Origin of the sequence: Rhodococcus sp. 3258, assembly GCF_031456475.1 — a bacterium.
Lineage (GTDB): Bacteria > Actinomycetota > Actinomycetes > Mycobacteriales > Mycobacteriaceae > Rhodococcoides > Rhodococcoides fascians.
In genome coordinates this window covers 857,641-915,311 of record NZ_JAVDUT010000001.1, presented here as the reverse complement: position 1 = coordinate 915,311, position 57,671 = coordinate 857,641, and the positions used below count along the sequence as shown (strand labels likewise).

Below are 57,671 nucleotides of genomic sequence, written 5' to 3'. Positions count from 1 at the left end.
CGTCCCCCGAAAGCATGAACAGAATCTACCGCGACCCACCGACACACTTTCGAACACACGTTCGCCGATCCGAGTGAAGTCAGTTGCGAGAGAGCAGCGACCGCGCGAAGAACATGAGGTTGGCCGGCCGCTCTGCGAGTCTGCGCATGAAGTAGCCGTACCACTGCTCTCCGTAGGGCACGTAGACACGCACGTGCTGGCCGGCGTCGACCAGTCGTCGTTGTTCCTGGTCGCGGATTCCGAACAGCATCTGGAACTCGAAGTCGGCTGCGGACCGTCCGGCGTTCGCGGCGAGCCGCTCCGCCGCCTCGATCATCTCGGGATCGTGGGAGGCGACCATGGGGTAGCCGCTGCCGTTCATCAGCACTTCCAGGCACCGTAGGTAGGAGTCCGAAACGTCCCGTGCACTCTGGAACGCCACCGACGCGGGCTCGTTGTACGCGCCCTTGCACAGTCGGATGCGAGATCTCGGTCCGGACAGTTCTCGGCAGTCGGCCTCGGTTCGTTTCAGGTACGCCTGCAGCACCGTGCCGAGATCGGGAAAGTCCTGCCGCAGTTCGCGCACGATGGACAGGGTCGAGTCGGTGGTGGTGTGGTCCTCGGCGTCGACGGTCACCCACACTCCCGCCGCTGTTGCCGCGGTACAGATTTCGCGCGCGTTCTCGAGCGCCAGCGTCCGGTCGATTCCCTGACCGAGGGCCGAGAGTTTGAGCGATACCTCGAGCGCGGTCTCGGCGGTACTACGCGTCGAAAAGCGTTGTATCAGTGACAGGTACGACTGAACGGTGGCTGTCGCCTGCGCGCGGTCGGTGGTGTCCTCGCCCAGATAGTCCACCGAGACGAATCGTCCCGACGCCAGCAGGGCATCGACGGCGGTGACCACGGCGGGCTCCGATTCACCGGCGACGAAGCGGTCGACGAGCGATCGGGTGGCACGCAGCCGCGTCACGGTGGCCTGCAATTTCGGTGAGCGTGCGGCCGCCAGCAGAGCCGGCCGCAGTGGGTTGCTCAGCACTGTGGTCATCGTGTGCCCTCGCCTTCCTGATGGGGGTAGCCGTGTGCGGTCGGCGGGACGAACGTTTCCTTGACCGTGCGTGCCGATGCCCAGCGCAACAGGTTCTGCGGTGAGCCGGCCTTGTCGTTGGTACCCGACGCACGCGCTCCGCCGAACGGTTGCTGACCGACGACCGCGCCGGTGGGCTTGTCGTTGACGTAGAAGTTTCCGGCGGCGAATCGCAGTGCCGAATGGGCCTGCTCGACGGCCGTGCGATCGGTGGCGATGACGGCACCGGTCAGTGCGTACTTCGATCCGGTGTCGACGGTGCGCAGTACGTCGGCATAGGCGTCGGGCCGGTTGTCGTCGTAGACGTGCACGGCCAGAATGGGGCCGAAGTACTCGGTGGTGAAGGCTTCGTCGGTGGGATCGTCGCCGAGAAGGACCGTGGGAGAAACGAAGTACCCTTCCGTGTCGTCGCACGTTCCACCGGCGGCGATGGTCAGGCCGGTCACGGATTTCGCGCGGTCGAGCGCTGCTGCGTTGCGGTCGAACGCCTTTCGGTCGATGACGGCACCGCCGTAGTTCGACAGGTCGGTGACGTCGCCGTACTTCAGGGCCGACACCTGCTCGATGAACGTCTCACCCATGCGAGCCCACAGCGACTTCGGCACGAATGCCCGCGAAGCGGCCGAGCACTTCTGCCCCTGGAAGTCGAAGGCACCGCGAATCATGGCCGTGGTCAACACGTCCGGATCGGCCGAGCTATGCGCGACTACGAAATCCTTGCCGCCGGTCTCGCCGACGAGCCGCGGGTAGGAGTGGTAGTTCGAGATGTTGTTGCCGACCTCGCGCCACAGCGTCTGGAAGGTCGCAGTGGATCCGGTGAAGTGGATGCCCGCCAGGCGTGGATCGGCCAGGGCTACTTCGGAGACCATCGGACCGTCGCCGAGGACGAGGTTGATCACTCCCGGCGGCAGACCTGCCGCCTCGAGGAGCTGCAGCGTCAGGTACGCGGCAACTGCCTGGGTGGGAGACGGCTTCCACAGCACCGTGTTGCCCATCAGTGCAGGCGCTGTGGGCAGGTTGCCGGCGATGGCGGTGAAGTTGAACGGTGTGATCGCGTAGACGAAACCCTCGAGCGGGCGGTACTCGACGCGATTCCACACGCCCGGGGCCGACACCGGCTGATCGGCGAGGATCTGTCGTGCGAACGCGACATTGAACCGCCAGAAGTCGATCAGCTCGCACGGTGCGTCGATCTCGGCCTGGTAGGCCGACTTGGACTGCCCGAGCATCGTTGCGGCAGCGATCCTTTCGCGCCACGGACCCGACAGCAGATCGGCCGCGCGCAGGAACACTGCAGCTCGCTCGTCGAACGGAAGATCGCGCCAGGCCGGTGCAGCTGCGGTCGCTGCGGAGATCGCGTCCTGCACGTCCCGGTGCGTTGCCTCGGCGAAGCTACCGATGACCGAGGCGTGCCTATGGGGTTCGACCACATCGGTATCGGTGCCGGCGGCGTCGCGGTGGACACCGCCGATCACCTGATGGATGCGGACGGGGTTCGCACGTAGTTCGTCCAAGCGGATGCGCAGCCTGGCGCGCTCGGCGCTTCCGGGGGCATAGGTGTTGACCGGCTCGTTGACCGGGGTGGGAACTGATGTGACCGCGTCCATGGTGACTCCTCGCACTCGGGTGTGTGCTGCTCATTGAAGTCGCCTCGACGTCCCGTTCAATCAGCTCATCGGCCAAAGAATTCGTGGTGTACTTGTCCGCATGGCCAATACTGTGACGCTGCGGTCTCTGCTGACGTCGCTGCACAGCGCCGTGGTCGAGCTCGTGGTCGCGCCGGCGGGAACCGGGATCGCCGTCGAGTCCGTGGCCCTGCTCGACGGCGACGACCTTCGTCGACCACCGGGAACGGCTGCCGATCTGACCCTGCTGGTCGGCGTCACCGAGACCGATGCGCTGCGGTGGTTCGACGATCTGGCGTTGCGTCCGGTGGTCGACAGGCCCCTTGCGGTGCTGACCAAGGTGGCCGACTCGACCGCGTTGGCCCACGTCGCCCGAGAGACCGGAATCGCCTTGGTCGCGGTACACCACCAGACCCGCTGGGAACTGCTGCTGTCGACGATGCGCGGGGTCCTCGATCAGTCCCGCTCACCGGCCTCGGACGACGGGCTGTTCGGAGCGGACACCGATCTGTACGAATTGGCGCAGACGGTTGCGTCCTTGACCAAGGGCATGGTGAGCATCGAGGACGAGCGCTCGCACGTATTGGCGTACTCGGCATCGGACGACTCGGCCGACGAGTTGCGGACCCTGTCGATCCTGGGGCGAGAGGGACCGGCCGACTACCTTCGTCGTCTGCACGAGCGTGGGGTGTTCGATCGACTCCGCCGTACCGACGACGTCATCGACGTGCCAGCCGATGCCGAACTCGGTATTCGTCGACGCCTTGCCGTCGGGATACGTCGAATCAGTGGCGCAGCAACGACTCTGGGAACGATCTGGGTTCAGGAGGGCGCGCGTCCGCTGTCGGTGGACGCCGATGCGGTGTTGCGCGGAGCGTCGGCGGTCGCCGCCCGGCTGATCACCCGCATCGCGAACGCCCCGACCAACGAGGCGCTGCAGATTCAGCGACTGCTCGGCGCGCGGGGTGGCGGCGTGGACATTCCGTCGCTGGCCGCGGCGCTGTCGATTCCGACCACGGGAACGGCCGCGGTCGTCGGATTCGCCGCCTGTGGTGAATTCGACATCACTGGTCTGGCTCCGTCGATCCGGTTGCACGCCAGCGCATTCAGGCGAGACTCGCTGGTGACCGTCATCGGCGAGAGAATCTACGTACTGTTCTCCGGAGCTGCGTCGGGGACGGCGATTCCGGTGTGGACCGCAGATGCCGTGTCGCGCATCGAGACTCGAACCGGACTGTGCTTGCGCGCTGCGGTGGCCGCGCCGATCGCCGATCTCGACGGGGTGGCCGCAGCCCGGTTCGAGGTCGACCGAGTATTGGACGCGACCACCGGCGACGTTCGGGTCACCACACTCGCAGAGTCGAGAACGTCTGTGCTGCTGGGCGAGATCGTCGACATCATCTCGAATCACGAGCAGTTACGGGACCCGCGGATCGCGGCGCTGGATCGGTACGACGCCACCCACGACGGCGCGATGCGAGAGAGTCTCGAGACGTACCTGGCCTGCTTCGGTGACGTGCGTGCCGCAGCGGAGAGGCTGCACATCCACCCGAACACGGTGCGTTACCGCATCCGACGCGTCGAGCAGATTCTGGAGTTGGATCTGTCGGATCCGGACGCGCGGTTGTTGGTGGAGATTCAGCTACGGATGTGAGCGTCACGGGCCTCGGCAGTGCTGGACCGGATCACCAGGCTCGGCTCGATGCGCGAGCGCCGGGTGCTGCGGTTGCCGGAATCGATTTGGGCCAACAGTATTTCGACACTGCGGATGCCGACCTCGCTGAATTCCTGACGGATCGTCGTCAGGGGAGGGGAGAAGAACTCCGCGTCGGGAACGTCGTCGAAACCGACCACGCTGACGTCCGTCGGAACTTTTCGGCCGTGCACTTCGAGGGCGCGCAACACCCCGAGAGCCATCGCATCGTTTCCGGCGAACACCGCTGTGACATCCGGGTTCTCGGCCAATCGGCAGCCGGCCTCGAAGCCGGACTTCGCGGTCCAGTCGCCGGCGAGAACGAGTGGCGGTTCGACACCGGCCTGCTCGTGGGCCGAGCGCCACCCGATGACGCGATCGGCCGCCTCGTACCACCCCGAGGGGCCTGCGACGTGCCAGACGGCGCGGTGACCGAGTGAGAGCAGATGTGTGGTGGCGGATTGCGCGCCGGCGACCTGATCGACCGAGACAACCGCCAGATCGCCTTCCGGCGATCCTTCGACGGCCACCAGTGGCAGTTCGGCGGCCAACTCGGCGATGTCGCCGCCGTCGGTGCTCAACGGCGCGATGACGACGACGCCGTCGACGCCCTGCTTCTGCAACCTGCGCACGCAGGTGCTGATCGCCACCTCGTCGAACGAGGTGGGGACGCCGACGACGACGGAGTATCCGGCCTGTCGTGCAGCCTGTTCGACGCTGTAGAGCGTCGACACCGGCCCGTACAGAGCGTTGCCGGTGCCGACGATCCCGATGGTGCTGCTGCGGCCGGTGACCAGAGCGCGAGCTGCGGTGTTCGGCCGGTAGCCGAGCTCCGCGATCGCCTGCTCGACCCTCGTTCTGGTCGCCTCGGTGACGTTGGGATGGCCGTTGATGACCCGAGAGACGGTCTGGTGGGACACACCCGCGAGCCGAGCGACGTCGGTCATGGCCGGTCCGCGGGTCGGCGTCATCGCACGCATCCTCCTTCGCTGGTCGAACACCATCTCAGCATGCCCGGACCGGATCGGCGCGTCACCGCCCGGATCACGTCGTTTTCGTCATCGATGCAGAGGTCGGCGGTGCCGGCTTTCCGGGCTCGCCGGGGGAGAACATCTCAGCGGGTACTGGTACGCCCAGGTAACTGGTGGGAGACGCGGCTTTGTCTCCCTTGCCGCCCTTACCGCTCGCCGCACGACGCTTGGTCCAGATGTCGAACGCCACGGCGGCGAGCAGCACCAGACCCTTCACCAATTGCACTCTCTCGCTGGGTGATCCGATCAGCGACATGCCGCTGTTGATCACGGCGATGATGAGTCCACCGGTCAGCGCGCCGACGATGCGGCCGACGCCGCCCTGTACGGCTGCGCCACCGATGAACGCCGCCGCGATGGCGTCGAGCTCGAAGCCGTTGCCCGCAGTAGGACCGGCCTGGTTGAGGCGTCCGGCGAAGATGATTCCGGCCAGAGCCGAGAGGACACCCATGTTGACGAAGATCCAGAACGTGACCGGCTTGACCTTGATACCGGACAGGGACGCGGCGTGAATGTTGCCGCCGATGGCGTACACGTGCCGACCGAATACGGTCTTGCCGGCCAACGTCGAGTAACCCATGACCAACACGGCGAGCAGGATCAGCACGTACGGCAGGTTCTTGAAACGAGCCAACTGGACGGCGATCGCAAGCACGAGAGTGGCGGCGAACGCCATCTTGATCAGGAACAGCGGCATCGCGTCCACGGTCTGGCCGTACTTCTGCCGGCCCGTTCGAGAACGCCACTGGCTGAACACGATTCCAGCGACCGCGAGAATCGCGACGAGCAACGTGAAGATGTCCGCCCCACCCAATGGCCCGAGTCCCACATTGCCCATGAAGCCGGGCAGGAAGCCGTTGGACAGTGTGCGTACCGGTCCGGGGAACGGCCCGATGCCCTGGTTGCCGAGGACGATGAGAGTCACCGCGCGGAAGACGAGCATTCCGGCGAGGGTGACGATGAACGCGGGAATGCCGAAGTACGCGACCCAATAACCCTGCCAGGCACCGATCAGGCCGCCGACGATCAACGTGATCAGCACCGCCAGTGGCCACGGCACGTTCTGTTGGACCATGAGGACACCGGCGATGGCTCCGGTGGCCGCCACCACCGATCCGACGGACAGGTCGATATGGCCGGCGATGATGATGACGACCATGCCGATGGCCAGAATGAGAATGTACGAGTTCTGCACCACCATGTTGCTGATGTTCTGCGGCACCAACAGCTGACCTCCGGTCAGCACGGTGAAGAGCACGATGATCAGCGCGAACGCGATGAAGATTCCGCTCTGTCGGAGGTTTCGCGTGAGCAGCCCCCGAACGGTCGACAGCTGGTTCATCGAAGTACTCCTGTTCCACGGGTCATGAGATGCATGAGAGATTCCTGGGTTGCGTCCTCGCGGTCGACCTCACCGGTGATCCGGCCGGCGGACAGCGCGTAGATCCGGTCGCACAGACCGAGAAGTTCCGGAAGTTCGGACGAGATCACCAGCACTGCCTTTCCGGCGTCGGCGAGTTGGTTGATGATCGAATAGATTTCGAATTTCGCGCCGACGTCGATTCCTCGCGTCGGTTCGTCGAGGATGAGCACATCGGGATCGCTGAAAATCCATTTGCTCAGCACGACTTTCTGCTGATTGCCGCCGGAGAGTTTGCCGACCACGGCGGAGACGTTCGGTGCCTTGATGTTCATGCTCTTGCGGAAGCCCTCGGCGACCTTGTATTCCTGGTTGGCGTCGACGAAGCCTCCCGTCACCAACTTGTCCAGCGCCGCGGTGGAGATGTTGCGCTTGATGTCGTCGATCAGGTTCAGCCCGTACCGTTTCCGGTCCTCGGTGGCGTACGCGATGCCGTGATGGATGGCATCGTTGACGGACTTGACGTGAATTTCCTTGCCGTACTTGTAGAGCCGTCCCGAGATGTCGATCCCGTAGCTTCGGCCGAAGACGCTCATGGCCAACTCGGTACGGCCGGCACCCATCAATCCGGCGAGGCCGACGATCTCACCGCGCCGCAGCGTGAGGTTCGCCTTGTCGACGACGGTTCGGCCCTGCTGGGTCGGACTGTGCACGGTCCAGTCCTCGATGCGCAGAACTTCCTCTCCCACAGTCGATTCGTGGGGCGGAAACCGGTGCTCGAGATCGCGGCCGACCATCAGTGAGATGATGCGATCCTCGGTGACGTCCGGGTCTCGCATGTCCAGCGTCTTGATGGTCTTGCCGTCCCGAATGATCGTGGTCCGGTCGGCAATGGCCGCGATCTCGTTGAGCTTGTGCGAGATGATCACGCACGTGATGCCCTCGTCCCGTAGACCGCGCAACAGATCCAGCAGATGTGCGGAGTCGGAATCGTTGAGTGCCGCAGTGGGTTCGTCGAGAATGAGCAGGGTCACGTCCTTGGACAGTGCCTTGGCGATCTCGACGAGTTGCTGCTTGCCGACGCCGAGATCGCTCACGACGTTGACGGGATTCTCCCGCAGCCCTACCCGGTTCAGTAGGGCTGCGGCCTCGGAATTCGTTCGGTTCCAGTCGATAAACCCGCGCTTGGACCGCTCGTTGCCGAGAAAGATGTTCTCGGCAATGGAGAGATGCGGACTCAACGCGAGTTCCTGATGGATGATGACGATGCCCTCGGCCTCGCTACTCCGGATGTCGGAGAACGAGCACTCTCGACCGTCGAACACGATGTCGCCGTCGAATGTGTCGTGCGCGTACACACCCGACAACACCTTCATGAGCGTCGACTTGCCTGCTCCGTTCTCGCCGCAGATCGCGTGGATCTCGCCGCGATTCACCGAGAGAGTGACATCCTGTAGCGCCTTGACGCCGGGAAATGTTTTGGTGATGCCGCGCATCTCCAGAATCGGGCTCGTCATCGCCGAACTCACTTCAACTGATCCTCGGTGTAGTAGCCACCCTCGACGAGCAGCTTCTCGTAGTTGTCCTTGTAGACGATCTCGGGCTGCAGCAGGTACGCCGGAACGACCTTCTCGCCGTTGTCGTAATCGGTGGTGTTGTTGGTCTCGGGAGTCTGACCGTCGAGCATGGCCTGAGCCATCTGGATCGTGACCTCGGCCAGCTGACGCGTGTCCTTGTAGATCGTGGAGTACTGCTCACCGGCGATGATCGACTTGACCGACGGCACCTCGGCGTCCTGTCCGGTGACGACCGGGTAGGGCTGACCGGCGGTTCCGTAGCCGTTGCTCTTGAGCGCGGACAGAATTCCGATCGACAGACCGTCGTACGGGGAGAGCACGCCCTGAACCTTCTGGCCCGAGGAGTACGTCTTGGTCAGCAGGTCTTCCATGCGCTTCTGTGCCGTCGCCGGATCCCAGCGCAGGGTGGCAGCGGTTCCGAAGTCGGACTCGCCACTACCGATCTTCAGAGTTCCCTTGTCCAGGTACGGCTTCAGGGTCTCCATGGCACCGTCGAAGAAGAAGGTGGCGTTGTTGTCGTCGGGCGAACCGGCGAAAACCTCGATGTTGAGCGGGCCGGCGGGCGCGTCGGCCTTGTCGGTGCCGTCCTCGTTCTTCAGCCCGAGGCCGACCAACAGTGAGGTGGCCTGGTCGACGCCGACCTTGTAGTTGTCGAACGTCGCGTAGTAGTCGACGTCCGGGGAGTTGCGGATGAGCCGGTCGTAGGCGATGACACCGATGCCGTTGTCCTTGGCTTCCTGCAGCTGGGTGGTGATGGCGGTGCCGTCCACCGAGGCCACGATCAGCAGCTTCGCGCCCTGGGTGATCTGATTCTCGATCTGGTTGACCTGGGTGGGAATGTCGTTCTCCGCGTACTGCAGGTCGACCTTGTATCCCTGGCCCTCCAACGCGCTCTTGAGGTTGTCGCCGTCGGCGATCCAACGGGCGGAGGACTTCGTCGGCATGGTGACGCCGATCAACGCACCTGCGGTGCTGCCGCCCTCGGCCGGAGCCTCGTCTGCGGTCTTGGTACTCGATCCGCACGCACCGAGCGTGAGGGTGAGGGCCACCGCGGCCGTAGCCATGGATAGCTTTCGAAACTTCATCGTTTCTCCCTGTGTTGTGAGGTAGACCGTGAAGCGGAGGCCGTCGGGTGGTCCCGTGTGGTTCGCATCACATCAAAACGAAAGTGTGAGCGATAACATCGGCATTGTCAAAGATTTCTTTTTGCACCCCGCGTGAGCAGTGTGAGCGCTAACATTTGTCGCCTACGACTCTCGGCAAAGCGCCGAAGTTGCGGCCCGTCAGTGCAGCTCGTGCACCGACTGCTTACCGCTCTTGAGCCAGCGGCTCGGCAGCCGGCCGACCAGCTCGCCGAGCGGATGCACCGCCGCCGAGAGGATCTCCACGGAATCCTGCAGGATGTCGATCGAGATACTCATACGCTCGATGTTCGGAGCCACGGACGTCAGCGTCTCGGAAAGTTTGACCAACTGGTCCAGCGGCCCGCCCTTGGCCGCCAGACGCTCGACGGCACCGTCCTCGGCCAGCATCGTCTCGAGGATGCCGTTCTCCGCGATGGCCCGTTCGATCAGACCGTCCTGACGCGTCAACACCTCGAGCGGACCGTCCTTCGCCGTCAGGCGCTCGAGGGGGCCGTTGGTGGCGGTGATCCTGTCCAGTAGACCGCCCTCGGCGAGCAACCGTTCGAGCGGTCCGTCCTCGGCGAGCAGTCGGTCCAAGGGTCCGCCGGGAGCGAGAATGCGTTCGACCGGCCCACCCGGAGACAGCAGGCGCTCGAGCGTGCCGTCCTCGGACGTGAGTCGATCGACGACGCCGCCCTGGGCGAGCAGGCGGTCGAGTGGCCCGCCCTCCTTCAGGGCGTTGCCCAGCGCGCGATCGTCGGAGGTGAGCTGGCCGAGCTGGGTGAGCAGCTGCATCGTGCCGCCGCGCGGATTGGCGAGCGACGCCACTCCGGCCGTGCCGGACGCGCCGGTGGCCAACGCCATCCTGGTGGTCGCCAATGCGACCTCTGCGACGCCGATCGCCTGCTCGGCGATGGCCAAGCCGGCCCGTGCGGGCAGTGTGATCGCTGACACCCAGTTCATCGTTTTACTGTAACTGCTTGTAGCCGGGAAAATCAGTGAAGAACCTTCAGTCCCACAACGCAGCCGACGATGCCGACCAGAAGTACGACTTTGAGGAACGACGCTGCTTCGGCACCGGTGATCATCGCGTACGCCACGGTCAAGGTGGCACCGATTCCCACCCACACCGCATACGCGGTTCCGGTGGGCAACGACCGCATCGCGACCGCGAGACCGATCATGCTGAGCACCACCGCGACACCGAAAACTACCGATGGTCCGAGCTTGGAGAAGCCCTCGGACTTTCCGAGCGCAGTCGCCCAGATCGCTTCGAGAACGCCGGAAACGACGAGAATCAGCCATGCCATGAGAAATCACCTCTCGGCACCGTCTTGTCGCTGTTCGGGTACGGCGCGCCTCGTCCGATTGTCGGAAGTGACCTGTACGACGGTACCAATTTTTCTTCGGCGGGGACGCGAATTTTCCGGTGTCAGTACGCGTACGTGTTCGTCGGCGGGTCGATGCGCCGGGCCGTCGAGACCGTCATCGTGGGGGTGAAGGCGGTGGCTTCGGTCGCGGTCGATGCGTCGACGGTGCCGGTGAGCTGCAGCCAGGATCCGTCCGGAACATCTTCGAGCACAGTCGAATTGGAGTCCAGATGAATTCGGATGGATCGTGCGTCGGCCGCGCAGCAGATGATCAGGACACGGGCGAGGTCGAGGCCGTCGGTTGTGCCGTCGACGCGCGGCGACCCACCGTTCGCGGTCGCCACGGCGAATCCGGTGACACTGATCTCCCGGCCGTCGAGGCTGTCCTCCGAATCTCGGACGGCCCGCTGCACGACGTCGAGCAACGGGACGTCGGGGGCCTGCCCGTCGGGTAACGGCGGGAAGGGTGTCTTCTCGTGGGTCGAGACGGCGTCCACGGATCGGTCGCCGACCGCCGAGACACCGAGCGCGGGTGGGGCGACGAGGAGGATCACCGCAATCGGCACGAGCAACAGCCAGTATGGGCGCGCGTCGTGATCGTGACCGTCCGTCGGCCCACCGCGCCGGATGTCGGCGACGATCGAGGCTGCCGCGAGGACGACGATCAGCACGCCCGCGATCAGCAGATACGGATGCAGTGACGGTTTGACGTACCGGACGAAGCTGCCGTCGAGCGAGATCTTCACGATCGCTCCGCCGAAGAGGAACAGCAGGACGTTCTGCACCTCGCGCTTCATCGCGCGCCGATCAGGAATCCGCCGACGATCGAGGCGCACACGATCGCCACGACGAAGGTCAGTGGTGCGAAGCGGACGACGAAACCGCGCCCGAAGCTGCCTGCCTGCATCGCCATCAACTTCAGATCGACGGCAGGACCGACCACCAGGAAGACCAGGCGCGGCAGCAGCGGCAGCATCGACATACTGGCCGCGACGAACGCGTCGGCCTCCGAACACAGCGCCAGCAGAACCGCCAGAACGGCCATCACCACGATGGCCAGCAGCAGCTGACCGGCCAGGTGCTCGTACACCCGGTCGGGAATCACCAGGTGCAGGGCCGCGGCTGCCGCGGCACCGAACACCAGAAACGCCCCGGCCTGCAGCAGGTCTGCACGAGCCGACTCGCGGAACGTCTCCCACCTCGAGCCTTCGTGATCGTGACCGCGATCCGCCAGCCGCGCGGTGATCCACTCGGCCTTGCCGAACCGCGTCCACAGCCAGCCCATCACCACAGCGGTGGCGAGCGAGGCGAGGAACCGGGCGAGAACCATCGCCGGCTCACCAGGAAAGGCCACCGCAGTCGACACGAGAACGACGGGGTTGATCGCCGGTGCCGACAGCAGAAATGCCAGAGCCGCCGACGTCGGCATTCCCTGATCCATCAACCGCCGGGAGACGGGAACAGCTCCGCACTCGCACCCGGGCAATGCCATCCCGGCGAGTCCGGTCACACCGACGGCCGCGGGCTCGTTTCTCGGGACCACACGTCGAAGCACGGCCGGGGAGACGAACGCGGCGATGCCGCCGCTGACGAGCACGCCCAGCACCAGGAACGGCGTTGCCTGCACGAATATCCCGGTGAAGACGGTGGCTCCGGTTCGCAGGGCAGGGGAGGCAGCGACCCACTCGGCGAGGTACGGACCTGTCACGATGCCCAACACGAGCAGAGTTGCGAATACGTGCATGGAAGTGACCGTCGGCCTGCGCCTCGTGCGGCGATCGGTGTTCGCAGGGAGCATCGCGCTCCATCATGCCCTCTCTTGGGGCCCCTCTCTGTCGGGGCTCACAGCAACCTCACAGCGAGAGTCCAGCGGACGAGCAGCAACGCGCGCGATGATGGACACCGTGAGCGAAACCCCCGAAGCGCGTGTACTGATCGTCGACGACGAACCGACCATCGTCGAGCTGTTGGCGGTCAGTCTCAAGTTCCAGGGATTCGAGGTCGCGACGGCGTCCTCCGGCCCCGAGGCCCTGGACAAGTCGCGTACCTTTCGGCCCGAGGCACTGATCCTCGACGTAATGATGCCGGGCATGGACGGCTTCGGTCTGCTGCGCAGGCTGCGCGCAGACGGAGTGGATGCTCCGGCGTTGTTCCTGACGGCGCGAGATTCCGTGGAAGACAAGGTGACCGGTCTGACGCTCGGCGCGGACGACTACGTCACCAAGCCGTTCAGCCTCGAGGAAGTGGTGGCTCGGCTCCGGGTGATTCTGCGCCGGTCCGGTCGGACCGAGGAGACCGAATCGTCCCGAGTTGCGTTCGCGGACATCGAACTCGACGACGACACCCACGAGGTGTGGAAGGCAGGCGAGCCGGTCTCGCTCTCGCCGACCGAGTTCACACTGCTGCGGTACTTCATGGTCAATGCCGGAACAGTGCTGAGCAAGCCCCGCATTCTGGATCACGTGTGGCACTACGACTTCGGCGGTGAGGTGGGAGTGGTGGAGTCGTACGTGTCGTATCTGCGTCGTAAGGTCGACACGGGCGATACCCGATTGATCCACACGTTGCGGGGCGTCGGCTACGTCATGCGGCAGCCGCGGTGACCGGCCTCCGCTCACGGCTGGGGGACATCCCGCTGCGCTTCACTCTGGTTGCGGCCCTGCTGCTGTTGGTCGGGCTCGGACTGCTGGCATCGGGTGTCGCGGTGACGTCCTCGTTGGAGACGTCGTTGATGCGTCGCCTCGATCAGCAGTTGGTCGAGGCATCTCGGGGGTGGGCGCAACCGGACTCCCGCCCACTTCCACCCATCGGCGAGCCCAATCCCGGTCGCCCGCCGTCGAATTTCTACGTCCGGTCCGTGGCGAACGATGGCACCGTACGGGGTCCCATCAACGATGTGGCAGAAAGTGTTCCGGATCTCTCCGGTGTCACCGCCGATCGCCCGACGACGGTCGGCTCCGAGAGCGACCCAGGGAAACAGTGGCGCGTGTTGACGGTGACCAACAGTGACGGATCCACCACGGTGGGTATACCGCTCGGTCCCAACCAGCAGACCGTCAGCCGACTGATGGTGCTCCAGTTGTACATCGGGGCAGCGGTATTGGTGGTGTTGGGTGTCGTGGCCTACTTCGTGGTGCGGCGCAGCTTGCGGCCGTTGCGTGAGGTGGAGACGACGGCAGCTGCGATTGCCGCAGGCGATCTGCACCGGCGGGTGCCCCACCGCAGCGAGAGAACGGAAGTCGGTCGACTGTCGGCGGCATTGAACGGAATGCTCTCGCAGATACAGCGGGCGTTCGCAGCGACCGCCGCCTCGGAAGAAGCGGCGCGGGCGTCCGAGGATCGGATGCGCCGGTTCGTCGCCGACGCCAGCCACGAACTGCGGACTCCGCTGACGACCATCCGGGGATTCGCCGAGCTGTACCGGCAGGGGGCTATGAGCGACATCGCATTGTTGATGACGCGGATCGAGGGCGAATCGGCGCGCATGGGACTGCTCGTCGAGGATCTGCTCATGCTCGCGCGACTCGATGCCCAGCGTCCCCTCGAGGTACGTCGGGTCGACGTGCTGACCATCGCCGCCGATGCCGTGCACGATGCGAAAGCCGTCTCGCCCGCACGCGACATCTCGTTGAAGGTATCGGCAGGACCAGGTATTCCGGAGGTCGCCGGCGACGATGCCCGGCTGCGTCAGGTGTTGGCCAACCTCGTGGGGAACGCAGTGCGGCACACGCCCGAGTCCGCGTCGATCACGGTGTGCGTGGGCACCACCGAGGAGTCGGTGGTGCTCGAGGTGCAAGACACCGGCCCCGGTCTGGGCGAGGAGGAGGCGGCTCACGTCTTCGAGCGGTTCTATCGCACCGACTCGTCCCGGACCCGTGAGAGCGGGGGCAGTGGGCTCGGCCTGTCCATAGTCGCAGCCCTGGTTACCGCCCACAACGGGACCGTGGACGTGCGAAGTACTCCCGGCGCGGGTGCCACGTTCCGGGTCGAATTACCCAGGGCCGCAGACTGATCTGCTCACCCGGCCATGGACCGATCCTTCTTGCGTTCGGCGATCTTGGTGTACGCGGCAGCAGCGAGGGGCGCGGCCACGAGCATCGACACCAGCCGGATCACCTGAACGCAGGCGACGAACGTGACGTCAGATCCCGTCGTCGCGGACACAGCGAGCACTGCGGCGAGTCCGCCGGGCGTCGTCGCGAGATAACCGGTCAACATGCTGACTCCGGTGACGGCGGACAGCGCCCAGCCCAGGAGTGCGCAGATCAGGCCGATCGTGAGTACGAGCAGCGCGGCCCACGGGAAGATGCGTCCGATGGCCCGCAGGCTGGCGACGGTGAAGGCAAGTCCCGCTTGCCATCCGATGACGATGAACGCCAACGGCAGTAGGACTTCCGGGACGGAGATGTCTACGGGCCAGCCGAGTAGCTCGCAGGCTCCGGCGACGATCAGCGGTCCGAGCGTGGCGGGGGCGGGGAGTCGGATCGCCTTCGCGAGCAGGATTCCGACGACGACGGCACCGATCAGAAAGGCCGTGCCGATGTACCACGGTGTCGTCGACGCCTCGTCGGTACCGGACGTGCCACCGGTGTCGGTGTGAAAAGCGAAGGTGACGATCAACGGCATCGTGACGACCACCAACGCCACGCGGAGATACTGGACCACGGCGACGATGCGCTCGTCGCCGCCGAGCTCGCGGGCGACCGACACCAGACCTGTTGCGCCACCGGCAATCAGAGACAATGCTCCGGTCACCGGATCGACGTCGCGGTGCAGTGCCAGCAGAGCGCCGCAGCCGGCACTGACGATCAGGGTTGCCAACCCGACGGTGACCGCGGGAAGCCAGTTCTCTCCCAGTGCAGCGAGGGTGTCGGTGTCGAGCATGAGTCCGATCGTCACCGCCAGCGTGCCCTGCGCTGCCATGGACGCGGGACGGGGGACCGCGGCCGGACCCAACCCGGTCAATGCGAACACCACGGCGACGACGAGTGCGGCGAACAGCGACGGCGCGGTGAGGCCCAGACTCGCGAAAAGGGCCCAGCCCCCGACGGATACGGCCGCGAGGCCGATCCATCGGAGGCTGTGCCGCGCTACGGTCGTCACCTTGTCGGCAACATTCACGCTCCGGACTTGACCAGTAGAACCGGAACCGGAATTTCGAGCAGCAGGCGCTGAATCGTCTGTCCCATCAGGAACTTGCCGACTGCCGAGCGGTGCCGGGAGCCGACGACGAGGATCTCGGACTTCTGCTCCTCCACCAGAGTCAGCAGAGTGTTCACGGCGTCGGGATCGGGGCGACCCACCGCCACGGTCCAGGCCACGGCCTCGGCGCTGTCGATGTCGGCCAAGGCGGTCTCTACTGAGGTGGAGACCGCAGCGGTTTCGCCTGCCTCGGCGGACGGCTCGGCCGATCCCGACAATGCGTGCAGGACGACCAGATCGGTCTCTCTGATCCGAGCTTCTCGAACGGCGGCCGCGAGTGCTGCGCGGCCCTCGGGTGAATTGTTGTGCAGTACGCCAACAGTCATGACGGTGTCTCCTTCAGGAAGGTGGGGGTGAGGGATCAGCCGAACGGAATCTGACCGAGGACGATGCCGACCGCCAGCATTGCGAGGGAGACGACCACCGCTCGCCACAACACCTTCTTGTGGTGATCGGCCAGCGAGACTCCGGCCAGGGTCACCAGCAGCAGGATGGCCGGAACCAGCGGGCTCTGCAGGTGGACGGGCTGACCGGTGATCGAGGCACGGGCCATCTCGACCGGGTCGATGCCGTACTTCTCGGCGGTCTCGGTGAGCACCGGCAGGATGCCGAAGTAGAACGCGTCGTTGGTCATGAAGAACGTCAGCGGGATGCTCAGGATGCCGGTGATGACGGCCAGGTACGGGCCCATGCCGGGCGGGATGACGTTGAGCAGCCACTCGGCCATGGCCTCGACCATGCCGGTGCCCTGGAAGACACCCGTCAGGATTGCCGCGGCGAGCACCATGGCGACGACGGAGACGATGGAGGACGAGTGCCGAGCGATCGCGTCGCCCTGCTCCTTGACCTTCGGGAAGTTGACAGTCAGCGCGATCGAGGCAGCGATCATGAACAGCACCGGGATGGGAAGAATGTCCATGACCAGGATGACGAGGAGAACGACCGTCAGAGCAGCGTTGAACCACAGCAACTTCGGGCGCAGCGTGTCGCGATTGGGGTCGAGACCGTCGAAGAACTGACCCGATTCGCCGGAGCCGTCCGATCCGCCGGTTCCCGCTCCGCCGGTTCCCTTGCCGCCGTTACGGATGCTTCCGCCGCCGCCCGAGGAAACAAGTTCGGGTTCGTAGATCAGCTTGCCGATGCGTCGACGCTCCATGATGCCGAGGTGAACGGCGAAGAGCAGCACGATGATCAGGCCGACGATCATCGACGGAACCATCGGAACGAACACGTCGGACGGGGAGATTCCCAGAGCTGACGCAGCGCGAACCGTCGGGCCGCCCCACGGGATGATGTTCATCGTGCCGTTGGCGAGTCCGGCGACGACCGTCAGAATGACCGGGCTGACACCGAGTTTCAGGTAGAGCGGCAGCAGTGCGGACGTGACGATGATGAAGGTGGTCGAGCCGTCGCCGTCGAGCGAGACGACCATGGCCAGAATGGCCGTTCCGACAACAAGTTTCATCGGGTCGTTGCGTACGACACGCAGGATGCCGCGCACCAGTGGGTCGAACAGTCCGACGTCGATCATGATTCCGAAGAAGATGATGGCGAAGAACAGCAGGGCCGCGGTGGGAGCGAGGGACTTGATGCCGTCGGTGATCATGTCACCGATGCCGAGTCCCGCGCCGGCCAGCAGACCGAAGATGACGGGGACGAGGGTGAGTGCGACGACGGGCGTGGCTCTCTTGGTCAAGATCAAGAACATGAAGGCGGCTACCATGAGGAAGCCGAGTATCACCAACATCGTGCACTCCTTCTCGAAATGTGTGAGGTGGGTCCGGTTGGACTACGTGTTGTGACTGAAGTTACGTAACCGGCATCACATGTTCGCCGTTGTGCGCACTACCCGCGCAAGCAACGTAAAGAGCCTTTTGCGCATTGTGCTCGAGCAGCTCTCGCTCTAGCCTTGGCTGGTGCGATTGAGGACTCAAGTGCTGCTGCTGCAGGCCGCGTTGGTTGCGGTGGCGCTGGCAGTGGCGTTCGGAGTATTCGCGATCAGTAGCGGCGAACAGGCCAGCGAGGAGTACGGCGAGCGGGCACTCGCGGTCGCGCGGACCGTAGCCTCCGACCCCGAGGTGCGTTCGCTCGTGGGGCAGTTCTCGGCCGCGGACACCGCGGGCACCGATGCTGCGCCGGCGGGAGTGCTGGCAGGCGGTGCACTGCAACGGACGGGCGAAAGCGCCCGGGAGCGCACCGATGCTCTGTTCGTCGTCATCACCGACGACCGGGGACTGCGCCTGGCGCATCCGGATCCGACCGTCCTGGGGCAACGGGTGAGTACCGATCCGTCCGGCGCATTGGCGGGCAACGAGGTCGTCGAATCCCAACGCGGCACGCTGGGCGACTCCGTCCGTGCCAAAGTGCCCATCCTGGCTCCGGGCTCGGCAGACGTCGTGATCGGCGAAGTGAGCGTCGGAATCTCCACGACGGCAGTGCGAACCGAGCTGGTGAAGGATCTGATCAACGGCGCACTGGTCACCGGAGCAGTCCTGCTGTTGGGTGTGCTGGGCTCGATCCTGTTGGCGCGCAGGTGGAAGCGGCTGACCCTGGGCCTCGAACCCGAGGAACTCGCCGAGCTCGTGCGCGAGCAGGAGGCGGTGCTGCACGGCATCGGCGAAGGCGTGGTGGCCGTCGATTCGGACGGCATCGTCACCGTCGTCAACGACGAGGCGCGCGCCTTGCTCTCGATCGAGGGGAAGCCGGGAATGCGCGTGGAGGACATCGGTCTGACACCCAGATTGCTCGAGGTCATCGAGATGCCGACGGGCGAGCCGGTACTCGCGGCCGTCGACGAGGTCGTCGTTATCGCGGCGGCGCGAAAGGTGTTGCGTGACAATCGAGATCTGGGGACGGTACTCACCGTGCGCGATCGAACGGACGTGGAGGCGCTGACGCGTCAACTCGACGCGGTGCAGTCGATGTCCGCGGTGCTGCGCGCCCAGCGACACGAGTTCGCGAACCGGATGCATCTGGTCAGTGGGCTGCTGCACGAGGGCCACCCCGATCGGGCGTCGGAGTACATCGACGAGATTCTCGGTGTCGGACCGAGATCGGAGGCGGTCGAGGGCATCGATGCGGTCTCCGACGCCTACCTACGTTCCTTCCTCACGGCCAAGGCGGCACACGCGCGCGAGAGTGGCGTGCGACTGGTGTTGGGGGAGAACACCTGGGTCGGTGGAGAACTGGTCGGACCTGTGGATGTCACCACCGTGCTGGGCAACCTGATCGACAACGCCATCGACGCAGCACGGCTCGGTGCACGTCGACCTGCCGAAGTGGAAGTCGAGCTGGTGCAGGAGGATTCGACATTGCATATCGTCGTCGTCGATTCGGGTGACGGCGTTGCGTTGGCGCCCGAGCAGGTGTTCGTCGAGGGAGTCTCGACCAAGTCGACGGCGGATACGCCGGGTGGCCGAGGTGTGGGATTGGCACTGAGCCGACAGATCGCGCGAACCCGAGGCGGCGAAGTGACGTTGGCCGATGCCGGCGGGCAGATCACGGCCGACAACGATCGCGGAGGCGCAGTGTTCATCGCCTCGATTCCCGACGCACTAGTGATCGAAGAGGTGACGCAATGAGAGTTCTCGTCGTCGACGACGACTTCCGGGTCGCAGATCTGCATGCGGCACTGGTGAATTCGCTCGACCAGTACGAAGTGGCCGCAGTGGCGACGAGTATTGCCCAGGCACGCGAGCTGCTGACGACACAGTCGTTCGACCTGGCACTGGTGGACGTGTATCTGCCGGACGGATCCGGTATCGATCTGGTGCGAGAGCTGCCGTGTGACGCGGTGGTGCTCTCCGCTGCTGCGGATCAGCACACGGTGCGCTCGGCGATGACCGCGGGCGCATGGACGTATCTGATCAAGCCGTTTCCACGCTCGGCGCTGGTCGATCGCCTCACCGGATATCTCGCATACCGCGGCGCGCTCGACCGCACGGACGAACTGACTCAGGCGGACATCGACGGTGGGCTCGACGCCCTCCGCCCGCGCGCTGCGGCTCCGTTACCGGCCTCGCAGTCGGTCACCCGCGACCTGGTGCTCGACGCGGTGCGCGGAACGGCTGAGCCGATGTCGGCCGGAGAAGTTGCTGCGGCCATCGGCATTTCGCGAGCGACGGCCCAGCGGTATCTGGCCACCCTGGTGTCCAAGGGTCGGTTGCGAATGCAACTGCGGTACGGATCGACCGGTCGTCCCGAGCAGGAGTATTCGCTACCGCCGGGTGCGTGACATCGCCACGACCGCAGCTCCGACGAGTGAAATGGCCGCGGTGAGCAGAGCCGCGGTGTTCCAGCCCGTGATCAGAGCTGCCGCGGCATGATCGCCGGCAGGCACGGCAACCACCGCAACGACGGTGACCCCGATAGCGGATCCGACGTAGCGCGCGGTGTTGTTGGCCCCGCTGCCCATACCGCCGCGTCCGGGCGGGACGCTGGCCACGGCCTCGCGTCCCAGCGCGGCGTTGAGGACGCCACTGGCGACGCCCGCCACGAGCAGTCCCGGCAGCAGCCGAGGCCAGTCGGCGTCCGCGGCGAGGCCCGTCAACATCACCATGCCCACTGCCACTCCGATCAGGCCCGCGGCGAGCTGGGTGCGGCCGCTGACGGCGGCCGGGATTCGCCGAGCCAGCAGGGCGGTGACGACCGAGGTCGCAGACCACGCGAACAGCAGAATCGCTGCCCCGAGCGCATCGATGCCCAGAGCGGTGCCCACGAACCCGGCCATGTACGACATCAGTGCGATGATCCCGCCGCCCGTGGCCAGGGCGGCGACCGTGGCGGCGAGAAACGGTGGATGCCGAAACAACATGAGATCGAGCATCGGGCTCGCACTGCGTAATTCGAGCGCGACGAAGGCCAGCAGCAGGAGGGCGGCGAGAACGAACAACACGATGGGAGTCACGGCGGTCCACCCCTGCCGTCCCTCGACCAGCGCGGCCAGCAGTGCGCCGATGCCCGTGGCCAACAGCACCGCGCCGACCGGATCGAGGCCGCGCGGGGCGTCGGACATGGATTCTTCGACGCGCAGCTGCGCGACGACGGCGAGCACGAGAGTGGCGATCGCGAGGACCACATACGCCTCACGCCAGCTGGCCCACCGGTCGAGGAGCGCGGCGAGTAGCGGTCCGAGCGCGATACCGGCCCCCACGCTGGCACCCCAGACTCCGCTGGCCTTGGCGCGCACCGGCCCGGCGGGGTGAGTGTGCGCGATGATGCCGAGGCTCGATGCGACGACCGCCGCGCCGCCGAGGCCCTGCAGGATGCGGGCCAGCACGAAGATGAGGGTGTTGGGAGAGACGGCACAAACGATTGCGCCGACGGCCAGAACGACTGCTCCGAGTACGAACGTGCGGCGACGGCCGAAGTCGTCTGCGACGGTGCCGGTGGTGAGCAACGCGGCGGCGAGACCGATGCTCATCGAGCTCAGAATCCAGGTCCGTCCCGCTGCGTCCGACATCAGGTCCAGCGCGGTGCTGTTGATCGTCGCGAGCGGAGCGGTGAACGCCATCAGCGTCAACAAGGTGCCCGATGCGGCGACGGCCAGTGCGCGGGTGCCGTTCGTGGTGCCGGCGGGCGTGGGTGCAGTGTCGGTCATCGTCGTCTCTCTGGTCTGGTGATCGAACTGTAAACGGCCAACTTGGTTCGGTCAACAGACTGTACGATCGGCGCATGGCACTCGGAACCGACTACGCCCGCCAGGACTGCCCCTTGGCCCGCGCGCTCGAACTCGTCGGCGAGCGCTGGACCATGCTCATCGTGCGCGACAGCTTCTTCGGGGTCCGACGCTTCGGCGACTTCCAGGTCCACCTCGACATTTCCAAGGCAGTCCTGGCTCAACGGCTCGGCACCCTGGTCGACGCCGGATTGCTCGACCGGCAAGCCCGAGCCCACGGCGGCGGCCACGACGACTACGTCCCGACGCACGCCCTCGAAGGACTGTGGCCGGCCGTCTACGCCCTGAGCTACTGGGGCGAGGAACAGAACCCGAAGCCCACGGGCACACGTCGGCGTTTTCTGCATGCGACCTGCGGGACAGATCTGGGACCGCTCGGACTGTGCCCCGAGTGTGGCGTCGCACCCGGCCCACGCGACATCGATACCGACATCGGACCGGGTTACGACCCGGACAACCGATCCGACGCGGTATCGACGCAGCTTCGAACGCGTCGACGGCTACTGGCACCTCTGCGCTGAGCAAGGCGCATCAGTTAGGGACGTGAGCCTCGTGCCCGAGGTGGCGTAGCGCTGCTCGAAGCTTGTCGGCAGCCTCGTCCTGTGACTCCGCGGACGGGTTCGGATCCGCACCGGAGATATCGAAATTGCCCATTTCGTACGCCGGAAACACGTGCAGATGCAGGTGCGGCACCTCGAGACCGGCGATCAACAGCCCGGCCCTGGGCGCGTCGAACGCCGTCCTGACAGCCTGACCGATGATCTGCGCGACGGCAGTGATCTTGGCGAACACGGCACCGTCGACGTCCTGCCACTGATCGATCTCCTCACGCGGAACCACCAACGTGTGTCCCTGAGTGACGGGGGCAATCGTCAGAAACGCGACGACGTCGTCGTCCTGCCAGACGAACCGTCCGGGAATCTCACCTGCGATGATCTTGCTGAAAATAGAAGCCATGGGAACAGAATGCCCTACGAGCTGTGCCTCTTGGTCACTCCGCAGGCTGCGCTCCTGTCCTCCCAGGTGATTGCCAGGTTGGTCGCAGGGTGGGTCCAGCTGCACACGCGAGTGTTGCCTCATGACAACGAACTACCTCGCCCGAGCAGCAGGCCACCGGCCCGGCTCGAACGCAACGGCCACGCTCGAGGTGGTCATCCCGGTGTACAACGAAGAGGCGGATCTCGAGCAGTGCATTCGTCGACTGCACGAGCATCTCGAGGAAAGGATCCCGTTTCGGTCGCGGATCACCATCGCCGACAACGCAAGTACCGACGGCACCCTCGCGGTGGCGCATCGGCTCGCCGACGAGATCGACGGAGTTCGGGTTCATCACCTCGACGAGAAGGGACGTGGGCGGGCGCTCAAAGCGGTGTGGCTCGCGTCCGACGCCGACGTCGTTGCCTACATGGATGTCGATCTGTCCACCGACCTCAACGCCCTCATGCCGCTCGTCGCTCCACTGCTGTCGGGTCACTCGGACCTCGCTATCGGTTCTCGGCTGAACCGGTCGTCCCGGGTCGTTCGCGGAGTGAAACGTGAATTGATCTCGCGCAGTTACAATCTCATCCTGCGCACCTCGCTGCGCGCCCGCTTCTCCGACGCTCAGTGCGGGTTCAAGGCGATGCGCACCGATGTTGCTCGACAACTGCTTCCACTCGTCGAAGACACCGGATGGTTCTTCGACACCGAACTGCTCGTCATCGCCGAGAAGGTCGGCCTACGGATTCACGAGGTGCCGGTCGATTGGGTCGACGACCCCGACAGCAGCGTCCACCTCCTCGATACCGCCGTCAAGGATCTGCAGGGATGCTGGCGCGTCGGTCGTGCCCTTGCGACCGGAGTGCTCCCCGTCGCCGAACTGCGTCGAAGCCTGGGACGGGAGCCGCTGGTGGCCGGTGTACCGCACGGAATGATCGGCCAGCTGGTGCGATTCGGCATCATCGGTGTCGCGAGCACCGTGGCCTACGCACTGCTGTATCTGGTGCTGCATCCCATGATCGGGGCACAGGCCGCGAACTTCGCGGGACTGCTGATCACCGCCGTACTCAACACTGCGGCCAACCGCGCCTTTACTTTCGGCGTCCGAGGGCCCGCGGGCGCGGGCAAGCATCAGCTGCAGGGTCTGGCGATCTTCGGCTTCGCGCTGCTGATGACGAGCGGCTCGCTCGCGATACTGCACGCCTGGTCCCCGGACGTGTCGCGGCACATCGAACTGGCCGTTCTCGTCGTCGCCAATCTCGTTGCCACCGTGTGCCGATTCGTCGCACTGCGGTGGGTCTTCCGTAATCCGGAGCCCGATCTTTCGGTGTCCGATCTTTCGGTGTCCGATCCTTTGGAGGAGAACCGATGACCACGACGATCGAACGGCCGTCCGCGGCCGCGCCGACCGAGCCGGCGACCTCCCGGCGGTGGGAACTTCTCGGGTTGGTCACTCTGCTGATCGGCACCGGCGTGGCATACATCTGGGGACTCGGTGCCTCGGGTTGGGCCAACTCCTTCTATTCCGCAGCGATACAAGCAGGTTCGGTATCGTGGAAGGCGTTCTTCTTCGGGTCCTCCGACGCGGCCAACTCCATCACCGTCGACAAGCCGCCGATGTCACTGTGGCTGATGTCGTTGTCGGTGCGGGTGTTCGGTCTGAACACCTGGGCAATGCTGGTGCCTCAGGCGCTCCTCGGAGTCGCCTCCGTTGCGCTGCTACGAGCCGTCGTCGTCCGCCGATTCGGTGCGGCCGCCGGGCTGCTCGCCGGACTGGTGCTGGCGCTGACACCCGTTGCCGCACTGATGTTTCGGTTCAACAATCCCGACGCGTTGCTGGTGCTGCTGATGATCGCCGCCGTCTGGTCCATGTTGCGAGGCGTCGAATCGGGAAAGACCAAGTGGCTGTTGATCACCGGTATGTTCGTCGGATTCGGCTTTCTCACCAAGCAGCTTCAGGTGATGCTCGTCGTACCGCCGCTGGCGTTGACGTACCTGATCGCCGGGCCGCCCAAACTCGGCACCCGAGTGCTGCAACTGTTCGCCGCACTCGGAGCCATGATCGTCTCGGCCGGTTGGTGGTTGCTGATCGTCGAATTCTGGCCGGCATCCTCGCGGCCGTGGGTCGGTGGCTCGCAGAACAATTCGATTCTGGAACTGACTCTCGGCTACAACGGGTTGGGCCGACTCAGTGGCAACGAGACCGGCAGCGTCACCCCGGGCGGTGTCGGTGGCGGCGGCGGGTCGATGTGGGGCGAGACCGGCATCCTCCGCATGTTCGACGCCTCCCAGGGCGGCCAGATCGCCTGGCTCGTACCTGCCGCATTGGTGTTGCTGGTGACGGGACTGGTGTTGCGAGGCAAAGCCCCTCGCACCGATGCGCAACGCGCGTCGCTGATCGTGTGGGGCGCATGGCTGCTCGTCACCGGTCTGACGTTCAGTTTCATGGCCGGCATCTTCCACTCGTATTACACGGTCGCACTCTCGCCTGCCGTCGCTGCGCTCGTGGGTATCGGCAGTGTGATGGTCTGGCGCGAACGACAGCGGTTGTGGGTCCGGATCGCGATGGCGCTCGCGGCGGCGTCGACCGTCGCACTGGCGTGGGTGCTGCTCGGCCGTAGCGCGAGCTTCGTGCCGTGGCTGAAGTGGGCGATCCTGGTCGTCGGTGTGGTGGCGGTGGTGGCTCTGCTGATTCCGGCGCTCACTCGCGGCAGGCTCGCCGCGGTCGCGATTCTCGCGGTGATGTTTGCCGGACTGGCCGGGCCGACGGCGTACGCGGTGGACACGATCGGCACCCCGCACACCGGATCGATCGTGTCCGCCGGGCCGAACACCGGTATGCGCGGATTCGGCGGCATGGGTGAGGGCCGGCGCGGGCAGGGTGGTCTGCCGGGTGGAATGCAGCTGCCTCCCGGTGCACAGATGCCGGCCGGAATGCAGCCACCGGCGGGACTCCCGAGTCAGGCCGGCCAGCTGCCGGGCGGTGCCGAGATGGGCGGCATGGGTGGCGGTATGGGTGGACTGCTCGAGGGCAGCACCCCGACCGCCGAGGTCACCGCAATGCTCGAACAGGACGCCGGTTCGTACACCTGGGTGGCGGCGGCCATCGGTGCCAACACCGCGGCGGGTTATCAACTGGCCACCGAGGATCCCGTCATGCCCGTGGGCGGCTTCAACGGAACCGACCCGTCGCCGACCCTCGCCGAGTTCCAGCAGTACGTGGCCGACGGCCGAATCCACTACTTCATCGGAGGCGGCGGTATGGGCGGCAGGGAGTCGGGTTCCTCGGCCGAAATCTCGGCATGGGTGACCGAGAACTTCACCGCGACCACCGTCGACAACGTCACGCTGTACGACCTGACGCAGTAATCTCGCCATCCCCGACGGGCCCCGCATCACGACAGGTGCGGGGCCCGACGGTGTCGAGCAGATAGTCTGATGCACTGTGCGCGTACTCGTCATAGGTTCCGGTGCTCGTGAGCACGCCCTTCTACTTGCGTTGAAGGCCGACCCGTCGGTCGACAAACTGTTCGTCGCTCCCGGCAATGCAGGCACAGCCACGCTCGCCGAACAGCACGCCGTCGACGTGGCATCCGGTGAGGCGGTGACAGCACTGGCCACGAAGCTCGAGGTGGATCTCGTCGTCATCGGGCCCGAGGTGCCCCTGGTTCTCGGAGTGGCCGATTCTCTGCGCGAGGCCGGCATCGCCACGTTCGGCCCGTCGGCCGACGCCGCACGCATCGAAGGATCCAAGGCGTTCGCCAAAGACGTCATGGCAAAGGCCGGCGTGCGAACCGCACACAGCGAAATAGTCGACTCGCCCGCACTGCTCGATGCCGCCCTCGACCGATTCGGCCCCAACTGGGTCGTCAAGGACGACGGACTCGCAGCAGGCAAAGGCGTCGTCGTCACCACCGACCGCCTCGTCGCTCGCGACCACGCCGCCGAACTCCTCGAAAACGGTCACCCGGTACTGCTCGAGTCGTTCCTCGACGGCCCCGAGGTGTCCCTGTTCTGCCTCGTCGACGGCGAGGCCGTGGTGCCGCTGCTGCCCGCGCAGGACCACAAACGCGTCGGCGACGGAGACACCGGCCCCAACACCGGTGGCATGGGCGCGTACACCCCACTCCCATGGTTGCCCGAAGGTGCCGTCGACGAGATCGTCCGTGATGTGGTGAAACCCGTTGCGGCCGAGATGGTGAAGCGTGGTGTGCCGTTCTCGGGTCTGCTGTACGCCGGTCTCGCGATGGGTGCCGACGGCCCGGCCGTCGTCGAATTCAACTGTCGCTTCGGTGATCCAGAGACACAAGCCGTACTCGCACTGCTCGACTCACCTCTGGGTGAGGTGTTGAACGCGACGGCAACCGGCACGCTGGCGTCACTGGCGCCTCTGCGCTGGAAGGACGGCGCGGCGGTCACCGTCGTCATCGCCGCCGAGAACTACCCCGGTCGCCCCCGCACCGGTGACGAGATCCTCGGCTCCGAGGGCGAAGGCGTCCTGCATGCCGGCACCGCTGTGAAGGACGGCGCCGTCGTCTCCGCGGGCGGACGCGTGCTGAGCGTCGTCGGCACCGGATTCGACCTCACCGCCGCCCGAGATGACGCCTACTCCCGGATCGCCGGAATCCGATTGCCGGGCAGTCACTTCCGCACCGACATCGGCCTCGCTGCCGTGGAAGGGCGCATCTCGCTGTAGGTCGATGCACGCAAAGCAGGTGTGCTGAGTGTCCACTATTTGCCGTCGTGCACGGGATCCCGAGCGTCGGGGCTGAGAGTGGACGCTGAGCCCAGTTGCTGGGGCTAGGTGTGCTGAGTGTCCACTATTTGGCATAGCACACGGGATCCCGATCGCCGGGGCTGAGAGTGGACGCTGAGCCCAGTTGTCCACAGGCATTCGCGTTGTCCACATTTCTCGGATCGGGCTCCCGCGAACAGTTCTCGAGCACAAAGCTGTTCGACCATGGGGGTATTCACGAGGCAGCAACTACTCGACAGTGGCGTCAGCGCAGGGGCAATCGACTATCGGGCCAGGGTCGGCACGCTGACCCGGCTGTTGCCGGGCGTCTACTGCACAGGAGAGCCGTCGTTCCGCGACCGATGCGTCGCCGCGACGTTATGGCAACCGGATGCAGTGCTCAGCCACCTGACTGCGGCGTGGTGGTGGAACCTGATCGATGACGAACCCGAACAGGTGCACATCACCGTGCCCCGCAGCACGCGAGCGCGGTGCCCTTCGTGGCTGCGCGCGTATCGTCGAACCATTCGGGAGACGAGTTTCGTCGACACCCTCCCTGTCGTGACGATCGAGCAGTGCATCGTCGACGTGTCGGCGTCACTCGGTGGGGCAGCCCTGGAACCGTTCGTCGACGCAGCGCTCAGCGGGTCCGTCAGCAAACGCGGATTGGCGGCGCAATGCGCGAAGTCGGCCGGAATGGCAGGAGTCACCGAAGCGAAGAAGCAGCTGCGACAGTGCTGCCCACGCACGCTCTCCGAACCGGAACGACTGGTGGCCCGCGCACTCACCGCGGCAGGCTACTTTCTCGAGATCAACGCGGCGGTGGGGCAGTACTTCGCCGATCTGTTGGACCGTCGAGCCCGGGTGATCATCGAGATCGACGGCCGTGAATTCCACAGCGCGCCGGGGGTGTTCACCAACGACCGAGTGCGCCAGAACGCACTGCAACTCGACGGGTGGCTCGTGCTGCGATACTCGGCCGCGCTGGTGATGACCGACCTCGACGCCGTGGTGCGCCAGATCATCGAGACCGTTCGACGTCGCCGGAAGGCGCTGAGCTGAGTGTCCACTATGTGTGGCCGGAGGCGGGATCCCGTGCCTGCCGCGAAATTGTGGACAGTGAGCTCGCCTGTTCGGCTCCACTGTGCTGAGTGTCCACTATTTGTCGCTGGAGGCGCGATCCCGTGCTTGCCGCGGAATTGTGGACAGTGAGCTCGCCTGTTCGGCCCGCGCAATCCTATGCCTGCCGCGAAATTGTGGACACTCTAGTCAGTAGTGTCGATGGAATGCACAGTGAATCGCAGCGATCGAAGGTCGAGCCGTTCCACGTGATGGATGTGTTCGCCGCGGCAGCCGAGCGGGCGCGTACTCACGGTGATGTGCTGTCGCTTGCCGCAGGTCAGCCGTCGACCAGGGCACCCGAGCCGGTGTTGCGCGCCACCCGAGACGCTCTGGATTCGCATTTGCTCGGGTACACCGAAACGCTGGGCATTCTGCCGCTACGGCAAGCGATCGCGGATTATCACAGCACGCGGTACGGCATCACCGTCGAGGCCGACGACGTGGTGATCACCACCGGATCGTCGGGCGCATTCACGTTGCTGTTCCTCGCTGCGTTCGACGCGGGGGATACCGTCGTCATGGCCAGGCCCGGTTATCCGGCGTATCGAAACACGTTGGCGGCGTTGGGCTGTCGCGTCGTCGAACTGGATTGTGTGGAGGAGACACGGTTCCAGCCCACCGTCGCGATGCTCGAGGAACTGTCCGAGCCGCCTGCCGGGCTCATCGTCGCCAGTCCGGCCAATCCCACCGGCACGATCATCGACCCCGACGAGCTGGCCGCCATCGCGCGCTGGTGCGACGAGCACGGAACCCTGTTGATCTCCGACGAGATCTACCACGGCATCTCCTACGGCGACGCGCACACGTCCAGCGCGTGGGAGACGTCGAAGGAATCCGTGGCCATCGGGTCTGTGTCCAAGTACTTCTCGATGACGGGGTGGCGCATGGGCTGGATGCTGCTGCCGGCTCGATTGCGCAGGGCCGTCGAACGATTGGCGTCGAACATGACGGTGTGCCCGCCGGCGATTTCGCAGGTGGCGGCCATAGCGGCGTTCACCGAAGAGTCGCGCCGAGAGCTCGATTCGCACGTCGAGCGGTACGCCGTCAACCGCAGGATCCTGCTCGACGGTTTGCCTGCGTTGGGTATCACCGATCTGGCTCCTGCCGACGGTGCCTTCTACGTCTACGCCGACATTGCGCATCTCACCGACGACTCGCGGAGTTGGTGCGCCCGAGTGCTGGCCGAGACCGGGGTCGCGTTGGCACCCGGGGTCGACTTCGACACCGTCCGCGGGAACCACACGGTGCGATTCTCGTTCGCGGGCACCACCGCGGACGTCGAAGAAGCGTTGGAGCGACTACGTCGCATGTGAACGGAAACTCGTAGCAGGCTACGAGGCAGGAGTGGAGCCTGCGGAACGACAGGAAAGCGCTGCGCTCACATGCGGCGCAGCCGCTCCAGCACCTCGTCGATGTCGGCGGCGGACACGTCGCGATGCGTCACGAAGCGCACCTTGCCGGCAACGGTGACGGCGGCGATGCCCAGATCTGCCAGCTCGGTCACCGTCCGAACAGGATCGGCGACGGCGGCGAGCACGATGTTCGTCTGGGGTTCCGCGACCTCCCAGTCCCGTTCACGAAGGCCGCGTGCCAGCGTCGAGGCATTTGCGTGATCCTCGGCGAGATCGCCGATTCGATCCAGGGCGACGAGCCCTGCCGCAGCCAGAACCCCGCCCTGACGCACGCCGCCGCCCAACATCTTTCGTACACGCCGGGCCTCGTGGATTCTCGCAGTATCGGAGACGAGCATCGAGCCGACGGGTGCGCCGAGCCCCTTGCTCAGGCAGACCTGCACCGTGTCTGCGCCGGCGGTCAACGACGCGATCGGAACATCCAGTGCCACAGCGGCATTCCACAGCCGAGCCCCGTCGAGGTGAATTCTCAATCCCGAGTCACGTCCGGCAGCAACGAGTTCCGCCCACTCGTCCGGTCCTAGCACGGCACCGCCGGCGAAATTGTGTGTGTTCTCGAGTGAGAGCAATGTGGTCCGCAGGGCGAAGTACGGTCCGACGCCGCCGGCTGCCGCACGCACCGTCGACGCAAGGGGGCGTCCGGGGCCACCGTCGTGGGGAAGTGCCTCGGGCATTCCGCCCGCCAACCAGGCTGCGGTGCCGAGCTCGGAGCCCAGGACGTGCGCGTGCTCCGGGGCCAGGAATCGATCGCCGCGCTGCAGATGCAGCATCAGCGCGATGATGTTGCCCATCGAACCGGACGGCACCCACAGCGCCGCCTCGAAGCCGAGCAGATCCGCCACTCTTTCCTCGAGCGCCGCCATCGTCGGATCGTGATCGAGGACGTCGTCACCCACTTCGGCGTCGGCCATTGCTTGTCGCATGATCGAATCTGGTCGAGTGATGGTGTCGGAGCGAAGGTCGATAGGTCGATGAGCCACGAACACTGACAATTCCATAGCGCGAAAGCAGTCCGACGAACGGCTGCGAGCTGGCACGATGACTGGAATGTCCGCAGGTCCGACCGAGTCGCAGCACAAGGTGTCGGGTGCGACTCCGAAGGGAGTGCGCCGCCGCCACGCTCTGGCGTCGGCGGCTGCAGACCTGCTGGTCGAGGGTGGATTCGACGCGGTTCGGCACCGGTCGGTTGCCGCTCGCGCCGGCCTGCCGTTGGCGTCGACCACCTACTATTTCGAGTCGCTCGGCGACTTGGTGGCCGCCGCGGTCGACGTCGTCGGGACCCGAGAGATCGACGTCATGCGCGGACGTATCGACGACGAGGGCAAGTGCTCGCAGAAGATGGAGTCGACCGTCGACCTCATCGTCGATCTGCTGATCGGGCCGCAGGGTGGCCATGAGCAACTGGTCGCGAGATACGAGCGGTTCATCGCGTCGGCTCGGCATCCGGAACTTCGTGAGGTGCAGCTGAGGCTGCGTGCCCAGATCGACGACCTGCTGACCGATGTGCTGCGTCGATCGGGGCGAACCGTGCAGGAAGAGCAGCTACGACGACTCGTGGCAGTGGTCGACGGTGCAGTAGTGGGCGCGCTCAGCGAGGTGGATCCCGATCCGCGCGAAATGGCGCGCAGCATGCTGTTGGCCGTCATCGACATCGTGGCACCGGCAGAACAGGTGTCGGCCGATTGACTCAGGCCCCCTCAGGCCGGCGTGTTCAGCCCGAAGTCGTTCTCGCCCGAGTCTGCGTCTCGGATCGTCGGCACCTCGCACACACCGTCCTCGCAGACGGGGCCACGGTCGTCGCCGACCATCTCCAACGGGCCACTCATGCGCCGGCCGCGGCCTTCTGCAGGACGTCGGCGAACACCGACGGTTCCTGTGCGCCCGACACACCGAGGCGACCGTCGATCACGAAGAACGGCACACCACTGATCCCGTAGGCGATGGCCTGCTCCTTGTCCGCGCGCACGGCGGGCAGGTATTCCTCGGACTTCAGCGCCTCGACCACCTCGTCACGATCGAGACCGATCTCCGCGGCCAGGTCGGCGAGGTCGTCGACGCGTCCGACGTGGCGGCCCTCCTCGAAGTAGGCCGCCAGCAGCCGTTCCTTCATCTCGACCTGCTTGCCCTTCGACTTGGCGAAGTGCAGGAGTTCGTGCGCCTTGACGGTGTTGGTGTGCTGCACGGCGTCGAAGTCGTACGCGAGCCCCTCGCCTGCGGCCAGCTCGGTCATCTGCCCCAACATCTGCGTGACCTGGGCGGCCGGCATGCCTTTGTGGGAGACGAGGAAGTCGACCTCACTGCCGTCGAAGTCGACCGGTGTGTCGGGTGCCAGCTCGAACGAGTGGAACTCCACCTCGAGCGTCCCGCCATCGGCGATGAACTCCGCAGCACCTGCCTCGAAACGGCGCTTACCGACGAAGCACCACGGGCACGCGATGTCGGACCAGATGTCGACCTTCACTGTTCGGCTCACGGCGGCTGCAACATCGGAATGCGGTGCTCTTATTCCACGCGGCGATGATCGCGGGAGGTCGGTGGCGGCAGTCCACTTTCGAAACAGTGCAGTCGTCTTCCGAGACCGACAACTGGGCCACGTAAGCTGGATGCTCGTGAGCATCCCGAATGTCCTGGCCACCCGTTACGCAAGCCCCGAACTGGTGGAGCTGTGGTCTCCGGAATACAAGATCACGCTCGAACGGCAATTGTGGATTGCCGTGCTGCGCGCACAGTCCTCGCTCGGAGTCGACGTGCCCAACGCGGCGATCGCCGAGTACGAGGCCGTCGCCGACCAGGTCGACCTGGCATCGATCGCCGAGCGGGAACGCGTCACCAGGCACGACGTGAAGGCTCGCATCGAGGAGTTCAACGCCCTCGCCGGTCACGAGCACATCCACAAGGGACTCACCAGCCGCGACCTGACCGAGAACGTCGAGCAGCTGCAGATTCTGCGTTCGCTCGAACACGTCCACACGCACGGTGTCGCCGTGGCGAAGCGGTTGGCCGAACGCGCCGCCGAATACTCCTCCCTCGTCATGGCCGGCCGTAGCCACAACGTCGCCGCCCAGGCCACCACGCTGGGCAAGCGCTTCGCGTCGGCCGCCGACGAGCTGCTGCTCGCACTGTCCCGGCTGCAGGAACTGATCGCGCGTTACCCACTGCGCGGTATCAAGGGCCCGATGGGCACCTCGCAGGACATGCTCGACCTGTTCGGCGGAGACTCGGCGAAGCTCGTCGCACTCGAACGCATCGTCGCCGATCATCTCGGCTTCCGGCACACGCTCACCAGCGTCGGCCAGGTGTATCCCCGCTCGCTCGATCACGAGGTCGTGTCCGCGCTGGTCCAGGTCGGTGCCGGACCGTCGTCGTTCGCGCACACCGTCCGCCTGATGGCGGGCCACGAGCTGGTCACCGAGGGCTTCCAGCCCGGCCAGGTCGGGTCGTCGGCGATGCCGCACAAGATGAACACGCGCTCGTGTGAACGCGTCAACGGCCTGCAGGTGGTGCTTCGCGGCTACGGATCGATGGCCGCCGAGCTCGCCGGAGCTCAGTGGAACGAGGGCGACGTCTTCTGTTCCGTCGTGCGTCGCGTCGCGCTGCCCGACGCGTTCTTCGCCATCGACGGTCTCATCGAGACCTTCCTGACCGTGCTCGACGAGTTCGGCGCGTACCCCGCCGTCATCGCCAAGGAACTGGATCGCTACCTGCCGTTCCTCGCGACGACCAAGGTGCTCATGGCCGCCGTACGTGCAGGCGTCGGCCGCGAGACCGCGCACGAGGCGATCAAGGAACACGCCGTCGCCGTCGCGTTGGCCATGCGTGAGCAGGGACTCGAGCCCGACCTGCTGGATCGCCTGGCCGCCGACGACCGCCTGCCGCTCGACCGCGCTGCACTCGATGCGGCGCTGGCCGACAAGACGGCCTTTGTCGGCGCTGCGGACGCTCAGGTCAGTGCGGTCGTCTCGGCCGTGGAGCGGCTGATCGCGAAGTTCCCGGCCGGTGCGGCCTACAGCCCGTCGCCGATTCTCTGAGTTCTCTGTTGTGAGTGGAAACTCGTAGTGGGCTACGAGTTTCCACTCACATCAGGACGTCGGGCAGGTCTGCGACGGAATCGATCACGTGATCGGGTTCCATCGCGAATTCGTCGGTGATGCGTCGATCCAGCACGTCCTGACGGAACTTTCCGGTGCGCACCAGAACACCGGTCATGCCGACGACCTGGGCGGCGAGGACGTCGTTGTCGAGGTCGTCGCCGACCATGACGACGTCGTCCGGGTCGACGCCCATCCGCTCGGACGCCGTGCGGAAGCCCAGGGGAGCGGGCTTGCCGATGGCTTTCGCGGCGTGTCCGGACGCTTGCTCCATCCCGGCGAGGTACATGCCGGTGTCGATGCGCAACCCGCCACCGGTACTCCACATCAACGATCGATGCATCGCGACGACGGGAATGCCGCGACACAGCCAGTCGTAGACGCGACTGAGCCGCTCGTGCGTGAACTCCGGGCCGGCACCGCCGACGACCACGACATCCGGATCCCCGGACGACTCGTCGACGAATTCGATGCCCGGCATATCGGCCGCGATCTCGCCGTTGTTGATCATGACCACCCGGGCATCCGGGTAGTTCTCGCGTAGATGATCCGCGGTGAGCGACGCGGCGGTGACGATCTCGTCGGAATGGACGTCGAGTCCGACGTCGCGCAATGCCGCCGCTATCTGCTCGCGCGTCTTCGAGGTCGTGTTGGTCAGGAACGCGCGGGCAATGTCGTTGTTGTCCAGGTACTTCAGCGTCGCGGCTGCTCCGGGTACCGCCTGCCACGACGTGACGAGTACGCCGTCGATGTCGAAGAGAACCCCGCCGATGCTCATCGGCAAACAGTAGTCGGGTCGAGTCAGTCGTGCAGTTTCAGCAGTCGCGGTGTCGTTCGTGCAGTCAGCGCTCGCGCCTAGGCTCGATGCCGTGAACCCCTACACGATTTTCTCCGAGATCATTGCCGGGACCGCCGAGGCGTCGCGCGTCCACGAGGACGACACCGCGATCGCGTTCATGGACATCAGGCCTCTCACCACCGGGCACGTGCTCGTGGTGCCCAAGCAGCAGTATCGGACGCTGGCCGAGTTGCCGCCCGAGGTCGGTGCGCATCTGTTCGTAATCGGGCAGAAGGTGGCAGCCGCTGTGCGAGCGAGCAATCCGCGCGTTGCGGGTGTCAATCTGTTCCTCGCCGACGGCACGGTGGCAGGCCAGGAAATCTTTCACGTGCATCTGCACGTCATCCCGCGCATGATCGGCGACGGCTTCGGCCTGCGGGCTCGGCCGTCGTCGCCGCATCGATCCGAACTCGACCGACTGGCGGCGGAGATCGCGGCCGCGCTTACTCGGCAGTGACCTTCTGCGCCTTGGACAGTGCGTCGGCGTAGACGTCGATGGTGTTGGTGTAGCGGCTGTAGCTCTTGTTGGCGCCGTAGTCCCACAGCACCATCTGTTGCTTCTCGACGGCGGAGATGGTGTCGAAGCCGGGGTAACGGCTCGGGATGTCGGCAAGCTTCACGTCGGATGCGTTGGCAACGTCGTGGTAGACGAACGCGACATCGGCATCGACACTCGACACGTTCTCCCAGGACACCTTCTTCCAGTAACCGTCGTCGGTGCCGTCGGGGGTGTACATCTTCAGGCCCCAGCTTTCGTAGTCGCTGAAGTCGGGATCCGCCGACGGATCGAGTACGTAGGCGACGTCGAGTGGCCAGACGCCGACTCCGGTGAGGTCCTGACGTTCGGACGCAACCTTCTTGAAGTTGGTGACAGCAGCGTCGTTGTCGGACTTGATGTCTGCCAGTTGTGGGGTGTCGAGGTCGACGCCGAGCGACGACGCCAACCCGGCGTAGTTCTCGATGGTCTTCGCGGTCGACGTCGTGTCCAAGGTGACCCCCAGGGTGGGAGCGATCCGATCGATCGTGTCGGCCTTGGACGAATCGGCCGTCGTGGTCAACTTGCCGAACTGGCCGAATCTCGGGTTGAACTCACCGATGACGAGATCCGGGTCCAGGCTGGCGGCTTTCTCGAAATCGAAGGTGCCCCAGGTCTCGCCGACCGATTCGATGCCCGTCAGATCGGAGCAACTCAGAATCGGGCTGGTGCCCATCGGCGTTGTCGACCAGATGGCGATCGGCTTGATTCCGTACGACATCAGCGCAGCGGCGGATTCCTCGTCGGCGATGATTCTGGTCGGTTGTGCATCGAGGGACACGGTCCGTCCGCGGCCGTCGGTGTACGTGAACGGTCCGGACGCTCGGTCGACCGAATCGACGCGGTCGTTCGCACTGCACGCGGCGGGGTTCGCGTTCAGGTCGACGGTCTGGGTGCCGGCGTCGTCGCTGCCGGTGGTGCCACTGCTGCACGCGGCAGCGGCGAGAAGCACGAGAACCGCGATGCCTCCGGTGAGGGCGCGGGGTGCGGAGCCGAATCTGCCCGAAGTCGGTGTCACGTGTCTGCTTTCGTCGAGGCCGAGATGGCCGATGTCGAGTGGAGCGCCGTTCTTCCTGGTGTCGAGGTAGGGGCCGAGGGCACCCTCCTCGCGGTGGCCCACAGATGCTAGCCTCCTCAGGGTCGACTAAGCGAGGGTAGCCTTTCCTTATGGACGGGCTCTGGATATCGCCTGGTCGCGCGCATACGCAACACAGTCGATCGAAGGGGACTCACCGGATGGATCAGCGGGGAATCGGACGGGACGAACTGCGGGCGGTGGTTGCAGAACTGATCGGTGCGGAACCCGGGGCTGTGTCGATGGACGCGGATCTGTTCGAGCTCGGTCTCGAATCGATCGTTCTGATGCGGTTGGTCGGGAGATTCCGCAAGCAGGGGTCGACGGTGACGTTTGCCGAGCTCGCTGCGCAGCCGAACATTTCTGCCTGGTCCGAACTGATCGGTGGTTCGGCCGAATCGAGTTCCCGAAACCCCGAGCGGCAATCGACTCTGGTCGAACCGGACACGTCGGAGTTCGATCTCGCACTGTTGCAGCACGCCTACTGGATCGGGCGCAGTGCCGAGCAGCGGTTCGGCGGGGTCGCACCGCACCTCTACACCGAATTCGACGGCGAGGCAGTGGATCCCGATCGACTACGTGCGGCGCTCGATGCCGTCGCGCAACGGCACGAGATGTTGCGGGCCCGGATTTCGGACAACGGACAGCAGCGCATCGAACCGACCTCGGGGTGGCGCGGGTTGACGGTCCACGACCTACGATCCGAGTCCGACCCGACCGACCGCCTCGAAGAAACGCGGCTCCGTCTGACCCACCAGATGCTCGATATCGAAGCGGGCGAGATGTTCTCGGCCGATCTGTCGCTCCTGCCGAACGGTCGCACGCGTCTGCACCTGGACATCGACATGATCGCCGGCGACGCAGTGAGTTTCCGTATTCTGGTTGCAGACCTGGCGCGGGCCTACGACGGCGATCCCCTCCGGGCAATCGAGTACAGCTATTCGCGGTACCTCGCCGATCGCCCGATCGATCGACGCAGCGCCCGTGCTCAGGCCGAACGCTACTGGTCCGAGCGCGTCGACTCACTGCCCGGTGCGCCGACTCTTCCGTTGCTGGAACATGATTCGGGCGCTCCGGTAGCGTTGCGTCGGGCATTTCATCTCGACTCCGCGGCATACGGCGATCTCCAGACGCACGCCAGAGCCCACGGAGTCACCCCGGCGGTGGCAGTGGCCACGGCGTTCGCCGAGGTGATCGGTGCCTGGTCTCGTGAACAACGGTTTCTGCTCAACGTGCCCATGTTCGATCGCGCTCCGACGCATCCCGACGTCGAGAATCTCATCGGTGACTTCTCGTCGTCGGTCATGCTGGAAGTCGATCTGAGCGAGCCGCTCTCGTTCGTCGAACGTTCCCGTCGGATCCGGTCCCGACTGCACGAAGACGCCTCGCACGCCGACTATTCCGGAGTCGAGGTGCTACGCGACCTCGGCCGCCGTCGAGGAGAGCCGGTGCTGGCTCCCGTCGTCTTCACGAGCGCGCTCGGTTTGGGCGAGTTGTTCGACGCTCGCGCGCGGCAGGTCTTCGGTGATCCGGTGTGGATCATGTCGCAGGGGCCGCAGGTGGTTCTCGACGCGCAGATCACCGAACTCGACGGTGGCGTGTTGGTCAACTGGGACATACGCGAGAACGAGTTCCTCCCAGGAGTTCCCGACGCGATGTTCGACGCGTTCGAGACGCTGGTTCGCGCACTCGTGGTCGACGGTGACTCCGTGTGGGCGGAGCCTGTGGGTCAGCTGGTTCCACCGCGTCAGCTGATGTCGCGAACTCCGGCAGCCGATGTACCCCGAACGGACGCATCGCAGTCGGCCGGGAACGAGACTCTGCACCGCGCCTTCTTCGATCGCGCGTCGCAGCATCCCGACGCGCTGGCGCTCGAGTGGGGCGAGAACGGGTCGATGACGTACGGAGACCTACGAGATCGTGCTCTGAAAGTAGCTGCTGCGCTGACCGATCGCGGCGTGGGGGTGGGCGACACGGTGGGGGTGACGCTGCCGAAGGGGCCCGATCAAGTGGTCGCAGTTCTCGGTGTGCTCGCCGCGGGCGGGGTGTACGTACCGATCGGCGTCGACCAACCGTCGAGCCGTGCTGCGCTGATCGCCCGAAAAGCGGGGTTCACGGTGACGATCGGCGGGTCGGGCGACGACGGTCTCGCGGTGTCCCACGCGATCCTGAGTGAGCCTCGGCCCGCCCCGCACCTCGGCCCCGACACCGCGCCCGCGTACATGATCTTCACCTCCGGCTCCACGGGTGAACCGAAAGGTGTTGTGGTCTCGCATCGAGCCGCGATGAACACGATCATGGATCTGGTCGAACTTTTCGACCTGAACGAGGGCTACCGTCCATTGTGCCTGTCCGAGTTGGACTTCGACCTGTGCACGTTCGACCTGTTCTCGGTGTTCGCGGCCGGCGGTACGGCCGTGCTCATCGAGGAACACGAGCGCAAGGATCCGCAGCGCTGGGCCGCGCTGATTCGTGCGCATCGCGTCACGGTGATCAGCTGCGTGCCCCCGCTGCTGGACATGATCCTGTCCACCGGTGACGATGTGGGCGGTTCGCTCGAGGTCGTCATGCTCGGCGGCGACAAGGTGAGTATCGACCTTTACCGGCGGCTGACGGCGGCGGTTCCCGGATGTCGGTTCGCCGGACTCGGTGGCGCTACGGAAACCGCGATCCACAACAGCATCTGTGAGGTCGTGGACGTCGATCCGAACTGGCGCACGGTCCCGTTCGGGGTGCCGCTCGCGTCGATGGCGCTTCGGGTGGTCGATGCGCGTGGGAACCAGGTGCCGGACTGGGTGCCCGGTGAGTTGTGGGTCGCGGGCGTCGGTCTCGCCGACGGCTATCTGGGCGATCCCGAGCGTACGAACGAGCGCTTCGTCGAGGCCGACCGCTACCGCTGGTACCGCACCGGAGACCTGGTTCGGTACTGCCCCGGCTCGATGGCCGAGACCGGCTCCATGGTCGAATTCGTGGGCCGTGTGGACAACCAGATCAAGATCAACGGATTTCGGATCGAACTCGGAGAGATCGAAGCGGCACTCACCGCGGATCACGAGGTGGCCAGTGCCGCAGCCGTTGTCGACCGCACCGCAGCTCCGATCCTGCTGGCCGCCGTGGTGCCGACCGATCGAGACGCGGATCCCCGTGAGACGGTAGCGGCCGTGAGGGCCAGGGCCGCCGAGCGTCTCCCAGCGCACATGGTGCCGGAGCAGATCGTGACGGTCTCCGCGCTGCCGCTGACCGTCAACGGCAAGATCGACTCCGCTGCCGTCGTCCGGCTGTGTCGCGCAGCGGGAGAAAGCGAACGGGTCGATGCCCGGATTGCGCCCAGAACTCACCTCGAAAGCGCCCTCGCCCTGATCTGGCAGAAGGTACTCGGCGTCGACGGCATCGGTGTGACGGACACGCTCTTCGCGCTCGGCGGCGATTCCGTCCTGGCGACGACCATCGTCGCCCGCATTCGCGAGTCCTTCGACATCACGTCGGTCACCGTGCGCATGATGTTCGCGGCACCCACCGTGGCCGGGCTCGCGGACCGGATGATCGGCGCAGAAGGTGACGCAGAATTCCTCGAGGCCACCGCCGAGATCTTCCTGTCGGTCGAAGCGATGTCGAAGGACGAACTGTCGGCCGCGCTCGAACACCATTCCTGACCCGCTTCGCATTCCCGGAGGACGAGAATCCATGGTGCAGAACATGACCGAACTTGCCGAGCCGGACGCCGACGTCGACGCTTTCGTACCGTTCGGCGACGAGCGTGCCCGCAGGTACCTCGACGCCGGGTTGTGGCGAGGTGAAACCCTTCCGGAGGTGTTCGCAACGTGGGCGACGCAGTTCGGCCCTTCGAGGGCGGTCGTCGACGATCGCACGGAGCTGAGGTACGACGAGCTGCTTCGACGAGTGCGGAGCGTCGCAGCCGGATTCGCCGATCGCGGCATCGAACCGGGCGACCGGGTGGTCGTGCAATTGCCGAACTCCGTGAACTTTGCGGTCGTGCTGTTCGCATTGCTCGAATGCGGAGCGATCCCGGTGCTGACGCTGCCTGCACATCGCCGACGCGAGATCACCCATCTCGCCGCCACCGCATCGGCGGTGGCGTACGTGATCTCCGATCGGGACGGCGACTTCGACTATTGCGAACTCGCCGATGAGGTCCTCGCGTCGGTGACGAGTGTTCGGCACGTCTTCGTCGACAGTTCCCGACCCGAATCGAACGGCGGCGGGTCCCATACCTCTCTGTCCGCGGTGGCCGGGGTGCCCCGACAGTTTCCGCGCGCCCGGCCGACCGATCCTGCCTTACTGCTGGTCTCCGGTGGCACGACGGGATTGCCCAAGCTGATTGCCCGTACACACAACGATTACGAATACAACGCCAGGGCCAGTGCGGAGGTCTGCGATCTCGGGCCCGAGGACGTGTATCTCGCCGTTCTCCCTGCCGCACACAACTTTCCGCTCGCATGCCCCGGGCTGCTCGGTGCCCTCGGGGTAGGGGCAACGGTGGTGTTCTCCGGCAGTGCCAGCCCAGACCACGCGTTCGCGCTGATCGAGAGATATCGCGTGACGATCACGGCGCTGGTTCCGACGTTGACTCATCTGTGGTGCGAGGCAACGGAATGGGAGGATGCCAACCTGTCCAGCTTGCGGTTGCTGCAGGTCGGGGGAGCGAAGCTGGCACCTGAGGTCGCCAAGCTGGTCGAGCCCGCGCTCGGATGCCGGCTGCAGCAGGTGTTCGGCATGGCCGAAGGACTACTGAACTACACCCGAGCCGAGGACAGCCCGGAACTGGTGATCGGAACGCAAGGCAGGCCGTTGTCCCATCTGGACGAGGTGCGCGTCGTCGATGCGGACGGAAACGATGTATCGCCCGGGGAAGTCGGTGAATTGCTGACGCGGGGCCCCTACACCATCAATGGCTATTATTCTGCGGCAGAACATAATACGACTGCCATCACCCCTGATGGGTTCTATCGCAGTGGGGATCAGGTGCGCGAGCTCGAGTCCGGCCATCTCGTCGTCACCGGTCGCATCAAGGACGTGATCACCCGAAACGGCGAGAACGTCGCGGCCGACGAGCTCGAAGACCTGCTGCTCACCCATCCTGCAGTAGCGCGGGTCGCGGTGATCGGGGTGCCCGATGCCGCTGTGGGCGAAAGTGTCTGCGCAGTCGTGGTGCCGAACGGAAGCGGTCCGACCGTCGCCGACGTGCGGGCCTTCCTGACGGCGGCCGGCTGCGCCGGATTCAAACTGCCCGATCGCGTGGTGACACGAACATCGCTGCCCGTCACCGCCATCGGCAAAGTGGACAAGTCCTTGCTCGTCACACAGTGCACGCAACAGCAGCCGACTCGATGAAGGAACCCATGGATCTCGACGACGTCAGACGTAGGTTGGTGCAGGAGCGGTTGCGGCGTGCCCGAGGCGACGAGGCCGCACCCGAGGCGAGCCGCGGCCCACTCGCGGACGTCGAATCCGCCGAATTCGATTCGTTGAGGGAGCAATTCGGATCCATCGACGACGTCTGGCCACTGTCACCACTGCAGCTCGGGCTCGTCTTCCAGGTAGGTGTCGACGCCGATGCCACCGAGCTGTACACCGTCCGCACCGTCGTCGAGGTCGACCGCGTCCTCGACGACGACAGGATCAGGCGAGCTCTGCAATCGGTCGTCGATACCACCGCGGCGATGCGGACGGCCTTCGTGACGCCGGACGACACCGCGCCGGCCCAGGTCCTACTCTCTGCGGTGCAGGCACCGTTGACGGTGGTGGATCTCCGTGCGTGCCCGGCGAGCGAGGTGGACGATCGATGGAGCCGGATTCTCGCGGACGACCGGGCGCTCTCGTTCGACATCGCTGCGCCGCCACTGTTTCGGGTCACCCTGGTGCACCTTCCCGGAGGGGTCGACCGACTGTTGACCACCTACTGGTTCGGGTGCTTCGACGGCGGATCCTCGGCACTGCTCGTGGCTCGAGTCCTGGAGCAGCACGACGAGAACGGCACGCCCGTTCCGCCGGACCACGGCTACCGTGAGTATCTGCGTTGGCTGGCTTCTCGCGACCGTGCCGAGTCCGAGCAGGCGTGGCAGCGGTACTTCGGCGATATCGACAGCCCGACCTCGGTGGCTGCGGAGGCCACCCGCGGGGACGGTTCACCCCGCAGGATCGAACGCAGAGTGACGGCAGCGGTGTCCGGCGCGCTGGATCTGCACGCACGTCGATCCGGTTCGACTCTGTTCACGGTTCTCGCAGCGGCCTGGGCGAGTGTGTTGATGCGTGTGGTGGGGCGGTCCGATGTGGTGTTCGGTACCGCCGTCGCCGGTCGGCCCATGGATGTGGCCGGTTCCGACACCGCGATCGGCGCGTTCATCAGCACGGTGCCGATCCGGGTGACGGCAGGTGGATTCGATTCGGTCACCGATGTGGCTGCGCGCGTGCAGGATCAGCGTCTCGACCTGATGCCGCACGACACCCTCGGTCTCGGTGGAATTCAGCAGGCCATCGGTGCGGGGGCTCTGTTCGACACCCTGCTCGTCCTGCGTAACGCTGCCGGGCCTGCGGGACGACAAGAATCGACGTCGGCGGGGAACGAGCGCCGCGTGCGACACATCTCGACCGTCGATGGGTCCGAGTTCCCGGTGTCCATCGCAGTGGATCCCGGCGATGAACTGAACCTGTCGGTGACGTATCTACCCGATTCTGTGGACGACGAGCGTGCCCGATCGCTGCTCGACTCGTTCGCATCGGCACTCGATACCGTTGCAGCGCAGCCCGATCTGCCGATCTCGCGCTGGCCGTCTGCCCCGGGCGACATGCCGAGTGTCGTCGAGAACGAGTTCGACGGCCGATCGGAACGACTGCAGGACAACACGATCGCCGAATTGCTCGCCGCACGCGCCGCGGCCGTTCCCGACGACATCGCGTTGGTGTTCGGAGACCGGCGGCTGACCTTCGGCGACCTCGACCGGCGGGTGAACGCCTGCGCACTGGCGCTGCTTCGCCGGGGTGCCGCTCCCGAACGCATCGTGGCCCTCGCTCTGCCGAGATCGGTGGAGATGGTGGTGGCCCTGTTCGCGGTGCTGCGTACCGGTGCCGCGTACCTGCCCCTCGAACTCGACTATCCGACAGAGCGTCTCGACGTCATGTTGGCCGACGCGCAACCGGCCGTTCTGGTGACGACGGTGGACACGGAGAGCCGGGGATTGGCCACCACCGCCACACGGATGGTCGTCGACTCCCCTGAGGTCGTAACAGAGTTGGCGTACGACATCGACGCGTCGGAAGTCGAGGCGGCCACAGCGTCGGTCGGTTTTGCGTCCGGCACCGTCGGCCGACTCGAGCACCCCGCCTACGTCATCTACACCTCCGGCTCGACCGGAACACCGAAGGGCGTCGTCACTCCGTATCGCGGTCTGACGAACATGCAGATCAATCACCGGAACGAGATCTTCGCTCCCACCGTCGCCGTGGCAGGAGACCGCACCCTGCGGATCGCACACACGGTGTCGTTCTCCTTCGACATGTCGTGGGAGGAGTTGCTGTGGCTCGTCGAAGGTCACGAGGTACACATCTGCGACGAGGAATTACGCCGCGACGGTGAGGCATTGGCTCACTACTGCGAGCAGAACAGAATCGACGTGGTCAACGTGACGCCCACGTATGCCGGACATCTGCTCGATCTCGGACTGTTGGACGAACGCGACGGACATCGAATTCCCCTGGTCTTGCTGGGTGGTGAGGCGGTACCGGATGCACTGTGGAGTCGGCTCGACGGCATCGGCTACAACCTGTACGGGCCTACCGAGTACACGATCAACGCGCTCGGTACCGGAACAAGGGACAGCGTCGGGCCGTCCATCGGTTCGCCGATCCTGGGCACACGTGCGTCCGTCCTGGACCAGTGGCTACGGCCGGTCCCGATCGGTTCGGTGGGGGAGTTGTACCTCTCCGGTGTCGGTCTTGCGCGGGGCTATGTGAACCGATTCGGCGACACGGCAACGAGATTCGTGGCCGACCCCTTGACTCCGGGCGCACGGATGTACCGCACCGGTGATCTGGTTCGCATTCGAGCCGACGGTCTGTTCGACTACCTCGGTCGCGCGGACGACCAGGTGAAGATTCGCGGCTATCGAGTGGAGACCGCAGAGGTCGAACGCGCCGTGGCCGCATGCGAGGGTGTGGTGGGCGCGGTGGTGCGTACGGTGCAGATCGGGAGTGGTACTCGCGCCCTGGCCGCATACATCGTTCCTCGCGACGGCGGTACGACCGACACGTCCGTGCTGTTCGGTTCCATTCGAGACCGGCTGGCAGCGACGTTGCCCGAGTACATGGTGCCGACGTTGTTCGCTGCCCTGGAACGCATTCCGATGACGATCAACGGCAAGCTCGATGTGCGGGCTCTTCCGACCGTCGACGCCGTGGGCGGAGGCACGTTCGTACCGGCCCGAACGCCGGTGGAAACGATGTTGTGCGAGATCGTCGCGGCGGTTCTGGGTGTCGGACGCGTGGGGATCGACGACGACTTCTTCGCGCTCGGCGGCGACAGCATCACCTGCCTGGCCGTGGCATCGCGGGCGCGAAAGGCCTCGATTCCGCTGGCACCGCGTGAGGTGATGCGCAAGCGGACGGTGCGAATGTTCGGGGCGGAGCTCACACCGGACGCCGACGCACGCCCCGCTGTCCACGCCGCCGCCACGGTGGAACTGTCCCAGGACGAGCTCGACGAATTCGAAAGCAGTATGTGAGCAGACATGACGACCGATACCGCGGCCACGTCGCAGTCCAAGATCGCCGCCGTACTCCCACTCACCGCACTGCAGGTCGGGATGTACCTGCAATCGACGCTCGCCGAGCGAGCGCAGGATCCGTACCTGTCACAGACGGTGCTCGACCTGTCCGCCGCGGTGGATCGCGGCCGGCTCGATCGTGCCCTCGAACTGCTGTTGGATCGCTACCCGAACATCAGAGCGCTGCTGCGGCAACGCCGTAACGGTGATCTGGTCTGGGTGGTACCGCGCGCGTCGACGCCGGTCGTGACGGCCGTCGACGACGAGTGGGATGATCATCTCCGACGAGACCGCTCGGCCGGGTTCGCGTTCTTCGAGCAGCCGCTCATTCGCTTCTCCTACTCCACTTCTGCGCGCGCCCCGCGAGTTCTGCTCACCTACCATCACGCGCTGATGGACGGGTGGTCCGAGGCCATCTTCGTCAGGGAGCTGATCGCTCTCTACGAATCGGGCGAGGGGGCGCGGTTGCCGCCTGCACCCGACTTCGGCGATTATCTCGCGTGGACAGCGTTGCAGGACAACGTCACTGCGCGTCAGCGGTGGGCCGACTACCTCGACGGGTTCGAGTCCGCGACTCTCGTTGCCGGGGACCGAGCGAATGGGTCCAGCGCGGGCACGCGCTCGCGCCTGGACGTCGATATCGACGATGCGTTGGCCCAGCGGGTGTCCGAATACGCGCGTCGTACCGGCGTGACCACGAACGTCGTCGTGCAGACAGCCTGGGCGGCGATGCTGTCGGCGAGAACCGGTTCCGACGATGTGGCCTTCGGGATGGCGACGTCGCTGCGGCCGTTCGATCTCGATGGTGCCGAGGCGATGGTGGGTTTGCTGCTCAACACCGTGCCTGTCCGCCTGCGGTGGAACTCGGCTGCAACGGCGACCGAGATGCTCGCACGCGTGCAGGCAGACCACCTCGACCTGGACGAGTATCGGTTCCTCGGGCTGTCCGACATCGCCGGAACAGTCGGCGGCGGAGAGCTGTTCGACACCATAGTCGTGTACCAGAACTATCCCGCACCGATGCCCGAGACGAGCGGGACCGTCGACGAGATCACGGTGCTGGGTGCGCACATGAGCTTCCCGATGGCGTTGATCGTGGGCCCCGATCCTGCTCTGTGGGCGTTCGTACTGCACGACGAGGCCGCTGTCGGCCGGCGGCAGGCCGCCATGTACGCCGAGACGTTCGTCGAGATGCTCGATCGGATGACGACAGTGTCGGACATCGACGTCACTCGACTGGTGGCCGCCCCGCATGGACAGGGGCGCAGCGTCGGACCGGACCGAACCGTGGTGCCGATCGAGACCGCTCTGGCAGCGCGCTTCGAGCAGTCCCGCGATGACGTGGCACTGCTGATCGGCGGCGAGCACATCACGTTCGGGCAGTTGACCACGCGGGTCGGACAGGTGTCCGCACTGCTGCGTGTGCACCACATCGGTGTCGAAAGCCGCGTCGCTGTTGCGGTGAGCAGAGGTCTCGACATGGTGGCGGCGCTGTTGGCGACCATCGACGTCGGCGCAGCGTTCGTACCCGTCGACATTCGCTACCCGCGTGAGCGGATCGAACTGATCCTGTCCGATTCCGGGCACGACCTGCTGTTGATCGACGATGCGACCCCCGCGGCACTGACGGATATGGAGACTGCGGTCCGCGTCGATACCGTTGTACGACAACAGGACTGGACGCCGCCGTTCGGTCGCAGCGTCCCGGGTGAGTGCGCGGCCTATCTCGTGTACACGTCGGGTTCGACCGGAACGCCCAAGGGTGTGGTCGGCACCAGGAACGCGTTGGCCAACCGGCTGCAGTGGGCGGTGACGCGGTGGGGCAGACCGGGCAGCCGAGTTGCCAAGAGTTCGCTGGCGTTCATCGACGGCGCGACGGAGTTGCTCACCGGCATTCTCGCGGGCCAACGTGTGGTACTCGCGCAGGATCACCAGTACGGCGATTCGGGTGCCGTGGCCTCGCTCATCGGACGGTCCGGTGCCGAACAGGTCACCGCCATCGGTTCTCTGGCTGCCGCGCTGGCCGCTGCGGCGCCGTCGGACTGCGCTTCGGTGACCGGTTGGATACTCAGCGGAGAACCGTTGACCGACCACATGATCGACGTGATCCGAGCGGTGACGCCGGACGCCACGATCGACAATTCCTACGGATCCTCCGAAGTCGCAGGCGACGTCGCCGTGCAGCGGGTCGACGGCGACCCTGCGGTCATCGGAACCTCGGTGGACAACACCACACTGCGGCTGCTCGACTCTCGGCTACGCCCGGTTCGGAACGCCGTTCCTGCCGACCTGTACGTGTCGGGCGTGCAGCTCGCCCGCGGATACTCCGGGAAACCGGCCGAGACCGCGACTCGCTTCGTCGCAGATCCCGGCGGCGATGGCGCGCGAATGTACCGCACCGGGGACCGTGCCCGTCTCGTCGACGGCGTCCTGGTATTTCTGGGTCGAGACGATCGTCAGGTCAAGATCAGAGGCCATCGCGTCGAACTGGGTGAGGTCGAAAGTTGGACGGCCAGTGACCCTTCGGTCGACGAGTGCGCCGTGGTCGCTGTGTCCGACGGTGACGGCGTCGGTGTGCTGGTGGCCTACGTGACTCCCGACTCGGTCGACACCGCGTCGGTGCGGGAGGCGCTTCGTCGCCGGGTTCCCGACTATCTGGTGCCCGCATTCTGGGTGGCCGTCGACAGTATTCCCAGAACCCCCAATGGCAAGGCCGATCGAAAAGTTCTGCAGGAGCGCGGAATACCCGACGGTGGTCCCAGCCGATCGCGACCGGCTGCATCCGAGGACGAGCGAGCACTCGCGGCGCTGTTCGCAGACACCACCCGTGCGGAGAGCGCCCAGTCCATCGGCGTCGACGACGACTTCTTCTCGCTCGGCGGCGACAGCATCACCGCTATCACCCTCGTCCATCACGCGCGCACCGCCGGACTTCCGATCACCACCGCAGACGTCTTCGAGTGTCGAACGGTCGCAGGGCTGGTGGAGCGGGGCCGAAGCGCCCGGGCCGTTGCGATCGTCGACCGGCCCGACAGTTCGGCAGCGCTGCTGACCGATGCCGATGTAGCCGAATTGGGCTCTCATGGAATCGATCCAGAGGCAGCTCGCCCGGCCACTCCGCTGCAGCGGGGCTTGGCATTCCAGTCCGTAGCCTCGGGCGACGGAGTGGAGGAAATCTACGTCATCGCCACCGAATTCGAGGTGCACGGGCTGCTGGATCCGCGACGTCTCGGGGGCGCACTCGACGCGCTCCTCGACCGTCATCCAGCGCTGCGCTCGCGCTTTCTGACGTTGAGCACCGGGACGACCGTCGCGATCCGCGATACGGGTCGAGTCGTACTCCGCCGTCATGTCGTCGACGATCCGACATCGCCTACCGCCCGTGACCTGATCGACCAGGACAGGCGTGCGTTCGACATAGAGCAGGACTCGCTCGTCCGAATTCTGCTGCTGGACTGCGGGAACGATCGTCACCGGGTGGTGCTGACCGTCCACCATCTTCTCGTGGACGGGTGGTCCATGGGCACTGTGGGCACCGAGCTGTTCAAGCTCTACCGAGGCCTGGCACTGCCGGAACCTGCGCGGTTCGACGACTACCTGCGGTGGCTCGCGGGCCGCGACGACTCGTCCGTCGACGCGTGGCGTCGCGCGCTCGGCGCGGACGTGGCACCGACGATGGTGGCAGCGTCGGCGTCGGCATCGGCATCGTCGTCGGTACGTTCCGAGGCGCACGAGATCGACCTCGAGTGGAGTGCGCAGGACACCGCTCGGCTCATCGAGTCGGCGCGTCGTCGATCGTCGACGCTGAGCGAACTGGTCGATGCAGCATGGGCCGTGGTGCTCTCGGCATTCACGGATTCTCCGTCGGTCGTGTTCGGCTCGACGGTTTCGGGGCGTCCCACCGACCTCGATCGTGTCGCAGACATGGTCGGACTGTTCATCAACACCGTTCCCGTCCGTGTCGACGTCGGACCCGATGCACGTCTGTCGACCGTGCTCGCTGGTCTGCGGGACTTCTCGATCGCCGTGGCTCCGCATCATCACGTGGGCCTGGCAGACATTCAGAAGGCCGTCGGACGGGGAACGCTGTTCGACACACTCGTGGTGTTCGAGAACTTCGCTGCTGCAGACACTTCGGGTGTCGATGCCGAGAACTTCTCGGTGTCGGTCGCCGGATTCCACACAGTGACGCACTACCCGCTCGTGTTGACGGTCCATCCGGGCGAACGGATGCGGCTGGTGGTCGAATACCGCAGCGACTCGGTGCCCGTGGCTCGCGCCCGCGCAGTGGCGTCCGCACTGACCTCGGTGTTGGGTGCGTTCGCCGACGAAGGCGACCCGCCGATCGCCGCACTGTCTCTCGTCGACGAGACGACGACTCGGATTCTCCGCACCGAGTACGCCGGCTCGCAGCGTCGGTATCCGGACGGGACGATGGTGGACCTGTTCGCCGACCGCGTCGCGTTGCAACCGGACACCGTTGCTGTTGCAGACGCCGCCACGGCTCTGACGTTCGCCGAGCTCGATCGCGTCTCCAATCGAATTGCGCGATGGCTCCTCGGTTTCGGTGTCGGCGCGGAAGATATCGTGGCCGTCGAGGCCCCACGAACCGTGACGACGATGGCGACGATCCTCGGGGTCATGAAGTCCGGGGCCGCCTACCTCCCGATCGACCCGAACTGGCCCACCGAACGCGCGCGGCAGATTCTCGACGATGCGCAGCCGGTGATCACGGTGACGGCATCGGCGGTCGAGGCCCTGACGCCGTCGTCGACGGACAGGATTGCCGTCACCGATTCCGAGCGTCGGTCCGCATTGCATCCCGACCACCCGGTGTACTTCATCTACACCTCCGGTACGACCGGTGTGCCCAAGGGAGTCTCGGTACCGCACCGAGGACTGGCGAATCTCTATCACTCCCATCGCGAGAGCGTGCATCTGCCGACGGCGGCGCGCGCGGGCACGGACGCTCTGAACGTGGCGCATGCCTGGTCGATGGCCTTCGACGCATCCTGGCAACCGCAGTTGTGGATGTTCGGCGGGCACACAGTACATCTCATCGATCCCGAGGTCGTTCTCGACCCGAGAGAACTCACCGAGCGACTGCGAACGCTGTCGGTGGATTTCATCGAGGTCGTACCCTCGTTGCTCGAACAGATGATGCGGTCGGGATCGATCGACACACTCACGTCGGTCGGGGTCGGCGGCGAGGCGGTATCGGTCGACTTGTGGAACAGGTTGCGCGCGAACGAATCTGTGGTCGCCTACAACTTCTACGGACCCACCGAGGCCACCGTCGATGCGGTGTTCACATCGACGGATCTTTCGCCCGAGCCTGTGATCGGTAGGCCGGTGACCAACCTGAAGGCATACGTGTTGGACGCCTGTCTTCGGCTTGCGCCTCCCGGGGCGCTCGGCGAGCTCTATCTGGCCGGGCCGGGCGTGGTGCGCGGGTATCGCAACGTGCCGGGGCGCACCGCGCACCGCTTCGTTGCCGATCCCTTCGCCGCGGACGGTACTCGGCTCTATCGGACCGGGGATCTCGTGTCGTGGACCGAATCCGGCACATTGAGGTATGCCGGTCGCTCGGACGACCAGGTCAAGATCCGCGGGCATCGCGTCGAAGTGGGGGAAGTCGAAAGTCGATTGCGAGAGATCGATGCCGTCGCAGACGCGCGGGTGCTGGTGCATACGTCGGGTATCGCTACCGGGCAGGCGACCCTCGCTGGATACGTCGTTGCTGCGCCGGGACGGACGATCGACGTGAGCGCCGTGCGCGCGGGTCTGGGCGAACTCCTTCCGTCGTACATGGTTCCATCGTCGGTGACCGTGCTCGATGCGTTCCCTGTGCTGCCGAACGGAAAGCTCGATGCGGCCGCGTTACCCGACCCCGTCCTGACTCTCGGTTCCGGGCGCGCGCCGCGCACCGACGTCGAGCGGGAGATATGCCGCGCAGTAGCCGCTGTGCTGCATGTGCCGGAGGTCTCCGCGGACGACGACTTCTTCGATCTCGGGGGCGACAGCATCATGGCCATGGAGTTGTCGGCGCGGCTGCGGACGGTGGGCATGGCGGTCTCGCCCCGTCACATCGTCGCTCGGCGCACGCCGGAAGCACTTGCTCAGCAAGCGGAGTCGGCGCAACCGATGGCCTCCGGCGTCGAGGAACTGTCGCCGTACGGAGAAGTCCCGTTGACACCGATCCTCCGCTGGATGGACAGTCTCGATGGGTCCGTCGACGAGATCTCGCAGGCGGTGTTGCTGGAGGCTCCCGCCGATCTGACCGAGAACTCGCTGATCGAGCTTCTCGATCTCGTGGTGGCCAGGCACCCCATCCTGCATTCGAGTTTCGAGCGTCGTCCCGGCTCCGAGTCCGTGTTCACCGTGTTGCCGGACGGTACTGCCGACGTGGCCGAGTGGGTCCGTACCGAGTATGTGGACGGGCTCACCGAATCGCTGCTCGCAGAACGTGTTGCCGCCCAGTCACGCGCGGCACGTGGTCGGCTCGATCCCCGGATCGGCCGGATGGTCGATGTGGTGTGGCTGCGCCACCACGGTGACACCGACTCCTCGGGTGAGCTCCTGATCACGCTGCATCACCTCGTGGTCGACGGGGTCAGCTGGCGAATACTGCTGCCGGACATCACGACTGCGTGGCAGCAGCGGTTGTCGGCGGATCGCGGCCCGATCGGGCCCTCCATGCGGCAGTGGGCGCACGAGATCCACCGCCTCGCCGGCTCTGCCGAGGTGCTCGCCGATCTGGAGTACTGGACACGCGTCGGCGACGGGGCGGGACGGGTTCCGATGGTGCGTCCGGTCGATCCGTCGATCGATACCGGTGCAGGCGTACGCACCACCACGTTCGCGCTCTCCCCTCAGGAAAGCGCGCGGATTCTCGCCGCAGCCCGCCCGCGGCTCGGGGTGTCCGTCGAACATCTGTTGTTGGGAACGTTCGCGGCCGCGACAGTCGAATGGATGGACAGCGGTGCGGCGGGTCCGCAGTCGTTCGTCGTCGACGTGGAGGGGCACGGGCGGTCGGGAATCGCGTCCGATCGGATGGACGGCTCTTCCGTGGTCGGATGGCTCACGGCTGTGTTCCCGCTCCGCCTGACCGCTGACGCGACCGACCATCGCGCCCTGATGTCGCACCGGTCCGATCCTGTTGCCGCAGAATCGGTTCTGCGTACGATCGCGACGGACGCGGCTAGGTCGAGGGATTCGGTGCCGGGAGACGGGTCGACGTACGGCATGCTGCGGTGGTGCAGCGGTGAGGCGGGTGCGGTGCTGCGGCACATGCCCACGGCCGACATCGAATTCAATTATCTGGGCCGTTTCGACACCGCGAGAGGCGGTCCGTTCGGGGCCAGCCGATTGCGTAGCAGTCTCGACACCACGCCCGGCACCGAGACGCCCTGCGGCTATGCGTTGGTCGTCGACAGCTACGTGCACGAACAGGACGGGTCGTCGGTACTCGGTGTGACGTACACGTGGCCGGCAGGAGTGCTCGACGGTGTGGAGGAACTGGCCGGGCTCTGGCGGGAGGCCCTGTCGGCCGCGTGTCGAATTGTGGAGGACAGGGAGTCCGAGGACGGCCTAATGAGGCAAGGGTAACCTCATTAGTGCTACCTTGTCAGTCGCCTCGCCCGGTCGGGTGTGGACGCAGTCAGTGCGTGGTCGAGTCGAGAGGTTCCGAGGAACGATGAAGGTTCGTACGAAGTGGATGAGGAGCGCCGCGTCGATCGCGCTCGCCGGAGGGCTGACCATCGCCCTCGCCGCCGGATGCAGCAGCGACACCGAGGAGACGCCTGCCGCCGACTCCACGACGTCTGCGCAGGAGTCCGCATTTCCGGTCACGATCGACTCGGCACTCGGATCCGCGACGATCCCCGAGGCGCCGAAGCGGATCGCCACCTGGGGTTGGTCGAACCAGGACGCGATTCTCGCCCTCGGCGTCGTACCCGTTGCGATGCCGACCTTCGACGGTGCCCAGTACGGTGCGGACGACCGCGGCGTTCTGCCGTGGGACGCGAAGGCTCTCGCCGACCTGGGCGGCGACGCGCCGACGCTGCTCTCCGGTGACGGCACCGGAGCGGTTCCGGTCGAGCAGTTCGCTGCCGCCGCACCGGATCTGATCTTCGCGCCGTACTCGGGGTTGAGCCAGGAGGAGTTCGACAAGCTCTCCGACATCGCGCCCGTCGTCGCGTACCCGGACAAGCAGTGGACCACGTCGTGGGAGGACCAGCTGACCATCGCGGGCAAGGCGCTGGGCAAGGAGAAGGAGGCCGCCGACCTGGTTTCCGGAGTCGAGGGCTCGATTGCCGATGCCGCGACGAAGTACTCTGCGCTGCAGGGCAAGACGGTCACCGTCGCGCTGCCCAACGCACCCGGCACCTTCGCCGTCAGCAAGGACAACGACGTACGAGTCGAGTTCCTCGAGCAGCTCGGTCTCGTCAACGAGCCCACCATCCAACAGGCCGACCCGGCCAAGGACCCCGACGCCGTGTACTTCGAGCTCAGCCTCGAACAGGCGTCGTTGCTGAAGTCCGATGTGCTGTTCGTCGTGGCGTACGACAAGGAATCTCTCGCCGGGTTCCTGGCCGAACCCGCCGTGGCCTCGCAGCCCGTACTTTCGCAGGGACGTACCGCCTCCACCGAGGCCCTCAGTGCCGACAAGAACTTCGCGTTCGGTGGCCTGACGGTGCTGACGATCCCGTACATCCTCGACGACGTGGCCTCGGCGCTGAACACTGCCGCCGAGAACGTTCAGGGCTGACAGCACTCGGGCGGCCCACTCGACGCGAGCACAGGCGTATTCACTTTCGAAGACAGGAGCGTGTTCCACCGTGGCAAGGTCCCATCGACTTCAGGTCGTCTTTCCCGAAGTCCTGCGCACGGCAACGGTGATCGAAACACGTCAGCTGGGTTCGGGTATGCGCCGAATCGTGTTGGGTGGGCCGCAGCTGCGCGAGTTCTCGCGCGGCGACTACCGGTTCCCGGCGTTGCGCAGCGAAGGATTCGACGACTTCGTTCGGTTGTTCTTCCCGGCGGAGACCGACGGCACGGTGGTGCTTCCGACCCAGCACGAGCGCACCGTCGAATGGCCGCGTGATCCGCGTCCGGTGACCCGCAACTACACCGTGCGCAGCGTCGATCCCGAGACCGCGCAGGTGACTCTCGACTTCGTCACCCACGACACCGGCATCGCGTCGACGTGGGGTCGGCGTTGCCGCGTCGGCGATTCCATCACCCTGCTCGGACCGGTGCGGTCGGGCCATGCTCCGGCCGATGTCGACTGGGTGTTGCTCGTCGGCGACGAGACCGCGTTACCTGCCATCGCTCGGTATCTCGAAGAGGCATTGCCGGGCCGGCGAATTCGGGTGTTCGTCGAGGTCGCCGACGTCGAGCGAGAGTTGCCGTTGCCGACGGCCGCCGACGCCGAGATCACGTGGGTCCACCGTGACGGCGTCACCGCCGGCACCGGCGACTTGCTCGACAGTGCGGTGCGGGCGGCACCCTGGTGGGACGGAACGGTGTTCGCCTGGGTGGCAGGGGAAGCGACCGCTCTCAAGGGAATCCGTCGGTATCTGCGCGAGGACCGCGGCCTGCCGCCGGAGATGGTCGACGTCACCGGGTACTGGCGTCGCGCCGAGGTTCTGACCCGCGCCGACGATCCCGAGGTGCCCGACCTCAGCGGCGGTGAGTCCGAGCCGTTCGACAGGCTCGCCGAACGTGCGGAAATACTGTCGCCCTTCGCTTTCAGGGCGGCCAACACGTTACGTATCCCGTTGCACGTGTCCCGAGGGGCGTGCTCCGTCGAATCGCTGGCGGAAGCCACCGAGACGGACGCGCGCGCCCTCGCGAAATTCGTGCGCTATCTGCGTGCCGTCGACGTCCTCGCCGAGAACTCCACCGGTGATCTGATTCTCGGCGATATCGGTGAGGCGATGCTCGGCGACGACTGGATCTCGCACTGGCTGGACCTGGACGGGATCGAGGCACGGGTGGAACTGTCGATCACGGGTCTGGTGGACAGCCTGCGGACCGGTACCGCCAGCGCGAGCCTGCTGACCGGCAACACGTTGACCGAAGACCTCGAGGCGTCCCCGCGGCTCGCCGAACTGCATCACAACCACATCGCCGACGAGGCCGCGTTCCTGGGCCCTGCTCTGGTGCAGGACTATTCGTTCGACGGGGTCTCGACCCTGTTGGTGGCGGGGGCAGGATCCGGAGTGGTGCTCGGTTCCGTTCTCTCCCGGTACGACGGAGTATCGGCGGGTGTGCTCGGGTTGCCCAGCGAACTCGACCTGATTCGACGCGACCTCGGGAAATGGCCCGAACTCGAAGGGCGCGTGGTTAATCACCCGCAGAGCGTGATGTCCGAGCCGCATGTGGAGCACGGGAACGGATTAGACGCGTATCTGTTGCTCGAGGTCACCGGACACTATCGAGACGACGATCTCGCACTGCTGTTGCGCAACGCGGCAACAGGATTGGCCGACAACGGAAAATTGGTGGTCGTCGAGCGACTGTCCAACGACGGGTCGTTCAACGAGGACCAGTCGGAATTCGATCTGCTGATGCTCTGCATGCACGGCAGCGGTGTACGAACGAAAGCCGAATTTGCCTGCGTAGCAGCCGATGCCGGCCTCGAGGTCGCGGCGTCGACGCTGGTCGGCTGGGGTATCTCGGTGCTCGATCTACGCCGTGTTCGCTGACACCGAGGAAGCCGTTGTGCTGCCGAGTCGGTTAGGTTAGCGTTCCCTATCGAAGGCGCGCGCCGATGCCGACCGCAGACGTTGCGCGCAATGCGCGGTCACGGACCGATTCACCGTCAGGAGTGCACACACAATGACCGTTGTCGAAGAAACGACGATGGACACGGCCGAGGGGACCGAACTGCAGCGGGGACTGCGTACGGTCGTCGCGTTGGCGGAGTCCGGATTGTTCGACGAGTACGTCGTGTACGAGGACCGGGGACGCTGGGTGTTCGCGGGCGGCGTGGTCGCTCGCATCGTGCTTCGGCCCCACCTCGTGACCACCACCTGGGGGGCCGGAGAACCGACCGAGCGGAGCTGGTCCGGTAACCCGGCAGCGGCTCTGAGCGAGGCGTGCACGGGCCTGACCCGAGAACAGTGGAACGCTTACGGATTCGTCGGTTTCGGGTTCGCGGAGCACCTGCACGACGTCGATCGGTCCACTGCCGCCGGGCGCGACGCCGACGACATCCTCGCGCACCTGGTGGTGCCCCGCGTCGAGGTCCGCTTCGGCCGCGAACACGATGCCGTCGAGGTGACCGGCAGCAACGAGGACCGCGCCTCGGTACTGGCCGCGCTCGACGCGATCGGCGGCGACGAGCTGCCGACCGTGCACGCTCTCGACGTCGGCGGAGATCTCGACGACTACCGCGGCCGCGTCGAACAGGCCGTAACGGAAATCCGACGGGGCGACTACGCCAAGGTCATTCTGTCCCGGAGCGTGCGTATCCCATTCGATCTCGACATGCCGGGCACCTACCGCGCCGGGCGTACGGCGAACACTCCGGCCCGCTCTTTTCTGCTGCATCTCGGCGATCTGCGTGCCGCAGGCTTCAGCCCGGAATTGGTCGCCTCCGTCGACGCACACGGGATCGTCACCACCGAGCCGCTCGCGGGAACGAGAGCGTTCGGACTCGGTTCCGATGCCGACTCGGCAGCGAAGTCCGATCTCGAACAGGATCCGAAAGAGATCACCGAACACGCTGTGTCCGTGCGTACCTCGTTCGAGGAACTCGAATCGATCGCCAGCCCGGGGTCGACGGCCGTCTCGGACTTCATGAGCGTGCGCGAACGGGGAAGTGTCCAACATCTCGCGTCCACCGTGCGCGCACGCCTGCGCGAGGACCTGTCCTGCTGGGATGCCTTCGGTGCCCTGTTTCCGGCCGTCACGGCGTCGGGGATCCCGAAGAAGGAGGCCATCGACGCCATCGGTCGGCTCGACGACTCACCACGCGGCCTGTACTCCGGTGCCGTCGTGAAGGCATCGTCCACGGGAGAATTCGAAGCAGCACTCGTGCTGCGCGCCGTCTACGAGCAGCAGGGTTCCGCATGGCTGCGTGCCGGAGCCGGCATCGTCGGCCAGTCCAAGCCCGAACGTGAATTCGACGAGACCTGCGAGAAGCTCGCCAGCGTTGCCCCATATCTCGTCCGCAAGAAGGAGAACGACGCCTGATGCACCGCACCATGCTGGGTGGAAAGATCCACCGTGCCACTGTCACTCACGCCGATCTGCACTACGTCGGGTCCATCACGATCGATTCGACTCTGATGCAGGCGGCCGATCTGATCGAGGGCGAACAGGTCCACGTCGTCGACATCACCAACGGCGCTCGCTTGGTCACCTACGTGATCGAA

43 protein-coding genes and 1 riboswitch (2 of these 44 only partly in view) are annotated in these 57,671 nt (G+C 65.6%); of the genes, 22 read left to right on the top strand and 21 right to left on the bottom strand.

Going from position 1 to position 57,671, the window contains the following annotated elements; all coding sequences use genetic code 11:
• The 3 genes from J2X62_RS04200 to pruA form a co-directional block, all read right to left on the bottom strand.
• Window positions 1–16 carry the start of a DUF222 domain-containing protein gene (locus tag J2X62_RS04200; protein WP_310177779.1) on the bottom strand. Its footprint begins 1,949 nt before the window's first position, so only the first 16 of its 1,965 coding nucleotides appear in the window; the start codon lies at window positions 14–16; its stop codon lies beyond the left edge, outside the window.
• A gap of 63 nt (window positions 17–79) precedes the next feature.
• Window positions 80–1,024 (bottom strand): proline dehydrogenase family protein, encoded by a 945-nt coding sequence (locus tag J2X62_RS04195; RefSeq protein WP_032367516.1) that lies wholly within the window; start codon window positions 1,022–1,024, stop codon window positions 80–82.
• Window positions 1,021–2,670 carry an L-glutamate gamma-semialdehyde dehydrogenase gene (pruA, locus tag J2X62_RS04190; protein ID WP_027495779.1) on the bottom strand — a complete coding sequence of 550 codons (1,650 nt, stop codon included), beginning with the start codon at window positions 2,668–2,670 and terminating at the stop codon, window positions 1,021–1,023. Before pruA ends, J2X62_RS04195 begins: the two co-directional genes overlap by 4 nt.
• A 100-nt stretch (window positions 2,671–2,770) precedes the next feature.
• Between pruA and J2X62_RS04185 the strand changes: the two genes are divergently transcribed.
• Window positions 2,771–4,342 carry a helix-turn-helix domain-containing protein gene (locus tag J2X62_RS04185; RefSeq protein ID WP_310177774.1) on the top strand — a complete coding sequence of 524 codons (1,572 nt, stop codon included), beginning with the start codon at window positions 2,771–2,773 and terminating at the stop codon, window positions 4,340–4,342.
• Here the strand turns inward: J2X62_RS04185 and J2X62_RS04180 are convergent.
• From J2X62_RS04180 to J2X62_RS04145, 8 genes are all read right to left on the bottom strand, one after another.
• Window positions 4,327–5,352 carry a LacI family DNA-binding transcriptional regulator gene (locus tag J2X62_RS04180; RefSeq protein WP_032367931.1) on the bottom strand — a complete coding sequence of 342 codons (1,026 nt, stop codon included), beginning with the start codon at window positions 5,350–5,352 and terminating at the stop codon, window positions 4,327–4,329. The two genes, J2X62_RS04185 and J2X62_RS04180, sit on opposite strands and share 16 nt — an antisense overlap.
• A 73-nt stretch (window positions 5,353–5,425) precedes the next feature.
• Window positions 5,426–6,754, bottom strand: coding sequence for a multiple monosaccharide ABC transporter permease (mmsB, locus tag J2X62_RS04175; RefSeq protein ID WP_310177769.1), 1,329 nt, complete (start codon window positions 6,752–6,754; stop codon window positions 5,426–5,428).
• Window positions 6,751–8,289 (bottom strand): multiple monosaccharide ABC transporter ATP-binding protein, encoded by a 1,539-nt coding sequence (gene mmsA / locus J2X62_RS04170; protein ID WP_032367932.1) that lies wholly within the window; start codon window positions 8,287–8,289, stop codon window positions 6,751–6,753. Before mmsA ends, mmsB begins: the two co-directional genes overlap by 4 nt.
• A gap of 8 nt (window positions 8,290–8,297) precedes the next feature.
• Complete coding sequence (gene chvE / locus J2X62_RS04165) at window positions 8,298–9,434, bottom strand: multiple monosaccharide ABC transporter substrate-binding protein (protein ID WP_032367518.1); 1,137 nt, start codon at window positions 9,432–9,434, stop codon at window positions 8,298–8,300.
• A 198-nt stretch (window positions 9,435–9,632) separates the two neighbouring features.
• Window positions 9,633–10,436, bottom strand: a complete 804-nt coding sequence (locus J2X62_RS04160; protein WP_310177765.1) for an ABC transporter — start codon at window positions 10,434–10,436, stop codon at window positions 9,633–9,635.
• Between the two features lie 32 nt (window positions 10,437–10,468).
• A complete protein-coding gene (locus J2X62_RS04155) occupies window positions 10,469–10,783 on the bottom strand; it encodes a multidrug efflux SMR transporter (RefSeq protein WP_027495786.1) in 315 nt (104 codons plus the stop codon).
• A gap of 13 nt (window positions 10,784–10,796) precedes the next feature.
• Window positions 10,797–10,860: riboswitch (guanidine-III (ykkC-III) riboswitch) on the bottom strand.
• Window positions 10,861–10,905: 45 nt separating this feature from the next.
• Window positions 10,906–11,640, bottom strand: a complete 735-nt coding sequence (locus tag J2X62_RS04150) for a TIGR03943 family putative permease subunit (protein WP_032367519.1) — start codon at window positions 11,638–11,640, stop codon at window positions 10,906–10,908.
• Window positions 11,637–12,641 carry a permease gene (locus J2X62_RS04145; RefSeq protein ID WP_371832698.1) on the bottom strand — a complete coding sequence of 335 codons (1,005 nt, stop codon included), beginning with the start codon at window positions 12,639–12,641 and terminating at the stop codon, window positions 11,637–11,639. The genes J2X62_RS04150 and J2X62_RS04145 overlap by 4 nt, the downstream gene beginning before the upstream one ends.
• A gap of 97 nt (window positions 12,642–12,738) precedes the next feature.
• Here J2X62_RS04145 and J2X62_RS04140 point away from each other — a divergent pair, with 97 nt between their 5' ends.
• The gene (locus tag J2X62_RS04140; protein ID WP_027495789.1) at window positions 12,739–13,446 is read left to right on the top strand and encodes a response regulator transcription factor; all 708 of its coding nucleotides are present in this window, start codon (window positions 12,739–12,741) and stop codon (window positions 13,444–13,446) included.
• On the top strand, window positions 13,443–14,855 hold the full coding sequence (locus J2X62_RS04135; protein ID WP_032381603.1) for a HAMP domain-containing sensor histidine kinase: 1,413 nt from the start codon (window positions 13,443–13,445) through the stop codon (window positions 14,853–14,855). Before J2X62_RS04140 ends, J2X62_RS04135 begins: the two co-directional genes overlap by 4 nt.
• Before the next feature lie 5 nt (window positions 14,856–14,860).
• On the opposite strand, the gene J2X62_RS04130 is transcribed toward J2X62_RS04135, so the two are convergent.
• From J2X62_RS04130 to J2X62_RS04120, 3 genes are read right to left on the bottom strand one after another with little or no spacing between them, the layout of a single operon-like run.
• Entirely contained in the window at window positions 14,861–15,964 is a 1,104-nt protein-coding gene (locus J2X62_RS04130; RefSeq protein ID WP_310177755.1) for an AbrB family transcriptional regulator, read from the bottom strand.
• Window positions 15,961–16,371, bottom strand: a complete 411-nt coding sequence (locus J2X62_RS04125) for a universal stress protein (RefSeq protein ID WP_094621576.1) — start codon at window positions 16,369–16,371, stop codon at window positions 15,961–15,963. The genes J2X62_RS04130 and J2X62_RS04125 overlap by 4 nt, the downstream gene beginning before the upstream one ends.
• A gap of 35 nt (window positions 16,372–16,406) precedes the next feature.
• Entirely contained in the window at window positions 16,407–17,792 is a 1,386-nt protein-coding gene (locus tag J2X62_RS04120) for a CitMHS family transporter (RefSeq protein WP_032367524.1), read from the bottom strand.
• A gap of 169 nt (window positions 17,793–17,961) precedes the next feature.
• Here J2X62_RS04120 and J2X62_RS04115 point away from each other — a divergent pair, with 169 nt between their 5' ends.
• A complete protein-coding gene (locus tag J2X62_RS04115) occupies window positions 17,962–19,626 on the top strand; it encodes a sensor histidine kinase (RefSeq protein ID WP_032367525.1) in 1,665 nt (554 codons plus the stop codon).
• Window positions 19,623–20,279, top strand: coding sequence for a response regulator (locus J2X62_RS04110; protein WP_032367526.1), 657 nt, complete (start codon window positions 19,623–19,625; stop codon window positions 20,277–20,279). Before J2X62_RS04115 ends, J2X62_RS04110 begins: the two co-directional genes overlap by 4 nt.
• On the opposite strand, the gene J2X62_RS04105 is transcribed toward J2X62_RS04110, so the two are convergent.
• Window positions 20,262–21,644 carry an MFS transporter gene (locus tag J2X62_RS04105; RefSeq protein ID WP_204858384.1) on the bottom strand — a complete coding sequence of 461 codons (1,383 nt, stop codon included), beginning with the start codon at window positions 21,642–21,644 and terminating at the stop codon, window positions 20,262–20,264. The genes J2X62_RS04110 and J2X62_RS04105 overlap by 18 nt on opposite strands.
• Before the next feature lie 74 nt (window positions 21,645–21,718).
• Between J2X62_RS04105 and J2X62_RS04100 the strand changes: the two genes are divergently transcribed.
• A complete protein-coding gene (locus tag J2X62_RS04100; RefSeq protein ID WP_032367528.1) occupies window positions 21,719–22,243 on the top strand; it encodes a helix-turn-helix domain-containing protein in 525 nt (174 codons plus the stop codon).
• Window positions 22,244–22,253: 10 nt separating this feature from the next.
• On the opposite strand, the gene J2X62_RS04095 is transcribed toward J2X62_RS04100, so the two are convergent.
• Complete coding sequence (locus J2X62_RS04095) at window positions 22,254–22,679, bottom strand: HIT family protein (protein WP_094621579.1); 426 nt, start codon at window positions 22,677–22,679, stop codon at window positions 22,254–22,256.
• Window positions 22,680–22,800: 121 nt separating this feature from the next.
• Here J2X62_RS04095 and J2X62_RS04090 point away from each other — a divergent pair, with 121 nt between their 5' ends.
• The 5 genes from J2X62_RS04090 (at window position 22,801) to J2X62_RS04070 (ending at window position 29,870) form a co-directional block, all read left to right on the top strand.
• A complete protein-coding gene (locus J2X62_RS04090; protein WP_310177745.1) occupies window positions 22,801–24,072 on the top strand; it encodes a bifunctional glycosyltransferase family 2/GtrA family protein in 1,272 nt (423 codons plus the stop codon).
• Window positions 24,069–26,069: a glycosyltransferase family 39 protein gene (locus J2X62_RS04085; RefSeq protein ID WP_204846651.1), complete on the top strand. Its 2,001-nt coding sequence runs from the start codon at window positions 24,069–24,071 to the stop codon at window positions 26,067–26,069. The genes J2X62_RS04090 and J2X62_RS04085 overlap by 4 nt, the downstream gene beginning before the upstream one ends.
• A 76-nt stretch (window positions 26,070–26,145) precedes the next feature.
• Window positions 26,146–27,396, top strand: coding sequence for a phosphoribosylamine--glycine ligase (gene purD / locus J2X62_RS04080; protein WP_310177741.1), 1,251 nt, complete (start codon window positions 26,146–26,148; stop codon window positions 27,394–27,396).
• A gap of 264 nt (window positions 27,397–27,660) precedes the next feature.
• Complete coding sequence (locus J2X62_RS04075; RefSeq protein ID WP_094693531.1) at window positions 27,661–28,497, top strand: DUF559 domain-containing protein; 837 nt, start codon at window positions 27,661–27,663, stop codon at window positions 28,495–28,497.
• A gap of 224 nt (window positions 28,498–28,721) precedes the next feature.
• Complete coding sequence (locus J2X62_RS04070) at window positions 28,722–29,870, top strand: pyridoxal phosphate-dependent aminotransferase (protein ID WP_310177738.1); 1,149 nt, start codon at window positions 28,722–28,724, stop codon at window positions 29,868–29,870.
• Between the two features lie 65 nt (window positions 29,871–29,935).
• Here the strand turns inward: J2X62_RS04070 and J2X62_RS04065 are convergent, their stop codons facing one another.
• Entirely contained in the window at window positions 29,936–30,967 is a 1,032-nt protein-coding gene (locus tag J2X62_RS04065) for a GntG family PLP-dependent aldolase (RefSeq protein WP_310177736.1), read from the bottom strand.
• Between the two features lie 40 nt (window positions 30,968–31,007).
• Here J2X62_RS04065 and J2X62_RS04060 point away from each other — a divergent pair, with 40 nt between their 5' ends.
• Entirely contained in the window at window positions 31,008–31,655 is a 648-nt protein-coding gene (locus J2X62_RS04060) for a TetR/AcrR family transcriptional regulator (RefSeq protein ID WP_032367536.1), read from the top strand.
• Between the two features lie 11 nt (window positions 31,656–31,666).
• On the opposite strand, the gene J2X62_RS04055 is transcribed toward J2X62_RS04060, so the two are convergent.
• Both J2X62_RS04055 and J2X62_RS04050 read right to left on the bottom strand, forming a co-directional pair.
• Window positions 31,667–31,795 (bottom strand): hypothetical protein, encoded by a 129-nt coding sequence (locus tag J2X62_RS04055; RefSeq protein WP_265733208.1) that lies wholly within the window; start codon window positions 31,793–31,795, stop codon window positions 31,667–31,669.
• Complete coding sequence (locus tag J2X62_RS04050) at window positions 31,792–32,442, bottom strand: DsbA family protein (protein WP_032391199.1); 651 nt, start codon at window positions 32,440–32,442, stop codon at window positions 31,792–31,794. The genes J2X62_RS04055 and J2X62_RS04050 overlap by 4 nt, the downstream gene beginning before the upstream one ends.
• Window positions 32,443–32,572: 130 nt before the next feature.
• Between J2X62_RS04050 and purB the strand changes: the two genes are divergently transcribed.
• Window positions 32,573–33,997: an adenylosuccinate lyase gene (gene purB, locus J2X62_RS04045; protein WP_310177730.1), complete on the top strand. Its 1,425-nt coding sequence runs from the start codon at window positions 32,573–32,575 to the stop codon at window positions 33,995–33,997.
• A gap of 46 nt (window positions 33,998–34,043) precedes the next feature.
• Here purB and J2X62_RS04040 read toward each other — a convergent pair whose 3' ends face one another.
• Entirely contained in the window at window positions 34,044–34,835 is a 792-nt protein-coding gene (locus J2X62_RS04040) for an HAD-IIA family hydrolase (protein ID WP_032381794.1), read from the bottom strand.
• Between the two features lie 91 nt (window positions 34,836–34,926).
• On the opposite strand from J2X62_RS04040, the gene J2X62_RS04035 reads away from it, so the two are divergent.
• Window positions 34,927–35,352 carry an HIT family protein gene (locus J2X62_RS04035; protein ID WP_283550560.1) on the top strand — a complete coding sequence of 142 codons (426 nt, stop codon included), beginning with the start codon at window positions 34,927–34,929 and terminating at the stop codon, window positions 35,350–35,352.
• On the opposite strand, the gene J2X62_RS04030 is transcribed toward J2X62_RS04035, so the two are convergent.
• The gene (locus J2X62_RS04030) at window positions 35,339–36,550 is read right to left on the bottom strand and encodes an ABC transporter substrate-binding protein (protein ID WP_310177722.1); all 1,212 of its coding nucleotides are present in this window, start codon (window positions 36,548–36,550) and stop codon (window positions 35,339–35,341) included. The two genes, J2X62_RS04035 and J2X62_RS04030, sit on opposite strands and share 14 nt — an antisense overlap.
• A 116-nt stretch (window positions 36,551–36,666) precedes the next feature.
• On the opposite strand from J2X62_RS04030, the gene J2X62_RS04025 reads away from it, so the two are divergent.
• The 8 genes from J2X62_RS04025 to panD form a co-directional block, all read left to right on the top strand.
• Window positions 36,667–40,158, top strand: a complete 3,492-nt coding sequence (locus J2X62_RS04025; protein ID WP_310177720.1) for an amino acid adenylation domain-containing protein — start codon at window positions 36,667–36,669, stop codon at window positions 40,156–40,158.
• A 43-nt stretch (window positions 40,159–40,201) separates the two neighbouring features.
• Complete coding sequence (locus tag J2X62_RS04020) at window positions 40,202–41,857, top strand: AMP-binding protein (RefSeq protein ID WP_310177718.1); 1,656 nt, start codon at window positions 40,202–40,204, stop codon at window positions 41,855–41,857.
• Complete coding sequence (locus J2X62_RS04015) at window positions 41,854–45,243, top strand: amino acid adenylation domain-containing protein (protein ID WP_310177717.1); 3,390 nt, start codon at window positions 41,854–41,856, stop codon at window positions 45,241–45,243. Before J2X62_RS04020 ends, J2X62_RS04015 begins: the two co-directional genes overlap by 4 nt.
• Window positions 45,244–45,249: 6 nt before the next feature.
• Window positions 45,250–52,893, top strand: coding sequence for a non-ribosomal peptide synthetase (locus J2X62_RS04010; RefSeq protein ID WP_310177715.1), 7,644 nt, complete (start codon window positions 45,250–45,252; stop codon window positions 52,891–52,893).
• 88 nt (window positions 52,894–52,981) lie between these two features.
• Window positions 52,982–54,055, top strand: a complete 1,074-nt coding sequence (locus tag J2X62_RS04005) for an ABC transporter substrate-binding protein (protein WP_310177713.1) — start codon at window positions 52,982–52,984, stop codon at window positions 54,053–54,055.
• Between the two features lie 70 nt (window positions 54,056–54,125).
• Window positions 54,126–55,997: a siderophore-interacting protein gene (locus J2X62_RS04000; RefSeq protein ID WP_052054652.1), complete on the top strand. Its 1,872-nt coding sequence runs from the start codon at window positions 54,126–54,128 to the stop codon at window positions 55,995–55,997.
• A 133-nt stretch (window positions 55,998–56,130) separates the two neighbouring features.
• Window positions 56,131–57,489, top strand: coding sequence for a salicylate synthase (locus J2X62_RS03995; protein ID WP_310177709.1), 1,359 nt, complete (start codon window positions 56,131–56,133; stop codon window positions 57,487–57,489).
• Window positions 57,489–57,671, top strand: partial view of an aspartate 1-decarboxylase gene (gene panD, locus J2X62_RS03990; protein ID WP_032374025.1) — the start only. 234 nt of this gene lie beyond the right edge of the window; the window shows 183 of its 417 coding nt (coding positions 1–183); its start codon is at window positions 57,489–57,491; its stop codon lies beyond the right edge, outside the window. The genes J2X62_RS03995 and panD overlap by 1 nt, the downstream gene beginning before the upstream one ends.

Coding starts and splice junctions, on each gene's coding strand:
- J2X62_RS04015 (WP_310177717.1), top strand. CDS start 41,854: ATGAAGGAACCCATGGATCTCGACGACGTCAGACGTAGGTTGGTGCAG.
- J2X62_RS04040 (WP_032381794.1), bottom strand. CDS start 34,835: ATGAGCATCGGCGGGGTTCTCTTCGACATCGACGGCGTACTCGTCACG.
- J2X62_RS04100 (WP_032367528.1), top strand. CDS start 21,719: ATGGCACTCGGAACCGACTACGCCCGCCAGGACTGCCCCTTGGCCCGC.
- J2X62_RS04075 (WP_094693531.1), top strand. CDS start 27,661: ATGGGGGTATTCACGAGGCAGCAACTACTCGACAGTGGCGTCAGCGCA.
- J2X62_RS04195 (WP_032367516.1), bottom strand. CDS start 1,024: ATGACCACAGTGCTGAGCAACCCACTGCGGCCGGCTCTGCTGGCGGCC.
- J2X62_RS03995 (WP_310177709.1), top strand. CDS start 56,131: ATGACCGTTGTCGAAGAAACGACGATGGACACGGCCGAGGGGACCGAA.
- mmsB (WP_310177769.1), bottom strand. CDS start 6,754: ATGAACCAGCTGTCGACCGTTCGGGGGCTGCTCACGCGAAACCTCCGA.
- J2X62_RS04155 (WP_027495786.1), bottom strand. CDS start 10,783: ATGGCATGGCTGATTCTCGTCGTTTCCGGCGTTCTCGAAGCGATCTGG.
- J2X62_RS04125 (WP_094621576.1), bottom strand. CDS start 16,371: ATGACTGTTGGCGTACTGCACAACAATTCACCCGAGGGCCGCGCAGCA.
- J2X62_RS04140 (WP_027495789.1), top strand. CDS start 12,739: ATGGACACCGTGAGCGAAACCCCCGAAGCGCGTGTACTGATCGTCGAC.
- J2X62_RS04150 (WP_032367519.1), bottom strand. CDS start 11,640: ATGAAGCGCGAGGTGCAGAACGTCCTGCTGTTCCTCTTCGGCGGAGCG.
- J2X62_RS04055 (WP_265733208.1), bottom strand. CDS start 31,795: ATGAGTGGCCCGTTGGAGATGGTCGGCGACGACCGTGGCCCCGTCTGC.
- J2X62_RS04060 (WP_032367536.1), top strand. CDS start 31,008: ATGACTGGAATGTCCGCAGGTCCGACCGAGTCGCAGCACAAGGTGTCG.
- J2X62_RS04065 (WP_310177736.1), bottom strand. CDS start 30,967: ATGGAATTGTCAGTGTTCGTGGCTCATCGACCTATCGACCTTCGCTCC.
- J2X62_RS04095 (WP_094621579.1), bottom strand. CDS start 22,679: ATGGCTTCTATTTTCAGCAAGATCATCGCAGGTGAGATTCCCGGACGG.
- J2X62_RS04070 (WP_310177738.1), top strand. CDS start 28,722: ATGCACAGTGAATCGCAGCGATCGAAGGTCGAGCCGTTCCACGTGATG.
- J2X62_RS04025 (WP_310177720.1), top strand. CDS start 36,667: ATGGATCAGCGGGGAATCGGACGGGACGAACTGCGGGCGGTGGTTGCA.
- J2X62_RS04085 (WP_204846651.1), top strand. CDS start 24,069: ATGACCACGACGATCGAACGGCCGTCCGCGGCCGCGCCGACCGAGCCG.
- J2X62_RS04010 (WP_310177715.1), top strand. CDS start 45,250: ATGACGACCGATACCGCGGCCACGTCGCAGTCCAAGATCGCCGCCGTA.
- J2X62_RS04120 (WP_032367524.1), bottom strand. CDS start 17,792: ATGTTGGTGATACTCGGCTTCCTCATGGTAGCCGCCTTCATGTTCTTG.
- mmsA (WP_032367932.1), bottom strand. CDS start 8,289: ATGACGAGCCCGATTCTGGAGATGCGCGGCATCACCAAAACATTTCCC.
- pruA (WP_027495779.1), bottom strand. CDS start 2,670: ATGGACGCGGTCACATCAGTTCCCACCCCGGTCAACGAGCCGGTCAAC.
- J2X62_RS04110 (WP_032367526.1), top strand. CDS start 19,623: ATGAGAGTTCTCGTCGTCGACGACGACTTCCGGGTCGCAGATCTGCAT.
- chvE (WP_032367518.1), bottom strand. CDS start 9,434: ATGAAGTTTCGAAAGCTATCCATGGCTACGGCCGCGGTGGCCCTCACC.
- J2X62_RS04020 (WP_310177718.1), top strand. CDS start 40,202: ATGACCGAACTTGCCGAGCCGGACGCCGACGTCGACGCTTTCGTACCG.
- J2X62_RS04005 (WP_310177713.1), top strand. CDS start 52,982: ATGAAGGTTCGTACGAAGTGGATGAGGAGCGCCGCGTCGATCGCGCTC.
- J2X62_RS04090 (WP_310177745.1), top strand. CDS start 22,801: ATGACAACGAACTACCTCGCCCGAGCAGCAGGCCACCGGCCCGGCTCG.
- J2X62_RS04105 (WP_204858384.1), bottom strand. CDS start 21,644: ATGACCGACACTGCACCCACGCCCGCCGGCACCACGAACGGCACCCGC.
- J2X62_RS04145 (WP_371832698.1), bottom strand. CDS start 12,641: ATGCTCCCTGCGAACACCGATCGCCGCACGAGGCGCAGGCCGACGGTC.
- J2X62_RS04185 (WP_310177774.1), top strand. CDS start 2,771: ATGGCCAATACTGTGACGCTGCGGTCTCTGCTGACGTCGCTGCACAGC.
- J2X62_RS04160 (WP_310177765.1), bottom strand. CDS start 10,436: ATGAACTGGGTGTCAGCGATCACACTGCCCGCACGGGCCGGCTTGGCC.
- J2X62_RS04180 (WP_032367931.1), bottom strand. CDS start 5,352: ATGACGCCGACCCGCGGACCGGCCATGACCGACGTCGCTCGGCTCGCG.
- purB (WP_310177730.1), top strand. CDS start 32,573: ATGCTCGTGAGCATCCCGAATGTCCTGGCCACCCGTTACGCAAGCCCC.